This is a genomic window from Oryzifoliimicrobium ureilyticum (assembly GCF_037199735.1).
Lineage (GTDB): Bacteria > Pseudomonadota > Alphaproteobacteria > Rhizobiales > Rhizobiaceae > Rhizobium > Rhizobium ureilyticus.
Genome location: NZ_JBBBVQ010000004.1, coordinates 1 through 54,467, shown reverse-complemented (window position 1 = coordinate 54,467; position 54,467 = coordinate 1). Strand labels below are relative to the sequence as shown.

Below are 54,467 nucleotides of genomic sequence, written 5' to 3'. Positions count from 1 at the left end.
GCTTTATCTTTTCGGCTCCGAGGGTTACGGGGCGATTACGGGAAAGATGGCAGCCGCCCGATTGGCGGTCGGCGCCGGGTCTCCCTTCGTCTTTGCCGCGACCATAGAGAAAGTCGGCCTCGGCTCCGCCCTCCTGGCCAACGCCTGCCTCGGCTTCATCGGCATCGCCGCCTTCATCGCGGTCATGCTCTCCTGCCGGAGGCAGTCGCCGGCAGCCGCCTGAACGACACTCCCGCCGCAAAGCCGACATAGGGAACCGTTGCCACAATCCTGATTGCAGCTTCACGGCCTTGGTTTGGTTAATCAGTGGATTGTTCAAACGTTGGAGGCGTTGAGCCGACCTGCTCGAACCGCATCTGCTAGACGCTTCTTTATTTCTAGAAAGAATTCTTTCGGAACAAGGCCGTAGTCACAGCGAGAGGGATCGTTTGGCAATGGCTTGATACGGTCCGAAGGCCAGCCAAAACGGTTAACTTCACTTAGTCGGACGTAATTGATATCGTCATCCAAACCCATTGCCTGGCAGACATCTTGGGGTATCTGCAACGATTGGTCTTCCTCCCCAATATCCGGGAATGAATGAGTAATCGGAACAACCGTAACTATACCTGTCTCACGTGAGGAAAGCACGATGGCGCATGGTCGTTCTTTCCTAAAATGGTCTCTATGCCAGGTATAATCGAACCTGATCACGAGACCTGGAACAGGGTCAGGCAGTTTCACTGAGAAATTACGCCATATTCAGCGTTCTCGATCTCCGTGAGGAGTTCGTCATCGATCTCGCTGACATGAAGCACCTCTACTTCTTGTCGCTTGAGACGGTTGAAATGTTCGAGCTCCTCTGCGCTGATATAGGCGCCCACAACACGGTTGTGCGATGTGACTTCGATCACACCGGCCTTGTGGACCATTTCGCGCACCTGCCCAAAGCGACGAGAGAAATCCGATGCGGGGATTTGAAGCGCTGTACGCATAATCCATCTCCTGATTATCACGTAAAATACGTATTTTACATAAAATATCAATGCAGAAGATCGTATGCAGGTTTCCAAAACCTAGATCGAACCGAGCGCCACGCGCTTTTCCAGCGCGGCCGCCGCTTCCTTGCGCTCGCTATAGCGGTCGGTCAGATAGGACGAGGCATCGCGTTGCAGGCAGGATTCTTGACTGGCAAGCCTGCCTCGCGCAAAGCCGGAAACGTCTCACCCAAGAGGCTTTCCCTCCGGATTCAAAACCTCCTCGCCATCTTCCTTGAAGAACGGCGCCTTGAAGGTCTCGGGCAGGATCTCGAGCACGCGCTCCGACGGGCGCGCAAGCCGCGTGCCGAGCGGCGTGACGACAAAAGGCCGGTTGATCAGGATGGGCGTTTCGATCATCGCCTCGATCAATGCCGCATGGCCGAGTGCCGGATCGTCGAGACCGAGCGCGGCATAGGGCGTGCCCTTTTCGCGGATCGCCTCGCGCACCGTCAGCCCAGCATCGGCAATCATCCGGGCAAGCTCTTCACGCGATGGCGGATGCTTGAGGTAATCTACGATCGCAGGCTCGATCCCCGCCGCGCGGATCAGCGCCAGCACGTTGCGCGACGTGCCGCAGGCTGGGTTGTGATAGATGGTGACATCCATGTCGGTGCCTTTCGAAGGTAACGCTAAATAATTCCCATCATTTGACGGCGGTTACCGCCAGCCACTCTGTCGACTTTCGGTCATAGGCGCTTCCCAACCATTGGTCTTGGCTCAGTTCGCTCCATGGCGCGGCAGAGCGCCAGAGCGACATCAAATCCTCCGGCGGCAGAAAGTTGTAGCGGCGCTCAAAGGCATCCGTAGCTTCACCGTCTCCGGTCTTGAAGCTGGCCCAGACCACGCCACCATCGACCAGCGCGCGGTGTATCTTTGCAATGATATCGGCAAGCTCGGTTCGCGCAACATGCGTCAGGCTCGCGCAGGCATAGATGCCGTCATAGGCCGCAACGGCATCGAGTTCCTCAAAGAGCATGGTTCTGACCGGCCTTCCGAGCTGACGCGTCGCAATGGCGGCGAGTTCGGCAGAGCCATCGGTGGCATCGAGATCAAAACCCTCACCGATGATCGCGGCCGCATCGACGCCGCCGCCCGTGCCCAGTTCCAATATACGTCCGCCGGGTTTGCAACGCGCCAGGAACGCGAACAAGCGCGGATCAGGGCTTTTCTTGTCGCCGGCATAGGCCTCGGCATTGGCATTGTAAAAGCGCAAGGTCTCGTCGGTCATCGCAGGTCATCCTCCCAGTCATCATGTCTGCCCGCCGCAAAGACTAGTATATAATTCCCACTGCAGCGCGAGCTTGTAGTATGAGAACATACCAAACTCTCCGACTTTGACGGTGTATGCAGGGCTTCAGCAGTCGTCGTAATCAAGTAGATCACTAGACGCTTCCTTTAATAAGGAGCCTGTCATTAGAGGATTTGTCAGCTTGTTGTCTTTCGTCTTGCTGTCGCGATGATAACGAGCTCGTCTCGCCGCTCGTCAAAGCGCTTCTCGTAATCCATTCTCGTTCGCCCGCCGCTCCCCGTTATTCTCACTGCCCTAGGTCACCGTCGGCGGGATCTTCATCAGCGTCGGCCAAGATTTCTTTGTCGAGTTCAAGTTTTTTAATAAGGCGCTCAATTTCCTTTTCGCCCACAGTTCCGCGTACAATCAAACGAAAACTTGCGCCGCTTTTTGATAGTATACCGGTGGTCAACTCACGCTCACCTACCATGAGAGATATTCCTTTTTTGGAATCCGTGGCAGCGTCGAGAGGAACCACCTGTCCGCCACGCTGTCCAGAAGCGTTTGTGAGAAAATTAGAAAAGGCTTCATCCTTAGCCATTTCTGCCTCCTCTATCTTGTACGTATCTTCCGGGACTGTGAACCGAATAGTGTCATCAAAGACCCGCAAAAAGCGTGGAGCAGAATCATCCGTAAAGCCGTGCTCGAATTTCAGGTCACTTATCGCGTGGCTATCATCTGGACGTCCTTCACGCCACCGCTCAGCAAACTCCGCTATTAACTTAGGTTTCAATGCAGCTTCCGCCATATGTTTTTGCCGCATTCCAGGACGGTCATCCACAATAATCCGCCACCCCAACTCGCTTACCTTGAGCTTGCGACCCTCCCCGCTTCCTATGTCCTCTATAAGGCCAAACGCAAGAAGAGCTGCAGCCGTCTGGAAGGCACCGCTGCTTTTAGCGCCGTAATTCCAGTCAGCCGCCGCGTCAGACAACCTAACCTCGAATCGCTTCGCTTTAGCGTAAAGTTCGCGTGTGCGCTCAACCGCTTTTTCCAAACCTATGAAAGGGAAGGACGGTCCACGCTCCCGCTCCCTCTTCATTCCCACGCTTATCTTATTTTCGTCGCCGGCCATATCTGCCTCCTTGAAGATAGGAAGTTAGATAGCCTGTCTTGACGCGGTTGACAAGGATAGGAGACAGGCGTAGTTCTTGATCGTCGACAACGACTCAAGAGGAACGGTTGCGATGACAAGGAGAAGAGTTGCTCTACCCGAAGCACGGCTCACGGCTTCGGGACGGGATAAATGAAGAGGCCCCACAACCGGCCGGGTTGCGGAGCCTCAAAGTGGGCCACAGTTGGAAAACTAAGGCGATGGTGATCTTATCACCGTCGTTTTCATTTGTGAATCCCCTTCCGGAGAGAAAGCCAGAGCCGTATTTTGCCCACGGCAGCAAGCCACCTCCGTTCCGTGCAATACCGGCTTAGCCCCCTCCCAAAGCGCTCACCAAGAGATGCGGCGCACCGTCCGAGGTCTTAGCAATCGACCTCCCGTCCTGATCGACCACGCCGCGCACCGTCCGGCGGATGTTGGAGAAACTTTCGAAACGCACAACATCCACCGGCTCATCGAAACGGATCGTCAAGGCGTAGTGCGGGCCGGTTTTGGCAAGGGTGGTGACAACACCCTCGAAGGTCTGGCCGAGATAGCGTCCTCGCACTTTTTGATGGAGGGAAAAGGCCGGCGACGGGCCGGCCTTGGCAAGGCGTGCCGCGAGCGTGTTCCAGTCACGCGCGCCCTGTTGCCGGGCAATCTGTTCAAGCGCTTCGGAGTGACCGACGATAACACCCTCCGCAGCCAGCGCCTTGCGCAAAGATTTTGCCAAGGCTTTCGCCTGTTCGATGCTGGTCGGATCCGTCATGGCGCCACGCCTGTCTTCAGCCCGAGGCCCGGCGCATGACGCGCCTTCAGGACGCCGGCAAGGACGAGCGCCGCGACCATTGCGGCCATGCCGTCGGCCAGCGGATAGGCAAACCAGACGGCCGCCACACCCCGCAAGGCCGCCGCGCCAATGATGAAAGCCGGCAGGAGAAAGAGCGGTTTGACCAGCGTCAAGAGCGCCGCGCGGGCGGGCTGGCCGATCGCCTGGAAGTAAAGCCCGAGCACCAGAACAGGGCCGGTGAAGAGATAGAGAAGGCTCATTGTCCCCAGCATATGAGCAATAAGATCAATGACAAAGGGATCGTCACCGAAGGCTGCGCCAAGTCCGCTGCCCGCACCGATCAGAAGAAGTTCGACGGCAAGGCAGTAAAACAGCGCGGTGAGTGCCGCGATCCGCAGCACCGCATCCGAACGGGCCAAAAGCCGCGCCCCGACATTGTTACCGACGATGCTTTGCATGGCGAGCGCGATCGCCATGATCGGCAGGAAAGCGAAGCCGAAAATGCGCGTGACCACCCCATAGGCAGCCACCTGCCCGGCGTAATCGTCGCCACCATGCATGCGAAGGCTGGCGATGACACAAGCCGCCGATAGCGCAATGCCGATGAAACTGAGGCTGACCGGCGCACCGAGCGCGAGGATGCTGCGCCAGTTTGCTGTCCAGCGGCTTCTCCAAAGGACGGCAAGCGGCAACATACCGCCTATGAACGGGCGAAGCGCGGCCAGAAGCAGAAGCCCGAGCGCCTGGGCGATCACGGTTCCCATCGCCGAACCGGCAACGCCGAGCCCGAGAAGCCCGACGAAAATATAGTTCAGAACAATATTGAAGAGGGTAACGCCCAGCGATAGCAGCGCCATCGGCCCTGCCTTTCCCTCATTGCGCCAGGCATCGCCGTGAAGGCCCAGCCAAAACTGGATCGGTGTCGCAAAAATCATGATCGCCAGGAACGTCCAGACCCTGTGGGCAAGAGGGAGATTGTCGCCGGCAACGCCGAGGGAAAATTGCCATCCGCAGCACGCAAAGATGAGAGTAAGGATCAGGGCGATCGCGAGGGCAAGACCATGCGCGCCGGCAAAGGTGTTGCCAGCCCCTGCCCGGTCCCCGGCGCCCAGCTGGCGCGCCAGAAGGCTCGACATGCCGCCGCTGACCAGCGTCGAAAGCGCGATGAGCAGCATCAAGACGGGGAAGGCAACGCCCACCGCTGCCATGGCCTGCGCCCCCACGAAGTGGCCGAGAAAGAAAGCATCGATGATGCCGAGAAAGCCGTTCATCACCATGATGACGACCATGGGCATGGCCGTCGCGACAAAGATCCGGCCGGGTGACGCGGTCAAAAACCTGTTGTGGGGCGATATCGTTCGAGACATCACTCATTCCTCCAAAGAGGCATTTCGCTTGCAATGGGAGCCTGCATTGCCATCGACGAAATGCTTCGAGGATGAGAAACATCGGAAAATGCCGGGCTTCACCGTGACGTCAGTCTGCAGGCGGCAGGTGCTCGGAACCTTGCCCATAGCAATCATCAAAGCCGGCACTTGTCAATGAGCGGCGCGCGGCACCCACCCGTCTTACCCCCGCGGGTCGTCGGTTGTCCACTGGTTGTAGTAGCCGATCGCCCTGTCCTGCAGGCTGCGGAGCAGGCTCGGATCGTTCCATAGCGCCCAGACGCCGAACACCAGCGCAAGACCAAGGGCGATGCTGACGAGTTTTCTGAGGATGAAGGCGACGAACCATAGCACGGCAAGAGCCGCAAGGGCCGTCACCAGCAGGGAAAAGAATTGACTCGGCTCGCTCATATTCAACTCGTCATACTGCATCGGACCAGAAATCGGAATCGTTTTTCCTAACGCCCGATGCGCTCGTTCGATGATGAATGCTTATGCCGTGAATCTGTTCGAACGCAGGCAAAAGCATGCGCTATCGGCGCTTCAGCTCCATGAACCGGATGCGGTTGTTGAAGGGATCGGTGACCTGCAATTCGATCCGCCCATCCTCATCGTGAAGTCCTGGCTTCATATAGCGGTAATCCTTCGCGTGAAGCTCCTGATGAAAGGCGTGGATGCCGGTCATATAGACGCACATGTTGCCGCCAGGCGTCGCATCGCCTGAATGTTCCGATAGGTGCAGCCTGAGGCCGGCGCGCGAAATCTGCATGTAAAGCGGGTAGTTTTCGCCATAGCGGTGCTCCCAATCCACAGTGAAGCCAAGAAAGTCGAGATAAAACTCGCTGGCTTTTGCAACGTCGAAGATCCGAACGATGGGAACCGCCTGCTCGAAGGCGATCGTATCGCGGTCGCGTGCCGCTTCGTTCTCGCCGATCTTCGCCGAAAGGATGTTCCAGTTGGGCTCACCGAACTGCCGGGCGATGATCTCAAGCGCCTCGCTGTGCGTGATCGTCACATTGCGTTCGGCAAGCGCTTCGCGCATGGCTTTTGCCATGGCCTTTGAATCGCGATAGTCGCGCATATCCGTTTCCTTCGTTACGGCAAAACCTTCGTCAGCGCCCGCATTACCAACGCCTTTGCCCAACGGTTCAACGGTCAGCAAGGACTTGATGTGAGGCATTCGCCATACCCCCTTGAAGAGGGCGCGGGCTGCCGGCTGCCTCGGCCGGAAAGAAGCTTAGCAAGTCGCAACCCGGTTGTCAGCCGGCAATCGCAGCACGCGATATGAGAGAGGCTTCACCATCAGAGCCGGCGCGCCTTTGATCAGAATATCCGCCCTGGATCATAAATGGGAACAGGGGCGGCGGCCTCGCGCCGCCCCTGCCGCCTCATCGGTTGTTCTGCTCTGCACGCACAAGTTCAAGGCCACGCTCCGTGATGCGATAGGGCTGGCCAGCTGCAGAGCGGATTGCCCTCTTCTGCTTCAGCTTGCGAAAGGTGATGAGGTCCAGCCCGCCGAAGACCCAGCCTTCACGCGTGAAGAGCTTCAAGGCCTCTATCTTGCGAGCGTCATTGCGTGTGAGTTCGATCCTGCCGCCTTGCGCGAGCAGGTGAAGGATGCGCTGTTCGGTGCGCGAAATGTCCATGACTTTGATCCGAGTGATCCCGAAGGAAAACAAAAACAGTGCCGCGCGCAGAAGCTGCGGCGGGGCTAAAAGGGTTTTTGTTTTGGGCCAGCGGCCGAGCTTATCGGGCGCGGCCCTTCAGCGGGACTCAGAAGAGTTGAACATCAAGCCTCCAGAAATGGACAAAGCGACGATAGCGCAAATGCGGACCGTTCGAAAGAGGCAGCGCCACAAGCCGCTACTGCAAAGCGCCACCGACAGATTTTGAGACGACGCCGAGCGCCCAATCGCGCAAGTCCTTTTGATCGCGCTGCAAGCCCGTAAACTTCACGTCAGGCTCGTAAACCTGCCCGGGCTTTCGCGCGCGTGTGCGATAAACCTTCATCGGAAAGCTGATCTTACCCAGCTGCGAGGGCAGCTCCATGGAGCGAGTATCAAGATACTGCGTGTCTGCGTCTGTGGCCAAACCGAGATACTTTATTCCCGCGAAGAGCTTGAGATTATCCAGAAAATCGAGACAGGCGCTGACGCAAGCTCCATCCATCAATACGAAGATCTTCGCCTTGATCGGAACTGCAGGAACGAAGGCTGGGCATTGCTTGGTGGAAGGATCGCCCTGATGATACCAATAGGGCAAAGTTGAAGGATCTTCGCTGAATGTCTCGGCTTCAACGGTCTGTCTGAAATAATCACGTTTCTGGTCAAAGGCCGACTTCAGGCCGTCGATGACACCGCGGATCAACGCTTGGTTGGCATGATATCGCGAGTTTGCGGGATCGAGCCAGGTTTGCGCATCAGCAAGATTGCCCGCAGAAGCCCGCCAGTCGATCTCGATCGGCGCCTGCTTGCTTTCGCCGGCCTTGCGGAGCGTATCTTTATCGAAAAGCAGGTAAGTCAGTCTTTCGACGAGCGCGTCGGTGCCCCCGCGATTGCCTCTGACATCGATAACCAAGGCCTTCGATTCGGCCATGGTGTTTTGCATCTGGTTGATCTTCCGGAAGAGGTTTTCCATAGCCATCTTGTTATTCCCATCAGCGGAAAAGGAAGGGACCGCCAACCAGTAAATCCCGTCCATCGGTTCGCTCAGCGAAGGGCTGCCAAAGACCTCACCGTCTGCGTTTTCGAACATCCGCCAGGCCTGAGGCGTCAAATCTTTCCATTCGAGCTCAACGTCGAAAGCAGCTCCCTTGTTTGTGAAGCGACATGTCTGAAGTCGCGCAAAGAAGCTGTTCCGGCTGTAGAAGAACAGCTGACGAACCTCCCGATCAAACGACGCCTCGACTGCGGGATTTGCCCCAAACGCGAACACGCGTTTCGTCAAAAGCTGATCGACTGGCACACCGTCGCAAGCAACAAGTTCGGCGCCAACCGCTGGCGTCGTCATTGAGCTGCCGACAACCATGACTTTGCCGTAACGGCCGGCAACAACGAACTGAGGCCATTGAAGATCTGGCTGAGAGACGCCAAGGCTTATTCCAACATGGGGATCGCGGAACCCGGCAAAGAAAGCGTTCAGGATCAGTCGATAGTCGCTAAGGCTCGACACGTTCGGGAGCTGCGCGAGAGCGTGCGCATAACCATCGTCGAGCCATTGCCGGACATGCGCATCGTCAGGATCGATCGCGCCCGGATGGTTCATCTCAATCTGCTCATGCGCAAACGCAAGATCGGCGCGAGCTAGATCCTGCCACGGATTGGCGGCAGCAGCTTGGCTGAAAATAAGCAGGATTACGAAAAAGATTGGTGTGAAAATCGATCGCGTCAGCAGCATGATCAACCCATCGATCTCTGACAAAATTTATATGAACGGCTCGGCCGCCTTTCAGGCGTCGGGCGTGATGAAATTGATATCGCGCTCCCTTGAAAACATACGGGCGCACGCGCCGAGCCTAACGCGACCTTGGTCCCTTCGCAATGTGGCTTGGCTTAGATCGGCCGCACCTTCGGCGCGTTCACTCCGTCTTGTACGCCTCGGAACGCTCGGCGTAATTCCGGAGCCATTGCTCCTCGCGCTTTGCCCAGTTTTTCCGTCGTTGCTGTTTGTGAATTCCCCGCCAGACAAGGAGGATGAAAAGTGCGGGCAGCGCACCGATGGCGCCCATCAGCGGGATAACCCAGATAAGCTGCCGGTCGCCCGTGCAGCGTGCGAACGGACAGTCGAATTGCGCATAAATGATGCTGCCAATAAAGGCAAGCACGACGAGAACGAGGGCTAGGAACAAAAGAAACCCGATGGTCCGAAGCAAGAAAACTATGGTGCCTATCAGGAAATCGATCATCGCCCTGCGCCCTAGGTTGAACGGTTGGACGATATCGTACTCGGTCATAAGACTCCGTTACCGTCCTGGTGCGCTGATCCGGCCAAGCGCGATTGCGATTCCGCGCTTCGCATTGGCGTCATGGCGCTTCCTTTCCGGGCCTCGCCGTCACCGGCAGACCGATCGGCGCGCCATGACATACATTGCCTCAATCATCCATTGCGACCGTGATCTCTTTCTGCTCCTCCAGTTCGCGCAGCCGGTCGGTCAAGGCGGCGCGAATGGAGGCATAACTGCCTTTGCCGAGGGCGAGGCGGCGCGGCGCGGGGCTCCGGTCGGCAACCTGCAGCATGGCATCCGTCATCTTCTGCGCATTGCCGGTGATCTCGAAGGCCCCGCTCATCACCGCCTTGCGCAGCTGCCCGGCCGGCGTTTCCTCATAAATATCGGAGGGCTTGGCCATGGCGAGCCCGCGGCCGAAGTCGGTTTTCGCAGGCCCCGGCTCGATCAGCGTCAGCGAGATACCGAAGGGCGCAACTTCCTGGCGCACCGCTTCGACGAAGCCTTCGATACCCCACTTCGTTGCGTGATAAAGGCTGAAGGCCGGATAGGCGATCTGCCCGCCCTCGGAAGAGACCTGCAGGATGCGCCCGCCGCCTTGCGCCCGAAGATGCGGAAGGCAGGCGCGGATCAGCTGAATGGAGCCGATGAGGTTCGTGTCGATCTGATCGCGGATCTGCGCATCCGTGAGTTCCTCGGCAGCGCCGAACAGGCCATAGCCGGCATTGCTGACCACGACATCGATCCGGCCGAGTTCGGCAAAGGCGCGATCGACCGTGCTGCGGATGGCGTCGGTGTCGGTAAGGTCGAGCGGCGCGATCCACAGCCGCTCGCCGTGGCGCGCCTTCAGATCATCGAGCGCGCCGGCCTTGCGCAATGTCGCGGCCACGCGGTCGCCCCGCTCCAAGAGGCGCTCCGTCAATAGGCGCCCGAAGCCGGACGATGTGCCAGTAATGAACCATGTCTTCATCATCAATATTCTCCTTTTCCTCAGCGCCATAACGGCTGCTTGAAAAGAAGATAGTCAGACGTAATTGATGATACTATGCGTTCAATCTTGCATGAAGTGATGGCAAAATACCATGAATGAACAGGCTTCTCTCACCGAATTGCGCGCCTTTGCCGCCGTCATGCGCCATCGCAGCTTTCGCAAGGCGGCCGATGAGCTGGAACTCGCGCCCTCGTCCCTCAGCCATATGATACGCGGCCTGGAAGCGAAAATGGATCTTCGCCTCCTCAACAGGACGACGCGCAGCGTTTCCCCGACCGAGGCCGGCCAGAACCTGTTTGCGCGCATCCAGCCGCTCATCAGCGATCTTGACGCGGCGCTGGCCGAGGCCACGGATCGCGGCGAAGAGCCTGCGGGAACGCTGCGGATCAACACCAGCGAAACCGTGGCGCGCCTGCTGCTAGAAAAGATCGTGCCCACCTTCCTTGCCCGCCATCCGAGGCTCTCGATCGATCTCGTCAATGACGGACGCCTCGTCGATGTCGTCGCAGAAGGTTTCGACGCCGGCATTCGCCTGCGCGAATCCGTCCCGCAGGATATGGTCATCGTTCCTTTCGGCGGGCGCACCCGCTTCGTGGTGGTGGGCTCGCCTGCCTATCTCGGGCAAGCGGGACGCCCGCGCGTGCCAGACGACCTTGCCGAGCAGCGCTGCATCCGCCACCGCATGCCGAGCGGCAAGATGTATCGATGGGAGTTCGAACGACGCGGCCATGAAATCGAGATCGACGTGCCGGGCGCGATCACGCTCGACAGCATCACACTGATGGTCCAGGCCGCCGAACAGGGCCTCGGCCTTGCCTATGTGCCCATCGAAGCGGCCCGGGACGGCCTCGATAAAGGAACGCTGGAGACGGTTCTGAACGACTGGTGCCCGCAGATCGAGGGCCTGTGCCTCTACTACCCCGGCCGCCGCCACGTCCCCGCCAGCCTGCGCGCCTTCATAGCGCTGCTGAAGGAGTTATGAGCTGGTGCGCGGAAATATCGAGCTGCCGCCATGGTAAAACCTCTAAGGCTTTGGGGCGATTACCGGCTGGCACTCAGATCGAAATTCGCGTAGTGCCGTTCCCGGGACGATGGCCTCCATATAGACACCTGTTTCGTCGATCCCGCCGACCGAAACACTAACGGGAGGGGGTGTTTCTTCAAACAATTTTGCGATTGAATCAAACTCCTCTGGTGCCAGCGGAGGGGTGATGATGGTGTCGGGTTCGCCGGGAGGCACGTCAACGAACAGCGCTTTAAACCAGCCGATATTCGGCCCTATCCTCACGACATAGAACATCAAAGGCATTGTCGACATGGACGGATCAAAGACTTTCTTCTCATGTATTATCAAAGTACCGTCGTAGAGGCCGCCCTCGTCGAAGCGATCTCTTCGCGCGGGACTGGGTATTCGCGTTGACAACAGCAACTGCAGATGTGCGTCTTGAGAGCACGTCAAATAAAGATGAGCAGGAAGGTCGTCGGGACCATTAGTGGCAATTTCGATAGCACTTGTCAGATAGCCCGGAACGCCCTTGAGTTGCCGCCAGTCATGCTCCGCCAGGCAATCCCGCGCCAGCAAAAACGTTGTAAGGAGCAAGACAACCTTGACCTTCAACCCGCTAATTCCACCACCCTGTGCTACCGGCTCCCGCCCTCTCTCTGACCTCTCTATCGCCAAAGTCCCTGCTCAAACACCCCTCATACCAGGGAAAGGCGCATAAAGAGGCTGATGGGTGAGGCGTGGTAGGGCGCAAAGGCTGGGCATGGTTCAAAGCCAGCGCGCTGATAAAGCTGCTGTGCCTCGACATTGCGCACCCCAACCTCCAGCAGCATGGTCTCGGCATCGAGCGCCCGCGCGCGAACCTCCGCCGCCTCGACAAGCGCCCAGCCGATGCCCATGCCGCGGGCCGCGCTGTCCACGATCATCCGCTTCAACTCTATCGTGCAATCCCCGCGGTTAAACAGCACGCACATGCCCAGCGCCAGCCCCTTACGCCGCGCAACAAGAACATCCGTCCCGGGCTTGGCCAGAAACCCCGCATCGATGGGGCGCCGATACTCCCCCGGGTAAAGCCGCGCCGCCACGGAATCGGACTGCTGCAACAGCGCGGTAACGTCCGGCTGAAGCGGGGTTTCAATACTGACGGAGATGGTGGGCATCGTGACCTAATTCAGGCATATCAATAAGTCCGAGTGTCTTTAATCGATCGGGAAACATCAGCAGCAGTGATGACGCCGGGATCGCTTCCCGGACTTCAGAGCTTTAGGCGGCGGACGCTTCGGGCATGCACCACCGCGATGACGAGGATACCGGAGCGGTCAATCTCGTAAAGAATGACATGGCTTTTATGCTCATGCCTGCGCACCCCCTTTCCGATCGCCGTTGCAGGGCGGCCCATATGTGGGTTTTCACTCAGCAACTGAAAGCAGCGCTCCATCTCATCCTTGTAAAGACGCGCCTGTCTCAATCCGAACTGTTCGATGCCGTAGACAAATATCTCCAGGATTTCGCCTTCGGCTCGTGCTGTCAGCCTGTAGCTAGTCACGAACGCGATCGCGCGCCGCCGCCAGGCGTTCGGCTTCCGCAAACAGATCATCCATGCTGCGGGAGCCTACGCCACTGGCGCGTGAATCCGCGACCAGCTGGCGAAGCTCCTCGAGCGTGAATTCCTGTCCACGACGAGCGCGATCACGGCGAACAAGGTCGCGCACATAATCGCTCGCGCTGGCATAATCGCCGGCCCGGATTTGAGTTTCGATCCATTCCTTCATCGGGTCGGGCAAGGAAATTGTCATCGTCGCCATACGAGAGGTCTCCTTCAATCTACAGCCAAGATAACAAAAAATAAGAAAAAATCACAAAAATTCTCTGATATGCAAATTGGCCTTGATGGTTGCCTCGCGGACTTCCATCAATGTTATGCGATGACCTATTGTCGAAAACCGCCTACCGAGGCTGCCTCAGTGTCGAACTTTCCCGCCATCACAGGCTGCTTCGCTTGCGCAAAATCCGGTGATTGGGCAGCGACCACAAAGCCAATGTGCAGAGAAACAGGACAAACATCCAAGGTTCGTAATTGCTGTTGAAGCAACTGGATGCACCGCCTTTGGTGAGCAACGCGCGAACTGGTGCAAATAGGCCTGCAATTTCAGGCCCGGGCGAGATGGCGACGCCATCTTTCGATGTCTTCAATGTAATGACGCCTTCGGCTTCAAGCACGCTCGGGATGAAACGGGCCTCCGCATCGAGCGCCGTGTGTACCAGAATGAATTTTGCGTCATCACAGTAATTGCGACGTGGCCAGATTTGGACAGCACTACGTTTGCTTGCCCGATATTCCGCGGATGGCTGCGAGCCTAAATCAAGACATTGCGCCGGCTCGCAGAGCCGAAATGTCGCCGCCTCGAAAGCCGCGCCGCGCCTCTTGTCCGCGTACCACAGCACCGAACCAATCACGAGGGCGATCAAAGATCCCCAGCGAAGACATAGAAACACAGTCTTCATCCGCCCTTCATCCTTCCGACGCGATCGGTCCTTCTTTCAGCAGATCAAGCGGCCACACATCGCTAGAGAGAAATGCCGCGCACCTCAAATCGAGCGCGTCACGCCGCCGTCGACGCGGATGTTCTGCCCGGTAATATAGGCGGCCCCGTCGGAGGCGAGGAAGGCGACCGTTGCGGCAATTTCTTCGCTGGTGCCGTAGCGCTTCATCGGCACGCCCTCGCGACGCTCTTCAGTGGCCGGCAGGCTGTCGATCCAGCCGGGCAGTACATTGTTCATGCGGATATTCTCGCCAGCATAGGTGTCTGCGAAAATCTTGGTGAAGGAGGCAAGCCCCGCGCGCGCCACTGCGGAAGTGGGAAACATCGAGGATGGCTCGAAGGCCCAGGCGGTCGAGATATTGATGATGGCACCGGATTTTTGCGCTTGCATGATCGGCGTCACAAGACGGGCCGGACGCACGACATTGAGAAAATAGACATCGATCCCCTTGTGCCAGTCCTCATCGGTCAGTTCGAGGATCGGTTTGCGCGGCCCATGCCCGGCGCTGTTGACGAGAACGTCCACCCGGCCCCAGTGCTGCATCGCCGCATCGACCAGTTGCTGAAGATCCTCGTTCGACTGGTTGGAGCCCGTCACGCCGATGCCGCCGAGTTCAGCTGCCAGGGCTTCACCCTTGCCGGAGGAGGAAAGGATCGCAACCTTGAAGCCATCCGCCGCCAAGCGCCGCGCGCATTCTGCGCCCATGCCGCTGCCGCCCGCCGCAACCACCGCCACCTTCTTGTCCGCCATCGTCATCTCCCATGCTTTGCTCATTGCTATCCTGGAATAGCACCGGCGAAGGATCATCGCACGGATGTTTTTTTCGAGCGCGGGAGACGCGCGCGGCAATACCTACCGCACCGGATCATCGGCGGGAAAGTGGATCCGCTCCCAAGTGCTGCCGTCGAAGCGCAGCAGGTCCTTCACTCCCATGACCCACAGCGCGTCCGTGACTGCACCGACCGCCGAAACGTCCTTGATGTCAGGCGTCAAGTCACAATGCACCTGTTCGATCTGATCGCCGTTCAGCACAAGAAGGCCGCGCGGATCAGAATAGCTCGATAGATAAAGCCGGTCCTGAAAGAGCGCCATGCCATTGATGTTCGGCCAGCCCGGCAGGCCGCGAAAGGCGTCGATCTCGCGAAAGCCGCTCTTGTGATTGCCGATCAGGAACGTGCCGTCCCGTCCCGCGGCATAGACCTCATCTTCGCTTTTGGCGAGAATGGAGATCAGCCCGCGATCCGTCTTGTCGGGCAAAGCTTGAATGGTCTTGCCGTCGAACCAATAGACCTGTTTCTTCTCGCTGGCGAAGTAGATGCTGTCTTCTGAAAGGCCGGAGAGGTCCCAAAGATCTTTAGATTCGTTTTTCAACCTTAATTCTTTTTCCTTATTATAGTTTTGTTGCGTGCGGTTCTCTTTAATCCTGAGAAACCCACCCATCATTCTTAGCTCCGACTTTGGATCCATTAGAGCATCAGGACCATCCAAGAATGCCTTATCGACGACCTGCCATGTTGCATCATGCTCACGCCTATAAACCTGTCCGCCGTCGCCGCAGGCGTAGAGATGCGCACCAACCTGTTTGATCTTCTGGAGATAGCCAAGCCGATGATCCCGCCTCAAAGGCGTCCGGTCCGGGATGATCACCTCACGTTCCTTGGTGGCGAAGTTGATGGCGACGCCCTTTTCCGACAGGAGATAAAGCACCTGATAATCCTTATCCGGCGCTTTGTAGAGCGTCATGCTGGACAGCGGTATGTCGAAGGTCTCGTAGGACCACTCGCCTGCATTGTACTGGCAGATGGCGGTGAAGGGTGTGCCGAGTTCCTGATCGTCAGGCGTGGTTGCGAGATAGATAAGATCGCGGCTCACCGCGCAGAGCCGGGTGAAGGTTATCTGCTCTTTCTTCGATGCCAATGGCTGCTCCTTCCCATGCGCAACGCCGCAAGGAAAGATAAAGGCGCGGCAGTCATCGACAAGGCCACGGCACCGGCTCGAAATCACAATGGCGTTGCCAGCCCGATGCGCATGTTGGTTCATCGGCGCGGTGGCCAACGGGAAAATGCCGATCGCGCCCGTGGCTCCTGCGGGCGAAGGATCATCGCACGGGTGCTTTTTTCGAGCGAAGGAGGCATGCGCGGCAATAACTACCTGACCGGATCATTGGCGGGAAAGTGGATCCGCTCCCAAGTGCTGCCGTCGAAGCGCAGCAGGTCCTTCGTTCCCATGACCCACAGCGCGTCCGTGACTGCAGCCACTGCCGAAACGTCCTTGATGTCAGGCGTCAAGTCGCAATGCACCTGTTCGATCTGATCGCCGTTGAGCACGAGAAGGCCGCGCGGATCGGCAAAGCTCGACATGTAAAGCCGGTCCTGAAAGAGCGCCATGCCATTGATATTCGGCCAGCCCGGCAGGCCGCGGAACGCGTCGATCTCGCGAAAGCTGCTCTTGTGATTGCCAACCAGGAAAGTGCCGTCCCGCCCCGCGGCATAGACCACGTCTTCGCTTTTGGCGAGGATGGAAATCAGCCCGCGATCCGTCTTGTCGGGCAAAGCGTGAATGGTCTTGCCGTCGAACCAGTAGACCTGTTTCTTTTCGCTGGCGAAGTAGATGCTGTCTTCCGAAAGGCCGGAAAAGTCCCAGAGCAGGTTGGAAGCATTGGCTTCGCGCAGCTGCTTAGCTCGCGCCAGATTTTCCGGCGTCAGGTTCTCGCCCTGATTCATAAGTCTGCTTAATAATCGCAGTTCCGATTTTGGATTGAGGAGCGCGTCAGGACCATCCAAAAACGCTTTATCGACGAACTGCCATGTTGCGTCATGCTCGCGCCTATAGACCTGCCCACCATCGCCGCAGGCATATAGATGCGCACCGATCTGCCTGATTTTCTGAAGATAGCCCAGTCGGTAATCTTTCCAAAGCGGTGACCGATCCGACAATATCACCTCACGTTCCTTGGTGTCGAAGTTGATGGCAACCCCATTCTCGTCTAGAAGATAAAGCACCCGATAATCCTTATCCGGCGCTTTGAAGAGCGTCATGCTGGACAGCGATATGTCGAAGGTCTCGTAGGACCACTCCCCCGCATTGTACTGGCAGATGGCGGTGAAGGGTGTGCCGAGTTCCTGATCGTCAGGCGTGGTCGCGAGATAGATAAGATCGCGGCTCACCGCGCAGAGCCGGGTGAAGGTTATCTGCTCTTTCTTCGATGCCAATGGCTGCTCCTTCCCATGCGCAACGCCGCAAGGAAAGATAAAGGCGCGGCAGTCATCGACAAGGCCACGGCACCGGCTCGAAATCACAATGGCGTTGCCAGCCCGATGCGCATGTTGGTTCATCGGCGCGGTGGCCAACGGGAAAATGCCGATCGCCCCCGTGGCTCCTGCGGGCGCGATCGGCATTGTTCGGCTGGCGGCAAGCGGTCTAAAACAGCGCCTCGATCAGGTGCTGAGACCGCCGGCGATGTTGATCTGCTCTCCGGTGATATAGCCGGCATTAGGACCAGCCAGGAAGCTGATGGTTTCGGCCACTTCTTCCAGCGTTGCAATGCGGCGGATCGGATGAAGATCGAGGATGGCTTCCCGGTCCGGCAATTCGCCCGAGACCTCGGCGGCCATATCCGTCGGCATGATGCCGGGCTGGACGATATTCACTGTGATGTTGCGCGGGCCAAGTTCTCGCGCAATGCCCTTGGCATAGCCGGCAATGGCCCATTTCGTTCCGGCATAATCGGCAACGCCCGGAAACGGCACATAAGAACCGAGCAGCGAACCGACGAAGACGATGCGCCCGCCCTCGCTGATAACAGGGGCGGCCGCTCGGGTATTGGCGATGGTGCCGAGAACGTTGACCTGCCACTGCCGGTTATACTTTTCATGGTCGAAGGCGGGATCGTCCACCATCTGCCCCTGCGCCACGATGGCGGCATTGTTCACGAGAATATCGAGCTTGCCAAACTCTGCCATCACCTTTTCGATCATCGGCTTGGCCGAGGTGAGATCGGCCTGATCGCTTTTGATCGCGATGGCGCGCACGCCCTTTGCCTTCAGCCTTTCCACCACGGCGGCAGCCTTTTCGGCAGAGGCGGCGTAAGTGATCGCGACATCGGCACCGTGATCGGCCAGCACTTCGGCAGTCTTGGCGCCAAGCCCGCGAGAACCGCCCGTCACCAGCGCGACCTTTCCCTTCAGCATATCAGACATCAGTTTTTCCTTATCGGTTGGCCTGCAAACGCGGCTTCAGCAGCTTGCAGATATTTCATACCAATCATTACAATAACGATCGGTATGAAATTTGACTTGAGCCGTCAAGCGATTTAATATCGACCGTTATGAAATTATCCGGACAAAGCTGATGGGCCGCCATCGCGAGTTTGATGTGGAACAGGCGCTCGATGCGGCCTTGTGCGTTTTCTGGCGCAAGGGCTATGAGGGTGCATCATATGCCGATCTGACGGCCGCGGCCGGTGTGGAGCGACCGGCCCTTTACGCTGCCTTCGGCAACAAGGAAGAGCTGTTCCGCCGCGTGCTGGCGCGCTACAGCGAGCGCTATGCCGCCTATGTGCCTGCCGCCCTCAAAATGCCGACGGCGCGCGAAGTGGCCGAGCATATAATGGCCGGCGCCATCGAGCTGACCACCCGCTCGGCAGAGCACGCCGGCTGCCTTGGTATCAATGGCGCGTTGGCCGCTTCCGACGATGCAGAAGATGTGCGCCAGATCCTGATCGCCTGGCGGGCTGAGGCCGAAATACTGCTATGCCAGCGCTTCGAGCGCGCCCAGGAAGACGGCGATTTGCCCAAGTCCGCAAAGCCGGATGTCCTTGCCGCCTATCTCATGTCCGTCCTGCACGGCATGGCCGTCCAGGCCAAGGCAGGCTTCAGCCGCGAAAAGCTCGAGGCCATTGCCGAACAGGCGCTCTCCACATGGCCGTCGAACCCTTAGAGCGCAACCGGAGCACGCCCATTGAAGGCGGCAGAGGACGGCAAGATCACCGAAGCGGAGATGGTAGAAAAGCTGGAGAAGAAGATGCACGATCTGGCCATCAGAGGATATGACGTGCAATCGATCGAACTCTTTTTCGGCGTTGGCGAATGGCTCATCGCTTTCGAGGGAATTGAGAACGTTGTGACATCCGACAACCTGCAGGAAGATGATCAGTATCTGAGCCTGCGTCGCTATTTTGAGCCGCTTAAAATCTGACGTTGCCGAGCTCGTCTCGTCCGGAAAAGCTGCCATGCACCAACAAAGCGCAACAGGCTTCGGTGCAGATAAAGAAAAGACCTGATCTGTTTAGCTTTCCGCGGGCCTAGATGTCTCTGGGGCGCAGTCGTCTTTCTCACCAGGCTGCCTTTGCGCCTACGTGGGATCACAACAAATGCACAGGCAACTTGTGTCGGCATCACGCTTCGGTCATACCTTTTTCGTGAAAAAGGTATAACGAGGCAAGAGCGGCCGCCGTGAAGCAGATCGACCTCATGTATCAGACCATGTTGGCGGAGCTTACGCAGCGCGCCTTCGATGCTGCTTGGACTGCAGATGTTCCGCCTGAGGGACGATTTACGCCGGTCACCGTCAAAGGGCGTTCTTATTGGTATTTCGACCTTTCGGACGGCAGCGGGGGGCGAACGCGCCGCTATGTAGGACCGGCGGACAATCCCGAAATTTCCGAACGTGTCGAACGTTTTCGGACAGAGAAAGACGACCTTCGCGCGCGGCGGCGCATGGTCTCATCGCTGACCCGCGATGCCGCTTGATTGCCGCCGACCGCATGTCCGGCGATGTGGTGGAGGCCTTGGCCTCGGCCGGCCTCTTCAGGCTGCGCGGCGTCCTGATCGGCACACTCGCCTTTCAGACCTATGCCGGCATCCTCGGAGTGCGGTTACCGATGGCCGCAATCCTGACCGGCGATGCCGACCTTGCTCAAGACTATGCCGTTTCCGCTGAGGTTAAAGACAGCCTCCCCCCGATGCTGGATATCCTCAAAGCGGTCGAACCAAGCTTCAGAGCCATTCCTCATTCCTCCGGCGCGACGGCCTCTTCGGCTTTCGCCGCACAAAACGGTTACCGCGTGGAATTCCTGACCCCAAACCGCGGATCGAACGAGTATGTCGGCAAACCCGCGAAAATGCCGGCTCTCGGCGGTGCGGGCGCAGATCCCCTGAGCTTTCTCGATTTCCTCATTCGCGATCCGCTGAGGACTATTCTGCTGCATAAGGCCGGGATACCGGTGGTGGTTCCCGATCCATCTCGCTTCGCCATTCACAAGCTCATCGTCGCAAGTCGCAGACGCTCCGATGGCCAAAGCGCGCTGAAGCGCGACAAGGACATCCACCAGTCAAGCCTCCTGTTCGAAGCGATCCTACAAACACGCCGCTCCTCCGATCTGGCGCTTGCTTACCAGGAAGCCTGGGAGCGAGGCCCGGCATGGCAGATGGCCCTCCGACAGGGAGCCGGCATGCTGTCCGATGCCACCAGGGAGTGTCTGATCGACGCCCTGACATTGGGCGCAATGCAGATGGGTGAAGACGTCACCATGCCTTTCTGAACGCCATGAGGCCGTTATACCTTTTCACAAGAAAGGTATAACTGTCTTCAGTTGCTAATCCTCCCAGTCGATGATCCGCAATCCCGGCCAGAGACGCTGCCATCGGTCGATCTTCGCCTCATAGATATCGCGGGTGATCTGCACCTTGTTGGCCCGCACCGTGAGCGCTGCAAGATCGGTAAGGCCGAAGGGAGCTTCAAGCGCAAGTCCGCCTGCCTCGGGCCGCACGCCGATTGCCGTCGCCGTGGTGGGAAAGGTGGTGATCGCGTCTGCCACGGATCGGTAGGGGCGGATCGGCGCGCCGAATTTTTCCTCATACCAGAGGTGAACACGCGCCTCGTTCTTCACGTCGATCCAGGTGCCCAGGGCGGAAAACAGCGAGCGTATGCGTTGGGCATGATCGGCCTCGGCCGCTTCGGAAAGATCGTCCGCATCGAAATAGACGATGTCGATATCGTTGATGCCATGCGTCGGAGAAAAGCCGAAACCGTGGTTCCACACCGTCTGCGCCACCGCGCCGGCTGCCAGCCAGACATCCGGCAGCGCCAACCGATCCCAAGCCGCAAGCACAGGCTCAAGAAGCGGGCTTTGCGCCAGAATAGCCTGGAGATCCTCTGCCGTTTCAAGCATCATCCGCTCCCCTCAGGATCGTTGCGTCCCCGTTCAGCGGCCGATTGACGAATCGAGCCTGCCCCTGCATCTTCTCATCCGGCGTGGCCCACGCCAAACCTCCAAAGGCCCTCCCCAGCTTGGCCTTTCAGCGGAGGCAAAGGGATGCTTTTCTCGGGCCGCCGTCTTTGACCCACCGTGTCGGATGCGGTTGCTGGGGAACCTTGCCTCCGGGACGTGAAAGGGCCAATGATGACCAGAAACGGAAATTTCAAGAAACGTGTGCGCGCCAGAGCCGCCAAGACCGGCGAAGCCTATTGCGCCGCGCTCCACCACCTTCGCAGCGAAACGCCGCCGACGCGCAAACGGATCGTGCGCCTTGCCGTGGCGCAAACGCCATACGCCTGCGACCCGCGCAACCGGCAGGAGATCGGCGCTACCGGCCAGGCAATCCGCGCCGCGATGCGCGCGGCAAGCGCGGCCGGCGCGCGCATCCTGCATCTACCGGAAGGGGCGATCTGCTTTCCCAACAAGCGCATCATGTCCCGCGAAGGACCGAAGATCATTGCCGAGGCCGACTGGACGCGCGCCGACTGGGATGCCCTCACGCGCGAACTGGCCGCCATCCAGCATCTCGCCGGCGAACTGCGCCTGTGGACGATGATCGGCAGCGCCCATCGCCTCAGTGCGCCGCGCCGGCCACACAGCAGCCTCTATGTCATCTCCGATCGCGGCGAACTTGCAACGCGCTACGACGAGCGCCTGCTCTCCGACACCAAGATCTCCTTCATGTATACGCCGGGTTTCGCCCCGGTGACCTTCATGGTCGATGACGTCAGTTTCGGCTGCGCGCTCGGCATGGAGCTGCACTATCCGGAAATCTTTCTGGAATATGAGCGGCTGAACGTCGATTGCGTGCTGTTTTCCACCACAGGCCATGCGCCGGATTTTGAAACGCCCTTGGCGGCCGAAGCCCTCGGACACGCTGCCTGCAATGGCTTTTGGGTCAGCCTTTCCGCCCATGCGCCGCAAAGCCTCGCCTGCCCTGCCGGCATCGCCGGGCCGAACGGCCGCTGGGCTGCCCAATGCAGCGCAGATGGCCTGCCCTCCCTCGGCATAGCCGACATCGCCCCCAACGAAACCCACCCCGCTCGCCCCTGGCGCCGCAAAGCCCGCAGCGGTCTTTACGATCTCCACCAAGAGCCCGCAGACCCACGAAGCGAAACCCGCGACCGGTTTTGAGATGGCAAGATGAACGTCAACAAATGGGTTGCGCCTCTCCTTCGAGGCGCAACGAACATTCCTTAACCCTGTTCAATGGCAAGCCGCCACGCTAAGGTGAGATCGTATGATGGAAGCCATGCCGGTAGAGCAGAAGATATGACGCACAATGACAAGGCCGAAGATTTGCCGAGCCAAACTGAGGATAGCTCTACAAGCGCTGTCGCAGCTTCATCGGATTTTAAACCGACGCCCGGCGCCACCCATGAGCTGAAATATTTGCCGGTCAATCCGGTCAAAGAGCAGATCGACCCTCGCGATTTTGCGTGCGATCTGCTGGCGAGCGATAAAATTATCCTGGACTACCTTGGCCGCTGATGATGGAACCCCGCTGGATCGCGACCGACGAGGTCATTGCGTTGAACGCCGCCCTTCTTGAAGGAACGGCGGAACATCATTTTACGAGAGACCTCGGCGGATTGGAATCTGCCGTTTCTCGCGTACAGAACCGCTTCGCCTATGCAGGCGATATATCGGCTTCCGGCCTCGTTGCCGATCTCATTTATGGCATCGGCAAGGCCCATGCTTTCGAGCAAGGCAACAAGCGCGCAGCCTGGGCTGCTGGCCGCTACTTCGCGCGTATCAACGGTTTTCATATCCGAGTGGCCGAAGCCGCCCAGTTGCCACTAGCGGAAACTGTCGAAAATGTGCTTACCGACAAAGCAGACCGGATACAGTTGCAGGTGCTGATCGAGAATTTTTTAGTGACTGTCTAAGCAGATCTGCAAGCCACCACCCACCCTTAATCCCTGCTAATCCGCGTCCTGCACCTGCGTCAGCCCCTTCGTCAGCGGATAGACGGTGCCGTTATAGCGCAGGCGGATCTGGCTAGAGGCAGTCTTGTCCTCACTCTTGCAGTCCTCGCCGGCCGGCGTGTTGATGCTCGTCGTACGGGCTTCTGCAATCAAGATATCGGCAAAGCCTTTCGTCTTCGATGGCTGCATAGAAAGCGTGCGCTTGGTGGTGTGAAACTCGCCGGCGCAATTGGTGTCCCATTCGCCATCCATTTCCTCCACCAACAGGCCGTCGACGATGAGGCGCAACTGATCACCATCGATGTCGAAGAGCCGCAGGCTCGTATCGCCAAAGGGGTTTGGCCGCGAGCTGCCCTCTTCCGACAGGCGCAGACCGAACGCCACCCGTCCCGGCGAAAGCTGATAGAAGGCCGTGTCGAACGCAAGGCTGGTAATGCGCAATGCGTCATCCGACATCAGGTTTTTGAACATCTGCCGCTGCTTCACCTGATTGGTCGCGCTGTCGACCACCAGCACCTCAAGATCGCCCGTATTTCCATCGTCCGACATCTGCGACATCAAAGGCACCGCCACCAGCGTCAGCTCGGGACGGGCAGGCCAAACCCGGCAGATCACATTTTGAGGGACAGCCGAAAGGGCATCATCCTTCGCCACCGATATGGTGAACCCGTCAAACTCATAGGTGCCGTCGCCGGATCCTTTAGCGCTCGGATAGGCGCTGCGAACGATTTCAGCCACGCGCGCCCCGCAACCGCCATCGGCCGCCTCTGCCCGCGCGCCAAAAACGGCGAGGCCAAGAAGCGAAAGGCTGCCGGCAAAGAAAACAGCGAGAAGCGGGAATTTTCGCATGAGGATTTTTCACCTTCGGCTTGCATTTTGAAGAAACCAACGGCGCCGCACAGTAATGCGCCAATCGGTGATGACAACAGGAAAAGAACGACGCTTTGCAGGTCTGCCAGGTAACAAAGGCACGGCGGGCGCCTGCCTCGGGATCACCGTATTTCGTCTGCAAGGTTTCGTTTTTGGCAGTAATCGGTTATGCGGCAGGCCATTTTATTGATGTCGGGATGTTTTCTACGATGAGCTATGCCGTCAAGGAGCTTTTCAAAACCCTGCAGGGCGAAGGCGCGCAGGCGGGGCGTGCGGCTGTGTTTTGCCGCTTTGCCGGCTGCAATCTGTGGTCGGGACGGGAAGAAGATCGCGCCAAGGCCGTCTGTCAGTTCTGCGATACGGATTTCATCGGCACGGATGGCATGGGCGGCGGCAAGTTCAGCACGGCCGCAGTGCTGGCGCGCGCCATTGCCGAGACCTGGGGGCCTGAGACGCGCCGGCGCTATGTCGTCTTTACCGGCGGCGAGCCGCTGCTGCAGCTTGATGAAGCGCTTGTCGTCGCCGTGCATGCGGAAGGTTTCGAGATTGCCATCGAAACCAACGGCACGCTGACGCCGCCGCCCGGCATCGACTGGATCTGCGTCAGCCCCAAAGCGGGCGCGCCTTTGATGCTGACTGATGGCAACGAGCTGAAGCTCGTTTATCCGCAGCCAGCGCTCATGCCCGAGGCGCTCCCGCGGCTTTCCTTCGATCATTATTTCCTACAACCCATGGACGGGCCCGACCGTGAGGCGAACACGGCCGCCATCACCGCCTATTGCCTTGATCATCCGCAATGGCGGCTCAGTCTTCAAACCCACAAACTGATCGGTATTCCATGAAAATCGTCCAGGCTTTCACCTTCGAATCCGCCCACCGGCTGCCTAATGTGCCGCCCACCCATCGCTGCCACCGCATGCATGGCCATTCCTATCGCGCCGAGCTGACGCTGGAAGGCCCGGTCGATCCGCACACCGGCTTCGTCATCGATTTCTTTGACGTGGAAAAGGTGTTCGGCCCGCTGCTTGCCCAGCTCGATCATCATACGCTGAACGAAATTCCCGGCCTCGAAAATCCAACGGCCGAACACATCGCCATGTGGATCTGGAAAAATGCCAAGCCGCTGCTCAAGGAGCTGGTGCTGGTCAAGGTCTTCGAAACCCCGATGTGCTGGGCCGAGTATGACGGGACCTGAGACTTAGTTTAGGCTTCGCGGCCGGATCAAGCCCGTGGCTTTTCGAGCTGCCTGGTCAGGAGCAATTGTCGCGCACGCCGTCAGCCCGGGAAGGAGATCAGAAGCAAGCCCATGGATTTGGCCACGCGAGCAGTGCCTTGCCGCAGGTGCACGCATATTTTCGGCAAGAGATGAGGTTTGTAAAACGAGGCCTGGTGGAGATCTGGTGCGGCTCGCCTACATGAGCGTGCGCATCAGCGTCGCTTCCTGTGTCACGCCGGTCTGGTAAAGGCTGATGATCTGGCGGGCGAGTTCCTCGCGCGCCTCGCGCGTCTTGATCTTTTTCGCCGCGCAGACGTGATAGAAGACCTTTTGGCATAAGGCCACGTCGTTGTCGTAAAGCGGCAGATCGCTTGCTGAAAGTTTCCCCCGGATCATCGGTCAAACCTCATGATGATTCGGTCACTATAGAGCAAGAGATTCGAAGATTACAAGCATTGGTAGCTTTTTAGCGGGTCGGATTGGCCTCTGGCGCCCTGCAAGGCGGACCGGCGGGAGAGACGCGAGCTGACCTCTGCCACCTGCTTCAAAGGCCGCCCCTCAAAAAGCGTGACGCGGAGGGTTTCGCTGCCTACGAACGATGTCATCGGGTATCTATGCGTTCAATGCCGTCCATCGCTGGCAGCCAAATTGAAAGCCGGTTCCGAATTTCGAGCTGGTGCTGTAGCATCGCTGAAAAGCTCAGCCGAAGGTTGTGAGGGCACCGAAGCGTGAGGTATCGATGACGAACCAGCCGATCGGGTTCTGGTGGTTTATTCGCGATGATGACGATGCGCGTGATGCGGTCGGGCTCGCGGGCCTGCCCATCTTCCTCATCGGCCTTGCCTATCTGCTGATCTCAGCGGTCTTTCTGCTCGACACCACTGGACCCATAATGGTCGGCGGGCCGATCGGACTTGCCTTGATGCTGATGGGCTTGTGCCTGCGCGCGGGAAAAACCAAGCTGACGCCCTATGCCTTTGGCCTCTTTGCTCTGCATATCCTTTTCGCGCTCACCCTCTTCGGCGCTGCGACGCTTGACGGCGGCGTGTCGCTGGAAGCGATCGCCAATCTTGCCGTCGCGGCGATCCTGCCTGCGCTGCTGCTGGTCTTGATGATTAGCGGCCTGCGCGGCTGGCTTTGGCTGCGCAAGGCGCGCGCCTCACATCCCCAAAAACCCGCCGAAACGGCGCTGCTTCCGGGATGGATCGTAAAATTGGCTCCCAAGCGCGGGACCGGTCTTTCATCAGCCGGGCATCGGTGATCCGTCGACCTTGTCAGTGAAAGCCGTTGACCTTGCGCAAGATCCTGTCGACCAAACGTTCAGGCATAAAGCGACGCAAGGTGCGCACCTGGCTGGATTGTTTGCCTGCCGAATAGCGCAGCCTCGGCCTTTCTGCCGTGGCCGCTTTGATGACGGTATCGGCCACAACCTGCGGATCGTCACCTTTATCGATCCAGGTTCGCATCATCTCCTCAATGCGGACTCGCTCGGACTGATAGACGGAAAGCGGGCGGTCGGCGCGGGTGATATTCTCTTCGAACGACGTGCGCGTTACGCCGGGTTCGACAAGCACGACGCGGATGCCAAAGCCACGCACCTCATGATCGAGTGATTCTGAATATCCTTCCACCGCGTGCTTCGTAGAGGCGTAGAAAGCGTTATAAGGCGCAGGGATCAACCCAAGCGCCGAGCTCATATTGACGATTCGGCCGCCCTTCTGCTTTCGCATGATGGGCAACACGGCATTGACGACGCGGACAATGCCAAAGACGTTGACATCGAACACGCGCTGGGCCTGAACGATGGAGGATTCCTCCGCGCCGCCGAGCAGGCCGATACCAGCATTGTTTACCACGAGATCGATCCGGCCAGCCCGTCGACGATAGTGGTGATCAGCGCCTGCACCGAGGCATCGTCGGTGACGTCACAGATCAGCATCGTTACACCATTCGTGTCGTCCATCGGCTTGCGGCTTGTGCCGAACACGCGGTAGCCAGCCTTCACCAAAGCTTTCGCCATCACCAGGCCAATGCCCGAGGAAGCGCCGGTTACCAAGGCAACCGCGTTGTTTCTGTCCGCCATCTTATCTGCTTTCATAAAGCGTGGATCATTCTCTGAAACTGTGTTACTATCTTTTCGATATCATGTCACTATCGAAAAGATACTAAATGAAAGATCATCCGGTTCTACAATGCCCGGTCGCTCGGGGGCTCGATTACGTCGGCGACCCGTGGAGCATGCTCGTCCTCAGAGATGCCCATTTAGGGCTCACGCGTTTCGACCAATTCAGGAAGAGCCTCGGCATCGTGCCGACAATGCTCACCAAGCGACTGAAAGCGCTGACCGAGGACGGTCTTCTGGAAAAACGGCTCTATTCGGAAAAGCCCCCGCGCGATGAATATATTCTGACAGATGCGGGTCGGGATTTTTTGCCCGTTCTCATGATGATCGGCGCATGGGCGCACCGCCACGGCGGCGGCGATCTCGCCCGTTATATCGATGCGGAAACGGGCAAGGAAATTCAACCAATCGCCATCGATGCCGTAACCGGCGCAAAGCTTGGAACACGCATGATCAGGTTGAGCACGCCAGCCGATTAAGAACCGCTCATCGGCAGGAACTTTGCCGCCGTTTTAGAAGGCCAAGACCGGTCGGCGCTTCGCAAGCGAACTTGAAAAGCCAATGCCGCAACCGCCCTTCCTTTGAAAGAACGCTTCAGGCAGAGGCTCTCGCCGGTCTGTCGCGGTGGATGAGGTCGGCAGCGCTTTGCGGTTTTCCGAAGAGATATCCCTGCCCGGCCTCGCAGCCGAACTGACGAAGCGTTTCCATCTCGTCTTCGTGCTCGATACCCTCGGCGATGATCCCAAGCGCGAGGTCGTGGCCAAGCGATATGATCGCCTTGACGATCTGGCGCACGTGGCGATCCCTGTTGAGCCGCCGGATAAAGGCCTGGTCGATCTTCAGCTTGTCGAGGGGCAGATCGGCCAGATAGCTCATCGAGGAATAGCCGGTTCCAAAATCGTCGAGCGCAAGGGAAATTCCGGCAGAGCGGAGCGCCTGCATTTTGCCGATGGAGCTGGCATTGTCGTCGATGAAGGCAGACTCGGTAAGTTCCACGCAAAGGCGCGAGGCCGGCAGCCCGCTTGCGCTCAGCGCCTGCAGGATATCGCCCTCAAGGTCCGGCTGGGCAAATTGAAGCGCGGAGACATTGACCGAGACTGTTCCGCTCGGCCAGGAGGCCGCCTCCATGCAGGCGCGCATGACCACCCATCGCCCGATATCGACGATCTGCCCCGAGGTTTCGGCGATGGGAATAAATTCAGCCGGCGAAACCAGGCCAAGCTCCGGATGCTTCCAGCGCAGCAGTGCTTCGGCGCCGAGGAATGTTCCGCTCGCAAGGTCGATCTGCGGCTGAAACAGGAGGAAAAGCTCGTCTTGGCGCAGCGCGTTGCGCAGGTCGAGCTCAAGGCGGCGGGCGCGTGCCTGCCTGAGGGACATTTGCGGGTCATAGGCCGCCCAGGCAACCGGCGAGGATTTGGCCACGTCGAGCGCCGATTCTGCCGCCCGTAGTGTGCTTTCGGCATCGACGATGTTGCAATCGGCAAGTCCGATGCGAACGGAAATCGTGGTCAGCGCGCCCTTGATCGACAGCGGATCCTTGAAAAGCTGCAGGAGATCGTCGGCCTGCTCGGCCGAAGGCTTGCCCTCATCAGCCACCAGAAGAGCGAAAAGATCGCCATCGATACGCGCAATGAGCCGATCCGGCATCGTATCCCGCAGCCTGTTGGCTACGGCTTTCAAAAGCCCATCGCCAGCCTCGCGTCCAAGCGTGCTGCAGATATTCGAGAAGCGTTCGATATCGAGGAGGACGAGGCTGCGATGATGCTCGCCGATCCGATCGAGAAATGTCCTGCGGTTGAGAAGGCCGGTCAAAGCATCGGTTTCGGCAAGATGCTTCAATTTCTGCTCGTAGAGCTTTCTCTCGGTAATGTCGCGGATGACGATGGAGCCTCCGAAGGCGGGCTCCTGCCCATGGCCTTCCCCTTCCGGATAGGCAATCGTGAGAACCGCTTCGAAGAACGCGCCCTCTCCGCTCGCAAATTCGAGGGTGATCGAGTTTTTGTCCTCGCGTTTGCCGCCGCCCTTGGCAAGCAATTGCCGAACAGCCTGCGCAAGAACGGGTTCACTCATGGCCGCCATCGGGTCGCCGATCCCGATACCAAGCAGCGAAGCGGCCTTAGCGCTGATTTCACTGACCTTCTGATCCGCGTCGAAGGTCACGATCCCGTCGGAGCTGTCGGCAATGATGCTCTTGATCATCCGGCGGGAATTTCGCGCATTGCGATTGGCCAGCGCGGCAAGCGTCTCGCCGATATTGATGCGCTCATTCAGGGCAATCACCCATGCCAGCGCCAGAAGCGACCAGGGAACGGCGGTTCCCAGCAAGATCCCATGGCGGCTTTGCAGGAAAAAGGCGATGGCCTCGACGCCCGCTCCGATGCATAGCATCGAAAGCGACGTAGGCATGAGGCCGAAGGCGCGAAAGCGCAGCATCGCGATGACCAGCGCTGCGGCAAGGCCAAGATTGAGAAGGGTTTGGTCGATTTCCCAAAGCTCACGATCTTGAAGCTGCGTTTCGGCCGTGAGGATATGGATGAGCGGTCCTGCCAGCGCCGGATGCGTGGGAACGCTGAAGATATCCTTCAGCTCGACGGCCGAAGCGCCAAGAACGATGCTGCGCCCGGCAAGCTCTCCCTTGCCGATCTTACCCGACAGAAGATCGATAAGCGGATAGGTGGGCACGCTTGCCGGCGTGATGGAGAAATCGATGAGCTGGCTGCCATAAGATGTGCTGACGCCCGAAAGGGCCGCACCGGCCGAAGGCACCGGGCTGCCATCGGCATCGCCGCCAAGGTAAAAGCGGCGCACGACGCCATCGCGATCGACAGGCACGTCAGCAAAGACCGGCCAGGCCTTGGCCAAAAGCTCAGGAATCGGTTTTGACAGACTGGCTTGCCGCGATCCGGCCGATGCCGCCTGCCGGAAAATCGGCAGCAGCACCCCGCCTCCCGCCGCATCGAGAGCGTCGGCGAAGCGTTCGTCTTCTGAAGGTGTCGAGGGCGTCGAAAAATCGACGTCGATAAAGATATCGCCGACATCAGCGGCGGATAATTTTTCCAGCGCCTCGGCGTAGATGCTTCGCGGCCACGGCCAGACGCCCACTTTATCGAGCGTCAGCTTGTCGATAGCGAGAAAAACGAACTTGCCGCTCGCCTTGCGCGGCGCCCAGGAAAATCGGTCGGCAACAAAATCCTGATCGAGCTGCGTGATGGGCTGGATCCTGGCGCCGAGCGCGGCCATCATCAGCATCAGAACGATCAGAACTGCCCTCAGGCTAGCCGTCGACAGGCTCCCGCGTTTCAAGAGGGACAAGACGGCGGCTGGCTTCATGGCTGATTGTTTCCAGTATGCTTGCCATTGCCATTGCCGCCGGAATTGCCGTTGCCATTCCCGTTGCCGTTGCCGCCGGCATTGCCGTTTCCATTGCCGTTGCCGTTGCCGCCGGCATTACCGTTTCCATTCCCGTTGCCGTTACCGCCGGCATTGCCGTTTCCATTCCCGTTGCCGTTACCGCCGGCATTGCCGTTTCCATTGCCGTTGCCGTTGCCGCCGGTATTACCGTTTCCATTCCCGTTGCCGTTACCGCCGGCATTACCGTTTCCATTCCCATTGCCGTTGCCGCCGGCATTACCGTTTCCATTCCCGTTGCCGTTGCCGCCGGCATTGCCGTTCCCATTCCCGTTGCCGTTGCCGCCGGCATTGCCGTTTCCATTTCCATTGCCGTTGCCGCCGGAATTGCCGTTTCCATTTCCATTGCCGTTGCCCCCGGCGTTACCGTTTCCATTCCCGTTGCCGACGGAATTGCCGTTTCCATTCCCGTTGCCATTGCCGCCGGAATTGCCGTTCCCGTTATTGCCCTTACCGGATGCTCCGCCATCCTTGCTCCCGGCGTTACCGGTTGCTCCGGCCACGGCCCCTTCGTCACGGCGGCTGTCGCCCCTGCTTCCACCATTGCCTGTGCCGCTTCCGGACGCCCCACTGCTGGACGCGCCGCTCGCAGAACTCTTACTCTCCCCGGCGGTCTCGGCGTTGGAGCTGCTAGCCGATCCCGATGCCGCTGATGATTGGCTCGTGCCTGCGCTGACGGCCTCCTGGCCGGATAGCGTTGTTGCGCCAAGCGCCGTCACTTTTGCAACCGAGGGGGCAACCGAGGTAATGGAGGGAGCGACGGTCAGACCTGCCACCTTCATTCCCGTCTTTTTATCCACCGTCGCGCGTTGATGCGGCCCGACATTGGTCTGCTGGCCGCTCGCAAAGGACGTGACCTGCACCAGCCCGCGATCGACGGAAACGGAGGCCGTGGTCTTTTGAACGCGAACGTGGAAAATCGTGCCTTTCACGACGGCCGCAAGATAAGGCGTTTCGACCGTCGTATGGGGCTGGTTGCGCTTTTCGATCTCAAGATCGAGATCCCCGATCTGCTGAACGATCTGCGTCTTTCTGCCGGTAAAGAGCCCTGACGTCGTCGTGATGGATGCCAAGGTGTTCGGCTGGAAGCCGATCGTTTCAACCCCGCGCACCAGCTGCGCGCGCGCCCGCGGGCCTGTCCATATCCAGGCCTTGTTGGGAACGACATCGCCCTCATGCAGGGCAGTCCAGCTGACCCGATCGAGCGTGTATTGAACCCCGCTGCTGGTCTTGGCAACTTGCCAATCGTCGCTCGCGGCAAAAGCTGTATGGGACAAAAATAAAATGAGGAGAGCGAAGATGCGGGCAAGCAATGACACGATAGTCCTCCGGGGCATGAGAGGACTTGAACACGTGTGCACTTAACAATGGCTTATATATCAACGCCGCTTTCTAAATAAACCCAGAGGTTGTCGAAGAAAAATCTATTTTCCTCGAAGGTAAACTGCGTTTCACCACAGAGTAAGGCGAAAATGTACGCTTTCGTACAGGAATTCGATCCTTTTGTTCTCCTGCCCAAGCGGGGAGATATGTCCGGTTGCGCTTGCAAAACACCCGGACAAGAGGATCAGCCCGCCGATGCGGGCCGATCACCAGATAGGCAGGTCTTTCGATCAGACTTTACAGCGTCAAGCGGCGTGACGGGCCGTGCGTCTTACCTCGCCCGGCGCTTCCGAGGCAGAAACCTTGAAGCGGCCGACGAGCTCGTAAAGAGCGGTCGCTTCGGCGGCAAGCGTCTGCGAGGCGGCATTGGCCTCTTCGACGGTTGCGGCGTTTTTCTGCGTGCTCTTGTCGAGCATGCCGATCGAAGCGTTGATTTCGTTGATCTGCGAGGCCTGTTCGCGCGTTGCCACGGAAATCGCCTCGACGTTCTGGTCAACGCCCTTGACCTGACTGACGATCTCTTCCAGCGCCTTGCCGGTCATGTCGACGAGCTGGACGCCATGCTTGACCGCATCGGCAGAGGTGGCGATCAGCGTCTTGATTTCCTTGGCGGCGGTGGCCGAGCGCTGGGCAAGCTCACGCACTTCCTGCGCAACCACTGCAAAGCCCTTGCCGGCTTCCCCGGCACGCGCTGCCTCGACGCCGGCATTCAGAGCCAGAAGGTTGGTCTGGAAGGCGATCTCGTCGATCACGCCGATGATGTTTTCGATCTCCTTGGAGGAGTTTTCGATCCGCGACATGGCGGCCGTTGCATCCTTGACGATAATGCCGGAGGCTTCAGCGCCGGAGCGCGTCGCCGCCACTAGGGTGCTGACATTGGCGGCGCCCGCGCTGGAATCGCGCACCGTCTGGGTGATCTGGTCGAGCGCGGCCGCCGTCTCTTCCACCGAAGCGGCCTGCGTTTCGGCAATCTTGGCGATGTTATCGGAAACGTCGTGGATCACGCGGGCATTCGCAGCGAGCGTTTCGGCCGAATGGCGAATGGTGGAAACGGTGTTTTCCAGCGAGCGCGCCGCATTGTTGAAATCCTGGCGGGTCGTTTCCAGCGCCTGGTCGAGCTTGTCATCGAGTTGTACGGTGAGATCCCCGTCAGCAAGCTGGCCGATCGCCTTGCTGATCTTGACCACGGCATCCATGCGCGCGGTGATGTCGGTCGCAACCTTGATCACCTGATAGACGACGCCGCGCGAGTTGAAGACCGGCGTATAGGCTGCCTGAATCCAGACATGCTTGCCGCCCTTGCCGATGCGCAGGAAATTGTCTGCAATGAACTCGCCGGCGCGCAGCCGTTCCCAAAAGCGCGGATAGTCCGGCGTCTTCACATAATCCGGATCGCAGAACATGCTGTGATGCTTGCCGACGATTTCCTCCGAGCGATATCCCATGGCGCCGAGGAACATGTCGTTCGCCTTGGTGACGGTGCCATCCGTTTCGAATTCGATAATCGCCTGCGATTGATCGATGGCGCGCAGGCGGTTTGCATTGCGCAGCGCTTCGATCTTCGTCGCGGTAATGTCGGTGGCGATCTTCAGGATGCGCACCACCTTGCCGCCGTGCATGACGGGATTGTAGGTCGCTTCTATCCAGACATCCTCGCCCTGCTTGGTCTGGCGGCGAAACTGGCCGGTCTTGAACTGGCCCGCCGCCAGCTCTTTCCAGAAAGTGACATAGTCGGGCGAGCTGCGAAGCTTTTCCTCGCAGAACATGCGGTGATGCTTGCCGATGATTTCAGTGCGCTCGTAATGCACCGTCTTGCAGAAATTCTCATTGGCATCGATCACGGTGCCGTCGGGGGTAAACCAGATCATCGCCTGGGAGCGCGACAGCGCCGCCATGTCGTCGGAAAGCCTGCCTGCCTTCAGATATTTAGAAAATGCCATGCGCCCCAATCCCCTCTTGTCACGCTAGCCAGCGAGACAACGCTTTGAAATCCGATCTTCCGCCCCGCAGACTTTTCGCCCATAGCCTGCATTAGACAGTTTAGATTCAACCAAACTTTCTTTTAAAATTTCTAAACGATCAGGACAATTTCTGACCAAATAAAATTGCAGATTGCGAACCGGCGGAAAATGCGCGGTTCGCGACCTGACCTCCCGATTTGATGCCGACGCTTATCCGGCCGCCAGCATCTCCTCCAGCGGCACGGTCAGCATGCCGGCCATGTCGAGCCGAGCGATCAGCTCCTTCAGGCGGGCATCGCTTTTGGATTTCTGCCGCAGCTTCTGGCGAGCCAGCTTGGCGCGCCGTTCGAACTCGGCTTCCGACTGCGCCTCCGTGGCGCGCAGCATCAAGATATCGTCCCAGGAGACCGGCAGCGGCCGGCCCTGCCCGTCGCTGACGACGCCCGAAACGCCGGGTGTGGCTTTCAACGCCCGCCAGTCGCGCGGCGCATGCACGAAAATATACCCGACCAGCAGCGCAAAGCGGCGCGGCTTCCAAAGATCGGTATGACGCCGGTCGCGCACCAGACGCTTTTCGGCCGGCATATAGCAGTCGAAGCCGGCCTTGGTCAGCGCCAGCTCGATGGCGGAGACATGCGGATTAAGGCTCGGCACAATGCGATAGCCTTTCTTCGAGCGCGTCTGCTCGGCCTTGTATTCGCGCTGCGGCTTTTGCGAGCCCGGCGCGGCCTTCACCGCAAACCATTGTGACGTTTGTTCCTGTCCCATGCGACTGCTCCCTTTGGGAAAAAGACCTGCCGGCAAAGACAGGCGAGGAAATTTCACCGCCGGCGACATACCGGCGGCGCGACGGCGGCTTCAGCCGTCGAGGATCGACACCCAGGCGACGCTGACCGCAGCGCCGATTTCGGTGATGCGGGTGACGCGGCGGATCTGCCCTGGCCGCAGCGGCCTCGGCTGCGGGGCAGGCGCGGCAAGCTGCGCGCCCTTGGCGCGGCGCGGCTTGGGCTTGCCGCGCGCCATGCCGGCGCGGCGCAGCCTTACGCAGACGGCAGAAGGCGTCACGCCGTAAAGGGCGGCAACCTCCCGAAGGCTCTGCGTCAAAAGCTGCTCGGCAAGGATCGCTGCCTGTGGCAAGGGCTTGCGATCGGGCGAAAAGATGGGCGCGATGGAAGGTCCGGTCATGCCAGCACCCTCCCGGTTTCCGCGCCTAGCGCATCGAGGAATGTATCGCTCCCATCGGCAACAGCACTATCCACTGACCGAGCCTCGACGAGGGGCCGATTGCCGTCAGACACATCAGGCGCATAAGGTGCATCAGGCGCGAAGACGCAGCCGAGGATCGGCACATAGACCGAACCGACGGGCCATTCCCGGGCGCGAAAGGCGGCGGCCGCCACATCACGCGCCAGCACCGTGCGGCGCGCGCACTTCTTCTGCATGGCTGCGAAAAGCGGCGGCTTTCCGCCAGTCCAGGCGCGTGCCGGCCCGGCAGGAGACGCTGCAGCCGGCAAAGCGGCGCGCAACCGGCGCTCCTCCTGGCGCACCATATTCGCAAGCTGTGGTGGGCGCGGGCAAAAGCGCATCTCCTCGCCCCAGGTGCCCTTGACCAGCTTGGAAACCACGCTTTTCAGCGCTTCGAGACTGAGGCCGGCAAGCGCATAGTGATACTGGCCGAGCAACGCCTCTCCATCAATGCCGCGCGGCAGCGGCAGGCAAACGAAGATCGGCCGCAGCAAGCGCTCCATGGCAAGGCTCTGCGTCTGGGATCGGGCCGCTGACGATGCCCCTGAGGCGTCCCTCGGTTGACCCGGTGAATTGGCCGTCAAACGGCTCTGCGATGCTTGCTGCATGGTTCTGCTCCAGTCTTTCGTCGATAAGTTCGAGAATGGTTTTTGACGATGAGGTCTCGGGGAAAGGCGCGCCTTGCGGGCTGTGCACCGGCCTTTGCATGCCTGAAATGCGGGGCATGCCTAAAATGCCGGGCATGCCTGAAACACCGGGTTTGTCGCGCGGCGGGCCGCAAGCAGCCGGCTCGTCGGTCCAGCGCTCCTGGTTCAGCCAGGTCGCGGGGTTGCACCAGGGCCGATCGTCGCGCTTGGCGGCATAGCGGGAAAGCCCTGCCATGATGGCGGCAAGCCCGGCCTTGTCCCTCGCCTTCACAAAAGCGGCGAGCGCCACCGGTCGCCCGATCTTGTGCGGATAGGCCGGCCAGAACCATTCGGAAAATTCGCGGCCGAAGCGCTGCTCAGACCGATCCTCTGCCGGCGGCTCGCTGCCCTGCCGTAGAGTGGACACACCTCTTCCGGCCGCCCCGGTATCGGCCCCCGTTGTCTCGCTGCCTGTTGTCTCGCCGCCTGTTGGCTCAGCCCTTAAGGCATCGGCTTCTCGTGCCGTGCCCCGCCCTTCCCCGGCACAGTCTTTCACCAACCAGGAATCGCCAGCCGGCGCACGGGAAGAAGAAAGAGGTGATGGTTCCAGTTGACGGTTATGTGCGGCAGATTTCGCCGCTGGCGCAGGCCCTTTTTCGCCTCTGGCCGATTTTGCCGCTGGTAGAACCTCGCGATGCAGACGGAAGCGATAGCGGCCAAGCGTGCCATCCTTGCAGCGATAGCGCGCCCTGCTGATGAGCTCGGCAGCGCAAAGCGCCTCCAGGTGATCGCGCACCGTCTTTTGTGCCTGGCCGGTAAAGCCCGCAATCTGTGCGACGGAGGGAAAGCACCGCCCCTCCTTATCGGCATAATTGGCAAGCGCCAGCAGCACGAACTTACGCCCGCTGGGGCGGATATCGGCGCGCGAGACAGCGCTCATCATCTCGATGCTCATCGACCGGCCCTCCCTTGAGAGAAGCCGGAGGAAGCCAGGCCAGTTGAAGGCACGCTAAGACGCCAGCCGCCAACCAAGGGCGACAAGCAAGACCATGAAGAAAAGCAATGCCAAGAAGGCAAAAGCAGGCGGCAGGCAAAGGCCGGCCCTGCGCGGGAAACCATGGGTTCCGCGCCGTAAATCTGTAATTTGTCCATACAAGGAAACTAGTAAACCGCGATCATTCTGTCAACTAGTTTCCTTGTATGCAATTCCACAAGAAAGCTGGTAAGATCGGCTATGAGCACGATTGCGGAAAACCTCAGACGCATCAGGAAGATAAGCGGCTTGTCGCAAGCATTGCTTGCATCCAAAGCTGGCGTGAGCCAGCAGCTGATCTCGCAACTGGAGCGCGGCGAAAACAACAAGACGACCGAGCTGCCCGCCATTGCAGCAGCGCTCGGCGTTGCCGTTCACGAGATCGACGAGGATTTCACGCCAGGCACGACGGGCATGCCGACCAAGGTTATCCCTTTGATTTCATGGGTAAGTGCCGGCGCGATGATGCGCGAGGACATCACCGACGAGGCAATCGGCGCCATCCGCATATCGGATCTGCCTGACAATGGCGATTGGATCGCGCTCTCGGTCACGGGCGATTCCATGGACCGCATTTCCCCGCCCGAATCCGTCATCGTGGTCGACCGAACCGACAAGCGGCTCGTCTCCAACGCCTGCTACGTCATCGCAGACCCGGATGGAAATGCTACCTACAAGCGGTATCGCCCCTCCCCCATGCGATTCGAACCGGTCTCCACCAACCCCGCCCACGAACCCATCATCCCCGACAACGAACCCCTCATCATCGGCCGCGTCCGCCGCTCGATTTTGGAGATGTAGGCGGGCGGCTTTGCTTGCGGGGCGATCGGTGTGGAGGGAGCCGGCCCTTGCACAGCGCCTCCTTCCGGGTGAATTTTAAATCAGGATGATGTCCGTCTGCTGACAAGCCGGGGAGGTTTCAGCCGGCTGGCTTTCAGGGCGCTGATGTTCGGCCGAAAAGCCGGTGGGCACAAGATAACGAGCCCGCCCAGAACGCCAACACAAAAGATAACCTTCGAAAGCACTGCCAGAACCGTTCCACAAAGGCCTGTCCAAAACAAAGCACGACGTCGTCCAAACCTCGCTTCGAGAAGGTTCGAGAGTAAGTGCCCACCATCCAGAGGATAGGCGGGAAGAAGATTAACGAATGTCCAGACGAAATTGAGCACGCTCAGCCAGTCGAGCGTGCGTAAGACGAACCAAGGTAAAAGCGGCTCTGGATCGTACCAAGATCCATCCGGCCCAAGTGTAGGCCCCGCCATGGGATCGATTGCGAACAAGTGATAAATGGTCAGACAGAAGAGTCCGAGGGCGAGATTCGCCAACGGTCCAGCCATCGTAATCAGGCAGTCATCCCTGCGTCTGTACCTATCTGTCTCCCAAATCGCTGTTCCTCCCGCTGAGCTCATCACGATCATGGTGGCGCGATGGCCAAGCCTGACAGCTGCCCAGGCATGTGCTACCTCGTGCGCGAAAATAGAAAATATGATCCCGAAAGCCACCAAAAGCGCAGTGATGATGTCACTGGCGGTGAAGTCCTTCCAGATGGGGACAGTTATGAACACCACTAGAAACAGGATACTGACATGTATCCAGACAGGAGGCATATTGCGATATGAGAGCTCCAACCCCTCATCGTAGATTCTGAGCTTCATAAACAGCTCCTTGCCGCGCTGGTTGTATCCACCAAAAATGTAACGCGACGCTGATCAAACGCAAGCAATTCAACGAAGGCGTGCAGCTTCGATAATGTCGATGCAAACCGCTGATGACCGAGGCGGCTGCCTATGCTCCCTTCGCATCTTCATCTTCTTCTAATCGGGTTTTGGCGTCCGGGTATCTTGGTCCTGCCACTTACACTTATCGTCAGAATTGTCATCAAGGTTTCATCTCAGCCCGATTGCATGATCGCTTGTACTTATGATGTATGCTTAAGTCTGCCGTCCTCAAAGCCAGCATCGAAAGACCGTTGCTACAACTAAAGCGATGCCGTAGATCTCTACGACTTTCTTTGGGGTAACGCATGCCGTCACGGTCTTTATTTGCGGCGTTTTCGAGCGCCGTCCTCGCGATAGTATTCATCACTTTTTTCGCAACATATACTTCTGCAGCCAACGATCCTAGTACCCGCCCAATGACATTTATCCTTGTGTCCGATGGCGACTGTAGCGTCGAATGTGTCCAATGGGTGTCGGCAGAGGGTCGCATCACCCGTTCGACCCCCGCTCGATTTGCCGTATTTCTAGAGCGTCTCAAGAACCGCAAGCTGCCCGTCGTGATCCAATCTAGAGGAGGCGACGTCGACGCGGCGCTGGCCATTGGGCGGATGATCCGAAATGCCGGGCTAGACACAGCAATTGGGCGGACGCAGTTAAACGATTGTCCAATGCTTGATCCGCGATGCACCGCAAAAACGGTAAAGAGCGGATGGTCATCGGGGACCGTGCACAGCGGTGGAGCTTATTGTTTTTCTGCATGTCCGTTCATTGTCGCAGGGGGCGTGGTGCGCGCGACAGCAACGAACGCATACATTGGTCTTCATCAAATTATGAATGGCAAAAAAGACTCGAATTACGGTCCCGCTCATAAGCGTAATCTTGATGCCATCTCGACCCGCAAAGACGATTTAGAAAAAAAAGAACTGGCTAAATACTTCGACACTATGGGCGTCAGGTCCGGAGATATTTTCGCGATAATGGGGCTGGCAACACCGAACGGCATGTATAATGTTTTGCACGCTGAGGCGGTAAAGACTGGATTGATCACCAAAATATACTCGCTTTCCGAAGAGCCCGGCTTTGTTTACAAACCAACCCAATCTAAGATGCCTGAACAGAACACGAAGGCCAAAGGGTAGACATCAACCAATGCCAGCATTGGACGGTGTTATGTCGTTTCAGGCTCGGTTCTTCGAGATGATTTCGCGTATATCGTCGATCTGCTCGTGCGTGAGTACCCGTTTCGGCAGGATTTGATAGCGAAAGTCCGAGGGTGAGAACGTAAACACGGCGCTACTTTTTCGGTTCTGTCATATCCGTCACGCCCACCTAACGGAATTGAAGGAAAAGGCTCGCGCCGGTGAGCACGAGGCACAGCAACAGGCCGAGCCACTCCAAGCAAATACGCAGAGCGGTCTGCGGTCTATCGCGATGGACCCAGTGCATGATAACATCGGCAAGCGTATCGAATGGGTCCATCGTGCACCTATTTTCGATCTCTTTGCGCCCGGCAAGGCCGTCACTCACCATCGACCGCCGTTCGCCGCTCAATTTTGGAAATATAGGCGGGAGGCTTTTGCGCTCAACAGGAAGATGTGATGGGAACGCCTGTCCGCACATGCCCCCGAATGGGCTATCGCGACAACGCTAGATCTCAGAAATCGAAGCCGGCCTCGCCAATAGCGTTTTAGATCAGGGCGATGGGGCCGCGAAGGCAACTAAGCGCCAACAGCGGTCATTGCGGATATATGGATTTGCCCTACGGTAGCACGCGATGAACGGGCTTCGGGGATCAGCATGCAAGAACGCTGGATAACAGTTACATCAGAAACGATTGTGAAAGATCGCTGGATTGATCTTCGCGCTGACAAATGTATCACCCCTGGAGGGCACGAGATCAGTCCGTATTACGTGCTATCCTATTCGGACTGGATCAATGTTGTGGCAATCACGCCCGATGAGCAGATATTGCTGACGAAGCAGTATCGCCATGCTGCAGGACAGACTTTCTGGGAAATTCCCGGCGGTGGCATTGACCCCAATGATCCTGATCCTTGCGCCGCGGCCGGTCGCGAGCTTGAGGAAGAGACAGGCTACAGGGCTGAGAAGATTGAACTGATCACGACGCTCTTCCCTAACCCTGCCTCACACACAAATCGCCTGCACACACTCCTCGCTCATAACGCAACGCCAATCGGCAAGCAGCAGCTTGAGGCCGGCGAAGAGGGGCTAACTGTGCACCTGATGCCAATCCCGGAGCTTATTGCCCGGCTGCGCGACGGTTTTCTTGGGCAAGCCCTCCACACTTCTTCGGTTCTTACGGCGCTGTTGATCTCTGGCCGCCTCAAGAATGCCGTTGACTGATATGCTTGCTTGATGGCCTGGTAGTTGTCTGCTCTGGGTCGAGAGCAGTCACCATCACCGCACCTGTAGGGATAGGCCTAGTGGTGAAGCCTCAAAATCATCCTTGACTCGGGCATAGACATAACTGGTCGATATGAAGGATTAAAAAATGGCCGAAGATGCTGGCGTTATAGCTGTGGACCATATGGGATTCTCGGTCGCCTCATTAGAGGAGGCGATCCAGTTTTGGACTGAGGCGTTGGGCTTCGACCTGGCGCGCCGGGGAGAGATGGGTGGAGAGTTCCTCAGAGAGGCCACGGGGGTTGACGATCCGCGATGCCGAATGGCGCTGGTGACTGCTCCAAACGGCTACCCTATTGAGCTTCTTGAATATTCGACGGGCCCTACGCTGGGTCAGACGCCTCGTAGCGCAGGTGCGATCGGCGCTGCCCACATCGCCATCACGGTTGCGGATATCCGCAAGGCGATCGCGCGGGTTGAGACGGCGGGGTGGGCAGTGAAGGGGTCGCCGCAACCAATACCAGCCGGGCCCCGATCCGGAACAATGGTTGCGTACATCTCCGGCCCGGATGGTATCACCATCGAGCTAATGCAGCCCCCAGGTTAACATTCCCAAGTCGTGTACAAGTCGTGTAACGGCCCTTCGGTCCGAGAAAGCTTCTTGTGTCGGTCCTTTGTTCCGTTGCTACCCAACCCCCTGACATCAAGTGATGGTCGCTAAGATAACCTTGGATGCCTCGCCGTCATGGTCATATTCCACCTATAGATGAGCCTAGGAATGGGTGGTACCTTCGCTCTCCCGGTGTTCATGGCGTGGAAGATGGGAAATGTCGGACCTAGCGAATGATCTTGTTCGGCGGCATGGTGAGGTTGAAGTACTTCTTCAGATCGGAGGCGGCGCCCGTAGATTTCCTAGATCCGAGCATAGGTTCGGGCATCCAGAAGACGCGTCAAGCGAGATCGACATGCTGGAAGAAGCGACGACCCTTTCTCTTGCCGCCGCGCACCGGAGTTAGGCCATGGATGATAGAGCCCAGCTAGTCATCTTGTTCGAGATGATCGGAATGCTTGAAACGGCTCTCCGGCCATTGCACTTGACGGAAGACCAAATCACGGTATTTGCGGGCTCCATGGTCGACGTTGCGAAACATGGCCGGATTCACTCGATCCCTACCCCGTCTTAGGCGGAGCTGAGAGGCAGTGTTGAAACGAAATCTATTGTTCCTCATCGCCCCTATCGTTGTGGTCGTGCTGAATGTCGGCCGATGGGCCCGCGCCGCAGCCGAGGGGAACTGGGGCGGACCGCTGGGCGAGATCCTGCTATTCGGATTGCTGCTTTATGGGCTCTATGTGCTGTCCAAGCGGCGTGCGGCCGCACGGCAGTCGGGTAAAGCGGATTTAGTCGTCATCGTGCTGGTCATTCTCGTCCTGGTACTCTCTGTGTCGATTGGCCGCGCGGAAACGCAATTCGGCTCCGATCCGACAGCAAACTGCCGTCAGCCATCCGGGGACGTATCGTCTCTAGCGGCCTGCGACAGACTGATCTCCTCGAAGCAGATTTAGATTGCCTTTGGTGCCAGCCGCTCCAATCGTTTCTAAGATAGAGAGCTGTCAACCACCGGGAAAGCGGTCTTCCACGCGTGGGCTCGGTTACCGCCAAGCCGGGTTGGACGGCTAAGTGACCGCGGCGTCGTTATCCTGTCGGGGCGCCTGGCCGCGATATTCCATTCAAAGGATCCGAACCGACATCAAGGGCTTCAGTCGCCTGCCGATGATACGCTCAACGCTTCTCAGCAGCGACAGAAGCATTCTTTTAACTGGGTCATCCCTGTGCGCTACGCTCTTGCACGCTCATCCATGCTGCACGGCAAACGCGTCGCATCGGGGCAGCTATGGCACCGGTGAAGGCGCACTGAACCGGAGGTTTAGCGATTTTTGGTGACACTTTATAGGTGCATATAAATATCTGAAAACGAACGAAAATTGCTGAATTCACCGTTGCCGATAAGTCTACTTTCGCGTAATGTACAACTTAGGGGGGAATAATCGTGAAGGATGACCCTCATGCCTGCGAAACCGTCCGAAGATCTCGAAAGCATCGCCCGTAGCGGTGGAACGTTGCGCCGTATGGCGGCTCGCGTTCCAACCTATCTTACCGATCTTCGCGAAAATCCGGCCTGGCTGCCGATGTTCGTGCTTGCGCGCACAATGCCCGGTCGCCGGGCACACTGGTGGACAGCCAGGAAGGTGAGCGAAGCGCCGCTGGCGTCCGGATCCATGTTCGGTAATATCAATCCCCGTCAAGCCGCGGATGAACTGAGAACCCACGGTATATTTACAGGCCTTAATCTGCCACCGGAGATCCATAAGGAAATCCTGAAATTCGGATATGAAACGCCCTGCTTCGGCAACTTCGACAGGCGCAACGAGTTCTTGGCCTCCGAGCACGCGGATGCGGAAAAGCGGTTCAACCGCTCCATCATCAGTGGCCATCATTTCGAGCGCGTCCTCAATTGCAAAGCGGCAGTCGCCGTTCAGCAAGATCCCCTCCTTCCCGCAATCGCTCGCCATTATCTGGGTGGCGAGGCGAAACTGATCACCACACGCACATGGTGGAGCTTTCCCACCATGACGGCGACCGATGCCGATCTGAGCCGGGCATCTTTCAAGTTTCATTTCGACCTGGACGATTGGCGGATGCTGAAATTTTTCTTTTATCTGAACGATGTCGGTTCCGATGCCGGGCCTCATGTCTATGTGCGCGGTAGCCACAAGCGACGGCGCCTCAAGCATCAGCTGACGCTCGTCGTTGGGCACCCTGCAGAGGAGGTGCTGGCCTTTTACGGCAAAGACCAGGCCATCACCGTAACCGGGGCAGCCGGGACGGGCTTCGTCGAGGATCCCTTCGGCTTTCACATGGGAACCCTCGCCAAACGGGAGCCCCGCTTCATGATGGAGATAGGGTTCGGCGTGTCGAAACCCTCGCAACGTCGCTTCCACGGCGAGCCAGTCATAAGGGGATAGGAACGTTCGCCCGGGCCGGTCATAAGAAGGCGATGATCGCCGATCCGCGTGATGACGACGCCTGGAACGGGCAAGCATGCCGGGTTCGCCAGCAACTGTCATCGAAACAAGATAGCCGTCTTGCTGAGAGGCTGCTGTGTCAGTTCGAACCGACACCTCTTTCACGCTTGTCTTGGCGGGCGCGCTTGTGGGCGCGAATGAAAGGCGCGACGCGATTGTAAATCGCATCTATCGACCGGAGTTTCCGATTTTATGATGGAGGCCCCCGGCTTTGCCGACCGATGGCTGACCGGCAGCTATGCCGGTCAAGGGCGCTTGTGGAGGCGGTGCGAGCGGCGGGTTTGACGGAGCAGCCCGCCGGTCTTTGAAGCAAAGTTCAATTGTCGTGCACCGAAAGCCCGAACGAACGGACATCAGGCATAGGGTTCAAGGATCGCCAGTCGATAACGGTCGTTCCGGCAATGCAAACGCTCGGCCAATCGCCATCCTAACGCTTTGCAGCCTTCACAAAGGTTGGATCGAAGGTTTTATCGAACGCCACATCTGCATTCGCAAGCTCCGGATCGAGTCCCTTCAAGACGCTCATCATGGAGTCATAGCCTTCCTTCGTGATCATGCCGTCCGGCGAATACATCTCGCGGGAAGCCTCGAAGGCCCGCATGTAAAGTTGCTTGTCTCCGAGGAGATACTCCGCAGGCACCGTTGCTGCGATGTCTTCCGGCTTGGCGGAATGAATGAAGTCCAACGCCTTCATGAACGCGTTCACCACCTTTTGGGTGGTAACGGGATTCGTCTGCGCAAAATCGTGTGGCAGGTATACAGTGGCAGCCGGGTTAGGCCCGCCAAACACGTCCCGTGTGCCTTTTTCGGTCCGTGTATCGATGAGGACCTTGATCTCCCCGTCGCTTTCCAATTGCGCAATCACCGGGTCGACGTGCGAAAGCCCATCGACCTCTCCGTTTTTGATCGCTGCGACCGCACTGGAGCCACTGCCAATGCCAATCAAGGCAGCATCATCGATGGCAAGGCCATTCTTTTTCAACGCATATTGCAGCATCAATGCCGTCGATGAGCCTGGCGCGGTCACGCCCATCTTCCGCCCTTTGAGATCCTTGACCGACTTTATGTCGTCGGCCAGGCTTTTGCGAACCGCAACGACAATCCCTGGAAACCGTCCGAGACCACAGACAGCAATAATGTTCTGCCCCTTGTTTTGCATGCGGATCGTATGTTCGTAAGCGCCCGCCACGATATCGACAGAACCGCCGATCAACGCCTGGAGCGATTTGGCTCCGCCTGCAAAGTCGTTGATCGTCACGTTGAGCCCTTCTTCTTTGAAGAAGCCCTTCTGCTCGGCGATCGTCAGCGGCAGATAATAGAGCAGTGGCTTACCCCCCACCCCAATAATGAGATCGGGTTTCTCGATCTTGCCGTCGGCAGCTCTTGCAGGTGCCAAAGCTGCAAGCGCCGATCCGGCCGCCAAAGCGGCGGCACCCGCCACGAACGTCCTGCGTTTCATGATCTGCTCCTTCCCATGGTTATCCTCAAACCTCTATGCTTTGCGCCAGGACAGCAAATGCTGCTCCACCAACGTCACAAGCCAATCGACGATGAGCACGAATGCCATCAAAACGAACATTCCAGCGAAAACCCCCGTCACGTCGAAGACACCTTCAGCCTGCTGAATGAGGTAGCCGAGCCCTGCCGCCGATCCGAGATATTCGCCGACAACGGCCCCGACGACCGCAAATCCGACGGAGGTATGCAGGCTTGAAAACACCCAGGAGAGAGCAGAGGGGAGATAGACATGGCGCAGCAACTGCCGCTCGCTCATCCCAAGCATGCGCGCATTTGACAGGATCGTCTGGCTGACTTCCTTCACGCCCTGATAGACATTGAAGAAGACGATGAAGAAGACCAGGGTGAACCCGAGCGCAACCTTGGACCAGATTCCAAGCCCGAACCACAACGCGAAAATAGGCGCCAGGACGACACGCGGCAGGGCGTTGGCCGCTTTAACATAGGGATCGAACACCGCCGCGACGAGCGGTTTGCGTGCGAACCAGAAGCCGAACAAGACGCCCCCGAGCGCGCCGAACACGAACGCAAGAAGCGCTTCCGTCAAGGTAATCCATAAGTGATACCAGATCGTCCCGCTGGCAAACCACTGGACAATCTTTTGTCCGACCGCGAGAGGATTGGCAAAGAAGAAGGCGACGATCTTTGGATTTCCAAATACGTGAGTGCTGGACGCAAGGTGCCACAACAAAAGACCGATGGCCGCGACGGCAGTTTGAAGGGTCAAAATCTGAGCGCGTCTCATGGCGTGACCTTTGGCATATCGTCATAGGCTTTCATCACCTCTCCTTTGAGCGCATGCCAGATTTGACGGTGGAGCGCGATGAAGTCCGGGTTGTGACGTATCTCACCAATGTCACGGGGACGTGTCAGAGGAACATTGAACTCGCCGATAATCTTCGAGCGTGGCCCGGCCGACATGAGGATGATGCGGTCGGCAAGCGCAATCGCCTCATCAAGATCGTGCGTGACAAACATCACCGCCTTTTTATTCTGAGACCACAGCGTCAGGAGGAGATCGCCCATCAAGAGGCGCGTCTGCGCATCCAGGGGGCCAAACGGTTCATCCATCAAAAGAAGCTGCGGGTTCCGGATGAGGACTTGCGCAAGGCCGACGCGTTTGCGCTGGCCGCCGGATAGCTTGAGCGGATATCGATCGGCAAATGCAGCCAGGCCAACACGCGCCAGAGCTTGTCTTGCAGCATCGGCGGCATCTCGCTTGCCCATTCCCGCCACTTCCAGGCCAAGCGCAACATTCTCGATCGCGGTTTTCCATGGCATCAGAGCATCTTGCTGGAAAAGGTAGCCCGCCCGGCGATTGATGCCTGTCAGCTCTGTACCAAAAACCTCGACAGAGCCGGCATAAGGCCGCAGCAGGCCCGCGGCAACATTCAGCAAGGTCGACTTCCCGCAGCCCGTCGGACCAACGATGGCGACAAACTCTTGCTCTCCAATGTCGAGATCGATGTCGGAAACCGCATCATATTGATCGCGCTGGCCAATGCCGAAGGAAATCGCAACCTTCTTGAGGCTAACCGCCTTTACCGCATCGGTCGTCATTCCTTCATTGTCCGTCCGAACCACTGAAGCCTCCGCTAACGCGGGTGGCAAACTGATCAAGCCCGGTATGGAAGTCAAGTAAGCAGCAGGCCCTCCATGAAGCAAAAAACCGCAGGCACGATCCGTGCGCCGACAGTTTGTTGCGTGCGGTTTTGAGGCTGATGCATTTGGAGGGATCGAATGTCCCCGCCCCTGCTTATTTCAACGCGGCGGCAAGACAACCTTATCAGCGTGCATCGAACTGAACGCGAGCATCCTGAATGTTCTTTCGATTGCTATCCGCCCACCGGACAAGGGACATCACCGGGGCAAGAAGCGTCAGCCCGACCTCCGTCAACTCATAATCCACGCGCGGCGGAATAGTGGGAAACAATGTTCGTTTCACCAATCCATCACGTTCCAATCCGCGCAGATTGATCGTGAGCATCCGCTGCGAGATCCCATCGATCCGCCGCCGCAATTCGTTGAACCGAACCGGCCCGTCCTTGAGCGTCGCGATGATGTAAAGCGTCCATTTGTCGCCGACGAGATCAAGTATTTCCCGAACCATCCGGCAGTCGTCACCTTGGGTCGGGGTGGGAAAATCAGTGATACTGAGTGTCATCGGAGTGCCTTCTTGCGTGGTCGACAGTGGTCACCTTAATAGTGCTGGTAACCAAAATTTACCACCCATTCATATCGGAGCAATTATGACCAACATCCTCCTCGTGACGTCAAGTCCGCGCGGCCCTGAAGGCCTGTCCACCCGTTTTGCGACCGAGATCGCCGAAGGCCTGAAGGCCGTGTTGGGCGCGACCCTTTCAACCCGCGATCTGGCGGCCAATCCACCCCCGCATATCGGCCAGGCCTATATCCAGGGCCGCGGCCTGGCGGCCAAAGCACGCACCCCCGAGCAGGATGCCGCGGTCGGGTTTGCGCAGGCGCTCGTCGACGAGGTGACGGCCGCTGACGTGATCGTTCTTGGTTCGGGCATGATCAATTTCGGCCTGCCGTCGCAGCTCAAAGCCTGGTTCGATCACATCACCTGGCCGGGAGTGACCTTTGGTTATGACGAAGCCGGTCGGCCGAAGGGATTGCTGAGCGGCAAGAAGGTCTATCTCGTCACTGCAGCAGGCGGTGTCTTCTCCGAGGGCGACTGGGCACCCTTTGATTTCCAGACAACCTATTTGCGCCATCTCCTCGGCTTCATCGGCCTCACCGATGTCGAAATCGTTCGCGTCGAAGGAACGGTCTTCGGGCCCGAGGCGGCCAAGGCTGCAATCGCCGCCGCCGAAGCCAAGGTTCGTGCGGTTCTGGAACAGGCTGCCTGAAGGCGAGCAGGCCGATTGCCGAGGCTTTGGGCGCGAGGAAGCTTGTTCGCAGCCAGCGGCGTTGCCCAAAGCCAGAAGACAGTCAACATGGCCGGGATCGATCCCGGCCTGGCTGCCGTCGATGACATATCCTACGACACAAAAGTCAATCGATTTTGCGACACCCGTCACGCATTCGAAGATATCGCACATATATTTTTATTAGGCGGTGCTATGCCAGTGGCGGCTCAAATGACAGCAGCTTGGACGATCAAGCGATACTTCTGGCGTTCCGTCGCTAACAGGCGCAAGGCGCGTTGCATTCGCAAGGGCTCCGTATTCTCGATAGTGCGGGCCAACAGCCGATCTTCTCGGTTAGCCCAATCCCACAGGCATATCAGCCGCTCATCGGTGGCGATTCGCTGAAGAGCGTCTAGAGCGAGACGATCTAAGGCTCGAACTCCCTCGTTCAGCAATGGTTCGTCGCTGGTATCGTTGAGGACATAATAGACAACTTCGTCGATGAGATGCTCATGGGCCGTCAGTCCAACCAGAACACCCCGCGCTCGGGGTGAATTCGCCCGTCCCAGCCACGCAAACAGCTCAAAAGGATTGATCCTAAGCATGAGGAGCGCTTTGACGATACGCACGGACACGAGGTTCTCCATGTCCATACTCGACTTGCGCGTCACAAGCTGGAGCGGCACGGGATCGCCGCCGTTGAACCAAAGCATCGCAACCCTGCAGAACAAGCTGCGCAGTGCATCCTGTTCCTCTCTCGGCCAGCGCCACAGCCCAAGTCGCATAGCGCCTTCCATTGGAAAGTAGTCCTGGTCAAAGTTCAGAAATGTTAGTTCCAGCCCCCGGGGCAGCCAATGCAGGAACGTGTCGCGGCCGCCGGAGCAGTTCGGATGCTCGAAATAAATGTGCCCGAAGCTTTCCAAAGTGGCGCGACGCGGATCGCCCGCACTTCGTGTTCGTGCCTCGTCTTCTACCGTGAAGCACTGGCGGCACCAATCCCATTGCGGGCTATAACGGGAGAAAGCCGCGTGCAGCTGAGAAAGACATCTATCGACATCGGGAGGGGTGAGGTCGAAGCGATGCAGGGTTGGCTCGGCGTGACAGTCTGATTGGCGACGAGTTTTTTTCAACGAGAGGCGTCCCTAAGGCAAAACGGTTCAAGCCATGAAGCGATGATACATCGATCTGTCCTCTGGCATCCCGAATTGTCCATGAGTGGTATCAATGCAATGATCCATCTTGGGAGATGCGCATCAGCACGATCACTAGAGCAATAGATGGACAGAAACCATGATCGCACTTTTTGAGGGGAATGTAGAGGTACAGTACAGCCAGGCCTATATCGAACTGGATGGATCATTTGACGGATCCGTCGAGAATTGCTTTCGGGGACAGAGCAACGGCCTCTGCGGTGCGCAGACGCCACAAATCTTGTTTCTGACAACTGGTCTGCACACCGGCATGGTCGGCTTCAGCATATATCTGTTCGGTACCGAGCCCGGCATCGATGAAAGCTGGGAAGAGATTGTGGAGGTTTCCTTTCAGGCGAAGAAAGGCAAAATTACTCTGGTGGAATGGGCGGCTGATCACGGCGTCGACATGGCACTGCCACTCGGATCCTATCGGGCGCGATACCAAGGCCGGGCGATGCAGAGGGCCAATGACCTCGACACCAATGTGACTGATACGCCCATTGATACCTATCGGCTCGACCTATGGAGAGCACAGGCTTCCCGTGATCGTATCGTGAAGCAAACGTCAGCTATCGCCGCTTACTGGCATGACTGGGTAAGGGAGCTTGCGGCCGCAGAATAACGGGCCGAAGCGTCCACAAGGCGATCCACCGCCTCAACGTCAAATGATGGGCTTCCGTGACGGCATCTTTGCACCAATAGAAGACATTCGTCGAAGCGTTGATGACGGATAGCTTCTGCGCTCCGTGAACGCTGCGGTTCGGCCCGAAAAGTTTAAGAGCGGTCTTTCCGGCCAAGCTCGCCATTATGGCCGAACGACCTATCTTCATCTCGCCAGCGGGACACGTAAAATAGGAGTGCGACAGGAGATGCGGGAGTTGGCGGCAGTGAAGCTTGCGTTTGATCTTGAACTCTCAGCACCGGTAAAATTAGAGACTCGTCCTGCGGACGGCTGGTGCTTTGGACGTCCGCCCAGCATCAGCGCTGCGCTTTGGCCGATCAGCCCGGTGTACGGCACCCCTCTGCGGCACGCATTTACACTGAGGCTGCCGGAGCTCTACCGGACGCAAGGCGATGAATTCGTAGCTATCAGTTTGTTCGTGGATGAGATGTTTGAGGAGAGCGAGCTGAAGCCCGCGGCGGCATCTAGCTTGTCTTTCCCTTCTATGGGCACGAACGATCCGAAGCGCTTCGATATGGAGTGCTTGGGTGTTCACTTTACCCTTTTCTGGCTGACTGAGGAGCATTTCAAGGGACCACTCGGGTTGCCCCCGATGATCGACGGAAAAAGCAGTACACCAGGCTGGTTGCGAAAGTCTCCGTTGGAGTACTTTGGTCGATACAACCTACCATCGAGCGCCCTTCATAGACCGCGCCCAAGCGGGAATGCGCCCGGCGCGTTTGCGCTCCAAGAGTTGATGGCCTCCGAGCAGCCTCCCTCCGGATGGGCGACGCTGTCGGCCATCGAGGCTATGAACTATGTGTTCCCGATCCGCGTCAGCATCCGCGAAGGCGACCCGAATGTCGGACGCAAGCCCAGTGACGATGCAGACGAGAACGCCCAGAGCGGATATGTCCCGATCTATTCTGACGCTGAGGGAGCCGCCGATCTCGAACGGTTCGCCGAGTTCGACGCGCACTTGGGCGGAACGATGCTTCCCCATGCAGGCCTATCCAGACATGTCGCCCTTCTATCTCGAATTCCAAGACACGTTTGGCGGGTTCGCCCTCGGTGGCGGCACTGCGCAACTGGACTTGAAGAATATACGCATCGAATGGGCGAACTGATATATTAAGCGCTCCGCACCTGGCCGAAGGATGCTTTAGCAGCCTGTGGTAATTAGCGAATTAGCAGTCTGATTTCGAGTGCATCTGGTCTTTAGAGGAACGGCCCATTTCCGAAGCTACCTCACAAGTCCAGCCCCATTCCGTAATGTCTGCTTCGGGCCGACAGCCGAATGCAGCATGTTGCAGCACGCGCGATTTCTCGCACAGACCACACATCCGCGGACACCCTCACGCGAAGCTCAGGCCCGTCATGCGTTCAGAGATTTCCCATAGCCTGCGTCTGGCGTCAGGGTCGAGGGCCTGTGGGGGGATGTGGGCGGGGTGCGGGTGCCCGCGGGTTTCGAAAAGCCGGTCGGGGCCGTAATAGCCGCCTGGCTCGGCCTCTATCGCGGTTGCGGCATAAAGCTGAGGCAGCGCGCCGAGCGCTACGGGCTGAAGCAGGAACCATAAAAAGGTTCGCGCAAGGCCCGCCGCGCTTCTTGCGCCCATCGTATTGTGTACGAGGTCGGTCCGCGCGATGCCGGGGTGAGCGGCCATGGCGGAAAATCCCCAGCCGGCCGCCCGGCTGCGGCTGTCCAGTTCGAGGCCGAACATCAGGCAGGCGAGCTTCGACTGGCTGTAGCCCCCCATCGGGCGATAGCTCGCTTCAGCATTGATATCGTCGAAATGGATGCGGCCACGATTTGCAGCAAGGCTGGAAAGCATGACAACGCGCGCATCGCGACCTTTGGAAAGAAGCGGCTTCAGCCGAGCAGTCAGGGCGAAGTGACCAAGATAGTTCGTGCCCAGTTGCAGTTCGAAGCCATCCTTGGTTTCCTGTCGCTCGGGCGGCAGCATGACGCCGGCATTGTTCACCAGAAGATCGAGGCTGCCTTTCTCCTCTTCCATCTGGCGTGCGAACGAAGCAACCGAGGAGAGATCGGCAAGATCCAGCATCCCGAACCGAATGTTTGCGCCGGCAACCGCCTGCTTGATCTGAGATACCGCCGACGCGCCCTTTTCCGCGCTGCGGCCGGCCAGCGTCACGTCACATCCTGCGCGGGCAAGGGCAAGCGCCGTCTCAAACCCCAAGCCACCAGTTCCGGTGACGATTGCAGTTCGCCCATGCTGATCGGGAATATCGGCGGCGGTCCACTTTGCCATGATCTATCGCTTTCATAAATTTCACACTTGGTGTAAAATAAATATTACATCCAGTGTAATTTTACAAGAGGCCGTCTTGGACAGTTCGGGTATCAACGGCAATTCAGGCGGCGGCCTGCGCGAGCGTAAGAAACGCGAGACCAAGAAGCGCATTACGGAAAAGGGGATCGCCCTGTTCTTGAAGAACGGCTTCGATCAGACGACGCTGGACGACATTGCGGCCGCAGCCGGCATTTCGCGCAGAACCTTCTTTTATTACTTCACGTCCAAGGACGAGATATTGCTATCGCTGCATGGCGCGATCGGCGAGATGCTGACAGATGCGGTTCGCAAAGCCTCTGCGGGCTCGACGCCTCTCGAGACGGTGCGCAATGCGCTGATTTCCGTCTGCAAGGCCTTCCCATCGGACAATATGATAGAGCTCGACCGGCTGATGCGCACAAGCGCAAGTGTGCAGGCGCGCAAGCAGGCATTCTATGTGCAGCAGGAAGGCGAAATCCTGGAAGCGCTGAAAGAGCGGTGGCCTCAGCCCGAACGGGCGATGGCCCTGCGCGCCGTGGCAATGCTCTCTGTCGGCGCCATGCGACTTGCCGGCGATCTCTTCAACCAGGAAAAAGGCGCGCGCCCGATGGTCGAACTGCTGGAAGACATCTTCGCCAGCCTCGCCAGGGAGATCGGCTGACCGAGGCGCTTGCGGGCACCTGATTGCCGTTGCCGTCCCCGTCAGCAAAGTCCTGTGAAGGCCCATCCAGACCATGCCTCTCGCCGAGCAGCATGCCCAAGGGAGCGGTTTGCTCGCTGCACTCTTCTGCGGACGTGACCCTCGCCCGTGTGGCGCATGAGACACCCGAAACCACGCTCAAACGCTTGCTTCACCTGGCTCGACAGGTCTGTCAACCGAACCGACAAACAACGGATTTACGATTTTGTCAGTTTCTTTGTGTAGAGAAAGATCGAGCGACAGTCTCCTTGATTGAACTTTCAGATCAACGGGTCGCGTTACGATCTTAAGCAATCCCCGGCAGCCGAGGTCTTGTATGACGTTCTTAGACAATATTCGGATTCGCAGCAAAATTCTGGCTGTCATCATACCGCTATGCGTCGTTGGCATTGCTGGCGTCGTCCTGATGGCAAAGAATTACAAGGCCGCTGATGATGCCTACTCGGATCTTCTGGCGGAAGATGATGTCGCATCTATTGCCGTGGCGCGCGCCACTCAAAGATTGGCTGCGATCAGCTATAACGCCTATCAAACCCTGGTCTATGATGACGCCAGTTCGGATATGCCCGAGATCGTGGCAGATTACGAAAAGAACAAGAAGGATCTCTTTGAGTTTCTTGAGTCAGCGAAGGCTCATGCGCAAGCCCGTTCGGCGTCCATTGATCCGTTGGTTGTTCATCTGAAGGATACGGTGGCGATCATCGACGAGGCTGTCAAAGCCGGAGCGGTCAATGACAACGACAAGGCGAAGGCTTTGCTTCGCACCGCTGATAAGAAGATCAAAGGCGAGATCGTCGAGGTCCGCGCCTGGCTTGATGACTCCATCAAGAATGTGCAGATTCAGAGCGACGCACTGACCGACAACACGAACAACACGATCCTTTACACGCTGTCGGTGCTCGGCACCGTCTTTGTGCTGGCGCTGATCGCTGCGCTCTTCGTCGTCAGCCGCGGCATCGTTG

61 protein-coding genes and 4 pseudogenes (1 of these 65 running past the window's edge) are annotated in these 54,467 nt (G+C 58.3%); 26 read left to right on the top strand and 39 right to left on the bottom strand.

What is annotated here, in order from left to right; genetic code table 11:
* On the top strand, nt 1-223 hold the end of the coding sequence (gene arsK, locus VQ830_RS07490) for an arsenite efflux MFS transporter ArsK (protein ID WP_337267682.1). The gene continues 959 nt to the left of window position 1, outside the view; only the last 223 of its 1,182 coding nucleotides appear in the window; its start codon lies off the left edge, out of view; its stop codon occupies nt 221-223.
* A 496-nt stretch (nt 224-719) separates the two neighbouring features.
* Here the strand turns inward: arsK and VQ830_RS07485 are convergent, their stop codons facing one another.
* The 13 genes and pseudogenes from VQ830_RS07485 to VQ830_RS07425 form a co-directional block, all read right to left on the bottom strand.
* Entirely contained in the window at nt 720-974 is a 255-nt protein-coding gene (locus VQ830_RS07485) for a type II toxin-antitoxin system prevent-host-death family antitoxin (RefSeq protein ID WP_337267462.1), read from the bottom strand.
* Between the two features lie 81 nt (nt 975-1,055).
* Nucleotides 1,056-1,154 (bottom strand): annotated as a pseudogene (locus VQ830_RS07480) (arsenical resistance protein ArsH); the annotation flags it as partial.
* A gap of 48 nt (nt 1,155-1,202) precedes the next feature.
* Nucleotides 1,203-1,625 (bottom strand): arsenate reductase (glutaredoxin), encoded by a 423-nt coding sequence (gene arsC / locus VQ830_RS07475; protein ID WP_337267461.1) that lies wholly within the window; start codon nt 1,623-1,625, stop codon nt 1,203-1,205.
* Nucleotides 1,626-1,662: 37 nt separating this feature from the next.
* Nucleotides 1,663-2,247, bottom strand: a complete 585-nt coding sequence (locus VQ830_RS07470; protein WP_337267460.1) for a class I SAM-dependent methyltransferase — start codon at nt 2,245-2,247, stop codon at nt 1,663-1,665.
* A 307-nt stretch (nt 2,248-2,554) separates the two neighbouring features.
* Nucleotides 2,555-3,382 (bottom strand): hypothetical protein, encoded by an 828-nt coding sequence (locus tag VQ830_RS07465; protein ID WP_337267459.1) that lies wholly within the window; start codon nt 3,380-3,382, stop codon nt 2,555-2,557.
* Between the two features lie 349 nt (nt 3,383-3,731).
* Nucleotides 3,732-4,169 (bottom strand): glyoxalase superfamily protein, encoded by a 438-nt coding sequence (locus VQ830_RS07460; RefSeq protein ID WP_337267458.1) that lies wholly within the window; start codon nt 4,167-4,169, stop codon nt 3,732-3,734.
* Complete coding sequence (locus tag VQ830_RS07455; protein WP_337267457.1) at nt 4,166-5,557, bottom strand: MATE family efflux transporter; 1,392 nt, start codon at nt 5,555-5,557, stop codon at nt 4,166-4,168. The genes VQ830_RS07460 and VQ830_RS07455 overlap by 4 nt, the downstream gene beginning before the upstream one ends.
* A 201-nt stretch (nt 5,558-5,758) precedes the next feature.
* The gene (locus VQ830_RS07450; RefSeq protein WP_337267456.1) at nt 5,759-5,986 is read right to left on the bottom strand and encodes a hypothetical protein; all 228 of its coding nucleotides are present in this window, start codon (nt 5,984-5,986) and stop codon (nt 5,759-5,761) included.
* Between the two features lie 121 nt (nt 5,987-6,107).
* Nucleotides 6,108-6,656 carry a glyoxalase superfamily protein gene (locus tag VQ830_RS07445; protein ID WP_337267681.1) on the bottom strand — a complete coding sequence of 183 codons (549 nt, stop codon included), beginning with the start codon at nt 6,654-6,656 and terminating at the stop codon, nt 6,108-6,110.
* A 307-nt stretch (nt 6,657-6,963) separates the two neighbouring features.
* Entirely contained in the window at nt 6,964-7,221 is a 258-nt protein-coding gene (locus tag VQ830_RS07440) for a YjhX family toxin (protein WP_337267455.1), read from the bottom strand.
* Between the two features lie 217 nt (nt 7,222-7,438).
* Nucleotides 7,439-8,971, bottom strand: coding sequence for a S41 family peptidase (locus tag VQ830_RS07435; protein ID WP_337267454.1), 1,533 nt, complete (start codon nt 8,969-8,971; stop codon nt 7,439-7,441).
* Between the two features lie 181 nt (nt 8,972-9,152).
* Nucleotides 9,153-9,527 carry a hypothetical protein gene (locus tag VQ830_RS07430; RefSeq protein ID WP_337267453.1) on the bottom strand — a complete coding sequence of 125 codons (375 nt, stop codon included), beginning with the start codon at nt 9,525-9,527 and terminating at the stop codon, nt 9,153-9,155.
* A gap of 139 nt (nt 9,528-9,666) precedes the next feature.
* Entirely contained in the window at nt 9,667-10,491 is an 825-nt protein-coding gene (locus VQ830_RS07425; RefSeq protein ID WP_337267452.1) for an SDR family oxidoreductase, read from the bottom strand.
* Between the two features lie 109 nt (nt 10,492-10,600).
* Between VQ830_RS07425 and VQ830_RS07420 the strand changes: the two genes are divergently transcribed.
* The gene (locus VQ830_RS07420; protein ID WP_337267451.1) at nt 10,601-11,491 is read left to right on the top strand and encodes a LysR family transcriptional regulator; all 891 of its coding nucleotides are present in this window, start codon (nt 10,601-10,603) and stop codon (nt 11,489-11,491) included.
* Between the two features lie 42 nt (nt 11,492-11,533).
* Here the strand turns inward: VQ830_RS07420 and VQ830_RS07415 are convergent, their stop codons facing one another.
* The 9 genes from VQ830_RS07415 to VQ830_RS07375 all read right to left on the bottom strand — a co-directional run bounded on the left by VQ830_RS07415 (nt 11,534) and on the right by VQ830_RS07375 (nt 18,255).
* Nucleotides 11,534-12,127, bottom strand: a complete 594-nt coding sequence (locus VQ830_RS07415; RefSeq protein WP_337267450.1) for a hypothetical protein — start codon at nt 12,125-12,127, stop codon at nt 11,534-11,536.
* A gap of 83 nt (nt 12,128-12,210) precedes the next feature.
* On the bottom strand, nt 12,211-12,672 hold the full coding sequence (locus VQ830_RS07410; RefSeq protein ID WP_337267449.1) for a GNAT family N-acetyltransferase: 462 nt from the start codon (nt 12,670-12,672) through the stop codon (nt 12,211-12,213).
* Nucleotides 12,673-12,767: 95 nt separating this feature from the next.
* The gene (locus VQ830_RS07405; protein WP_337267448.1) at nt 12,768-13,058 is read right to left on the bottom strand and encodes a type II toxin-antitoxin system RelE/ParE family toxin; all 291 of its coding nucleotides are present in this window, start codon (nt 13,056-13,058) and stop codon (nt 12,768-12,770) included.
* Nucleotides 13,051-13,317, bottom strand: coding sequence for a type II toxin-antitoxin system ParD family antitoxin (locus tag VQ830_RS07400; RefSeq protein WP_337267447.1), 267 nt, complete (start codon nt 13,315-13,317; stop codon nt 13,051-13,053). Before VQ830_RS07400 ends, VQ830_RS07405 begins: the two co-directional genes overlap by 8 nt.
* A gap of 178 nt (nt 13,318-13,495) precedes the next feature.
* Nucleotides 13,496-14,017, bottom strand: coding sequence for a hypothetical protein (locus VQ830_RS07395; RefSeq protein WP_337267446.1), 522 nt, complete (start codon nt 14,015-14,017; stop codon nt 13,496-13,498).
* 84 nt (nt 14,018-14,101) lie between these two features.
* Nucleotides 14,102-14,806, bottom strand: a complete 705-nt coding sequence (locus VQ830_RS07390; protein WP_337267445.1) for an SDR family oxidoreductase — start codon at nt 14,804-14,806, stop codon at nt 14,102-14,104.
* Nucleotides 14,807-14,908: 102 nt separating this feature from the next.
* Nucleotides 14,909-15,973 carry a hypothetical protein gene (locus VQ830_RS07385; protein WP_337267444.1) on the bottom strand — a complete coding sequence of 355 codons (1,065 nt, stop codon included), beginning with the start codon at nt 15,971-15,973 and terminating at the stop codon, nt 14,909-14,911.
* 230 nt (nt 15,974-16,203) lie between these two features.
* Nucleotides 16,204-17,268 carry a hypothetical protein gene (locus VQ830_RS07380; protein ID WP_337267443.1) on the bottom strand — a complete coding sequence of 355 codons (1,065 nt, stop codon included), beginning with the start codon at nt 17,266-17,268 and terminating at the stop codon, nt 16,204-16,206.
* A gap of 225 nt (nt 17,269-17,493) precedes the next feature.
* Nucleotides 17,494-18,255: an SDR family NAD(P)-dependent oxidoreductase gene (locus VQ830_RS07375; protein ID WP_337267442.1), complete on the bottom strand. Its 762-nt coding sequence runs from the start codon at nt 18,253-18,255 to the stop codon at nt 17,494-17,496.
* A 151-nt stretch (nt 18,256-18,406) separates the two neighbouring features.
* Between VQ830_RS07375 and VQ830_RS07370 the strand changes: the two genes are divergently transcribed.
* The 3 genes and pseudogenes from VQ830_RS07370 (at nt 18,407) to VQ830_RS07360 (ending at nt 20,597) form a co-directional block, all read left to right on the top strand.
* A complete protein-coding gene (locus tag VQ830_RS07370) occupies nt 18,407-18,994 on the top strand; it encodes a TetR/AcrR family transcriptional regulator (protein ID WP_337267441.1) in 588 nt (195 codons plus the stop codon).
* Nucleotides 18,995-19,015: 21 nt separating this feature from the next.
* Nucleotides 19,016-19,252, top strand: coding sequence for a hypothetical protein (locus VQ830_RS07365; RefSeq protein WP_337267440.1), 237 nt, complete (start codon nt 19,016-19,018; stop codon nt 19,250-19,252).
* Between the two features lie 257 nt (nt 19,253-19,509).
* Nucleotides 19,510-20,597, top strand: a pseudogene (locus VQ830_RS07360) (nucleotidyltransferase family protein).
* 54 nt (nt 20,598-20,651) lie between these two features.
* On the opposite strand, the gene VQ830_RS07355 reads toward VQ830_RS07360, so the two are convergent.
* Entirely contained in the window at nt 20,652-21,227 is a 576-nt protein-coding gene (locus VQ830_RS07355; RefSeq protein ID WP_337267439.1) for a nucleotidyltransferase family protein, read from the bottom strand.
* Between the two features lie 231 nt (nt 21,228-21,458).
* Here VQ830_RS07355 and VQ830_RS07350 point away from each other — a divergent pair, with 231 nt between their 5' ends.
* The 3 genes from VQ830_RS07350 to VQ830_RS07340 all read left to right on the top strand — a co-directional run bounded on the left by VQ830_RS07350 (nt 21,459) and on the right by VQ830_RS07340 (nt 23,203).
* On the top strand, nt 21,459-22,448 hold the full coding sequence (locus VQ830_RS07350) for a carbon-nitrogen hydrolase family protein (RefSeq protein ID WP_337267680.1): 990 nt from the start codon (nt 21,459-21,461) through the stop codon (nt 22,446-22,448).
* A gap of 138 nt (nt 22,449-22,586) precedes the next feature.
* Nucleotides 22,587-22,805, top strand: coding sequence for a hypothetical protein (locus tag VQ830_RS07345; RefSeq protein ID WP_337267438.1), 219 nt, complete (start codon nt 22,587-22,589; stop codon nt 22,803-22,805).
* Complete coding sequence (locus tag VQ830_RS07340) at nt 22,805-23,203, top strand: Fic family protein (RefSeq protein ID WP_337267437.1); 399 nt, start codon at nt 22,805-22,807, stop codon at nt 23,201-23,203. The genes VQ830_RS07345 and VQ830_RS07340 overlap by 1 nt, the downstream gene beginning before the upstream one ends.
* Nucleotides 23,204-23,239: 36 nt before the next feature.
* On the opposite strand, the gene VQ830_RS07335 is transcribed toward VQ830_RS07340, so the two are convergent.
* Nucleotides 23,240-24,091: a PA3715 family protein gene (locus VQ830_RS07335; RefSeq protein WP_337267436.1), complete on the bottom strand. Its 852-nt coding sequence runs from the start codon at nt 24,089-24,091 to the stop codon at nt 23,240-23,242.
* Nucleotides 24,092-24,321: 230 nt separating this feature from the next.
* Here VQ830_RS07335 and queE point away from each other — a divergent pair, with 230 nt between their 5' ends.
* Together queE and queD are read left to right on the top strand one after the other, a co-directional pair.
* On the top strand, nt 24,322-24,954 hold the full coding sequence (queE, locus tag VQ830_RS07330) for a 7-carboxy-7-deazaguanine synthase (protein ID WP_337267435.1): 633 nt from the start codon (nt 24,322-24,324) through the stop codon (nt 24,952-24,954).
* Entirely contained in the window at nt 24,951-25,307 is a 357-nt protein-coding gene (gene queD, locus VQ830_RS07325) for a 6-carboxytetrahydropterin synthase QueD (protein WP_337267434.1), read from the top strand. Before queE ends, queD begins: the two co-directional genes overlap by 4 nt.
* Nucleotides 25,308-25,523: 216 nt before the next feature.
* On the opposite strand, the gene VQ830_RS07320 is transcribed toward queD, so the two are convergent.
* Complete coding sequence (locus tag VQ830_RS07320; protein ID WP_337267433.1) at nt 25,524-25,724, bottom strand: hypothetical protein; 201 nt, start codon at nt 25,722-25,724, stop codon at nt 25,524-25,526.
* Between the two features lie 343 nt (nt 25,725-26,067).
* On the opposite strand from VQ830_RS07320, the gene VQ830_RS07315 reads away from it, so the two are divergent.
* Complete coding sequence (locus tag VQ830_RS07315; protein WP_337267432.1) at nt 26,068-26,589, top strand: hypothetical protein; 522 nt, start codon at nt 26,068-26,070, stop codon at nt 26,587-26,589.
* A 13-nt stretch (nt 26,590-26,602) separates the two neighbouring features.
* Here the strand turns inward: VQ830_RS07315 and VQ830_RS07310 are convergent.
* Nucleotides 26,603-27,411 (bottom strand): annotated as a pseudogene (locus VQ830_RS07310) (oxidoreductase).
* Between the two features lie 86 nt (nt 27,412-27,497).
* Between VQ830_RS07310 and VQ830_RS07305 the strand changes: the two are divergent.
* Entirely contained in the window at nt 27,498-27,929 is a 432-nt protein-coding gene (locus VQ830_RS07305) for a winged helix-turn-helix transcriptional regulator (RefSeq protein ID WP_337267431.1), read from the top strand.
* Nucleotides 27,930-28,044: 115 nt separating this feature from the next.
* Here VQ830_RS07305 and VQ830_RS07300 read toward each other — a convergent pair whose 3' ends face one another.
* On the bottom strand, nt 28,045-30,780 hold the full coding sequence (locus tag VQ830_RS07300; protein ID WP_337267430.1) for an EAL domain-containing protein: 2,736 nt from the start codon (nt 30,778-30,780) through the stop codon (nt 28,045-28,047).
* Between the two features lie 17 nt (nt 30,781-30,797).
* Here VQ830_RS07300 and VQ830_RS07295 point away from each other — a divergent pair, with 17 nt between their 5' ends.
* Genes VQ830_RS07295 through VQ830_RS28795 form a run of 3 tightly spaced genes read left to right on the top strand, consistent with a single transcriptional unit; the run spans nt 30,798 to nt 31,910 of the window.
* Nucleotides 30,798-31,511: a hypothetical protein gene (locus VQ830_RS07295; RefSeq protein ID WP_337267703.1), complete on the top strand. Its 714-nt coding sequence runs from the start codon at nt 30,798-30,800 to the stop codon at nt 31,509-31,511.
* A gap of 10 nt (nt 31,512-31,521) precedes the next feature.
* On the top strand, nt 31,522-31,671 hold the full coding sequence (locus VQ830_RS07290) for a hypothetical protein (protein WP_337267702.1): 150 nt from the start codon (nt 31,522-31,524) through the stop codon (nt 31,669-31,671).
* Nucleotides 31,671-31,910 (top strand): hypothetical protein, encoded by a 240-nt coding sequence (locus VQ830_RS28795; RefSeq protein ID WP_438617434.1) that lies wholly within the window; start codon nt 31,671-31,673, stop codon nt 31,908-31,910. The genes VQ830_RS07290 and VQ830_RS28795 overlap by 1 nt, the downstream gene beginning before the upstream one ends.
* Nucleotides 31,911-32,486: 576 nt before the next feature.
* On the opposite strand, the gene VQ830_RS07280 is transcribed toward VQ830_RS28795, so the two are convergent.
* The 5 genes from VQ830_RS07280 to VQ830_RS07260 all read right to left on the bottom strand — a co-directional run bounded on the left by VQ830_RS07280 (nt 32,487) and on the right by VQ830_RS07260 (nt 37,028).
* Nucleotides 32,487-34,181, bottom strand: coding sequence for a methyl-accepting chemotaxis protein (locus VQ830_RS07280; RefSeq protein WP_337267429.1), 1,695 nt, complete (start codon nt 34,179-34,181; stop codon nt 32,487-32,489).
* 231 nt (nt 34,182-34,412) lie between these two features.
* Complete coding sequence (locus tag VQ830_RS07275; protein WP_337267428.1) at nt 34,413-34,970, bottom strand: transcription termination/antitermination NusG family protein; 558 nt, start codon at nt 34,968-34,970, stop codon at nt 34,413-34,415.
* Between the two features lie 90 nt (nt 34,971-35,060).
* Nucleotides 35,061-35,387: a hypothetical protein gene (locus VQ830_RS07270; protein ID WP_337267427.1), complete on the bottom strand. Its 327-nt coding sequence runs from the start codon at nt 35,385-35,387 to the stop codon at nt 35,061-35,063.
* Entirely contained in the window at nt 35,384-35,950 is a 567-nt protein-coding gene (locus tag VQ830_RS07265; protein WP_337267426.1) for a hypothetical protein, read from the bottom strand. The genes VQ830_RS07270 and VQ830_RS07265 overlap by 4 nt, the downstream gene beginning before the upstream one ends.
* A complete protein-coding gene (locus VQ830_RS07260; RefSeq protein ID WP_337267425.1) occupies nt 35,895-37,028 on the bottom strand; it encodes a helix-turn-helix domain-containing protein in 1,134 nt (377 codons plus the stop codon). The genes VQ830_RS07265 and VQ830_RS07260 overlap by 56 nt, the downstream gene beginning before the upstream one ends.
* Before the next feature lie 279 nt (nt 37,029-37,307).
* On the opposite strand from VQ830_RS07260, the gene VQ830_RS07255 reads away from it, so the two are divergent.
* Nucleotides 37,308-37,907 carry an XRE family transcriptional regulator gene (locus tag VQ830_RS07255; protein WP_337267424.1) on the top strand — a complete coding sequence of 200 codons (600 nt, stop codon included), beginning with the start codon at nt 37,308-37,310 and terminating at the stop codon, nt 37,905-37,907.
* Nucleotides 37,908-37,987: 80 nt separating this feature from the next.
* Here the strand turns inward: VQ830_RS07255 and VQ830_RS07250 are convergent, their stop codons facing one another.
* Nucleotides 37,988-38,761: a metalloprotease gene (locus tag VQ830_RS07250; protein WP_337267423.1), complete on the bottom strand. Its 774-nt coding sequence runs from the start codon at nt 38,759-38,761 to the stop codon at nt 37,988-37,990.
* 368 nt (nt 38,762-39,129) lie between these two features.
* On the opposite strand from VQ830_RS07250, the gene VQ830_RS07245 reads away from it, so the two are divergent.
* The 5 genes from VQ830_RS07245 (at nt 39,130) to VQ830_RS07225 (ending at nt 44,212) form a co-directional block, all read left to right on the top strand.
* A complete protein-coding gene (locus VQ830_RS07245; protein ID WP_337267422.1) occupies nt 39,130-39,963 on the top strand; it encodes a COG3904 family protein in 834 nt (277 codons plus the stop codon).
* Between the two features lie 658 nt (nt 39,964-40,621).
* Nucleotides 40,622-41,188 carry an NUDIX hydrolase gene (locus VQ830_RS07240; RefSeq protein WP_337267421.1) on the top strand — a complete coding sequence of 189 codons (567 nt, stop codon included), beginning with the start codon at nt 40,622-40,624 and terminating at the stop codon, nt 41,186-41,188.
* A gap of 148 nt (nt 41,189-41,336) precedes the next feature.
* Nucleotides 41,337-41,795 carry a VOC family protein gene (locus VQ830_RS07235; protein ID WP_337267420.1) on the top strand — a complete coding sequence of 153 codons (459 nt, stop codon included), beginning with the start codon at nt 41,337-41,339 and terminating at the stop codon, nt 41,793-41,795.
* Nucleotides 41,796-42,391: 596 nt separating this feature from the next.
* Nucleotides 42,392-42,751 (top strand): hypothetical protein, encoded by a 360-nt coding sequence (locus tag VQ830_RS07230; RefSeq protein WP_337267419.1) that lies wholly within the window; start codon nt 42,392-42,394, stop codon nt 42,749-42,751.
* A 501-nt stretch (nt 42,752-43,252) separates the two neighbouring features.
* A complete protein-coding gene (locus VQ830_RS07225) occupies nt 43,253-44,212 on the top strand; it encodes a hypothetical protein (RefSeq protein ID WP_337267418.1) in 960 nt (319 codons plus the stop codon).
* A gap of 487 nt (nt 44,213-44,699) precedes the next feature.
* On the opposite strand, the gene VQ830_RS07220 is transcribed toward VQ830_RS07225, so the two are convergent.
* From VQ830_RS07220 to VQ830_RS07205, 4 genes are all read right to left on the bottom strand, one after another.
* A complete protein-coding gene (locus VQ830_RS07220) occupies nt 44,700-45,731 on the bottom strand; it encodes an ABC transporter substrate-binding protein (RefSeq protein ID WP_337267417.1) in 1,032 nt (343 codons plus the stop codon).
* A 33-nt stretch (nt 45,732-45,764) separates the two neighbouring features.
* Nucleotides 45,765-46,535: an ABC transporter permease gene (locus VQ830_RS07215; RefSeq protein ID WP_337267416.1), complete on the bottom strand. Its 771-nt coding sequence runs from the start codon at nt 46,533-46,535 to the stop codon at nt 45,765-45,767.
* Entirely contained in the window at nt 46,532-47,350 is an 819-nt protein-coding gene (locus VQ830_RS07210; RefSeq protein WP_337267679.1) for an ABC transporter ATP-binding protein, read from the bottom strand. The genes VQ830_RS07215 and VQ830_RS07210 overlap by 4 nt, the downstream gene beginning before the upstream one ends.
* A gap of 226 nt (nt 47,351-47,576) precedes the next feature.
* The gene (locus VQ830_RS07205; protein WP_337267415.1) at nt 47,577-47,954 is read right to left on the bottom strand and encodes a winged helix-turn-helix transcriptional regulator; all 378 of its coding nucleotides are present in this window, start codon (nt 47,952-47,954) and stop codon (nt 47,577-47,579) included.
* Nucleotides 47,955-48,039: 85 nt separating this feature from the next.
* Between VQ830_RS07205 and VQ830_RS07200 the strand changes: the two genes are divergently transcribed.
* Nucleotides 48,040-48,660 (top strand): FMN-dependent NADH-azoreductase, encoded by a 621-nt coding sequence (locus tag VQ830_RS07200; protein WP_337267414.1) that lies wholly within the window; start codon nt 48,040-48,042, stop codon nt 48,658-48,660.
* A gap of 227 nt (nt 48,661-48,887) precedes the next feature.
* On the opposite strand, the gene VQ830_RS07195 is transcribed toward VQ830_RS07200, so the two are convergent.
* Complete coding sequence (locus VQ830_RS07195) at nt 48,888-49,790, bottom strand: hypothetical protein (protein WP_337267413.1); 903 nt, start codon at nt 49,788-49,790, stop codon at nt 48,888-48,890.
* A 160-nt stretch (nt 49,791-49,950) separates the two neighbouring features.
* Between VQ830_RS07195 and VQ830_RS07190 the strand changes: the two genes are divergently transcribed.
* Nucleotides 49,951-50,475, top strand: a complete 525-nt coding sequence (locus VQ830_RS07190; RefSeq protein ID WP_337267412.1) for a hypothetical protein — start codon at nt 49,951-49,953, stop codon at nt 50,473-50,475.
* 256 nt (nt 50,476-50,731) lie between these two features.
* A complete protein-coding gene (locus tag VQ830_RS07185; protein WP_337267411.1) occupies nt 50,732-51,649 on the top strand; it encodes a hypothetical protein in 918 nt (305 codons plus the stop codon).
* 220 nt (nt 51,650-51,869) lie between these two features.
* On the opposite strand, the gene VQ830_RS07180 is transcribed toward VQ830_RS07185, so the two are convergent.
* Nucleotides 51,870-52,784, bottom strand: a complete 915-nt coding sequence (locus tag VQ830_RS07180) for an SDR family oxidoreductase (RefSeq protein ID WP_337267410.1) — start codon at nt 52,782-52,784, stop codon at nt 51,870-51,872.
* Between the two features lie 76 nt (nt 52,785-52,860).
* Here VQ830_RS07180 and VQ830_RS07175 point away from each other — a divergent pair, with 76 nt between their 5' ends.
* Together VQ830_RS07175 and VQ830_RS07170 are read left to right on the top strand one after the other, a co-directional pair.
* On the top strand, nt 52,861-53,466 hold the full coding sequence (locus tag VQ830_RS07175) for a TetR family transcriptional regulator (RefSeq protein WP_337267409.1): 606 nt from the start codon (nt 52,861-52,863) through the stop codon (nt 53,464-53,466).
* 355 nt (nt 53,467-53,821) lie between these two features.
* Nucleotides 53,822-54,467 (top strand): annotated as a pseudogene (locus VQ830_RS07170) (methyl-accepting chemotaxis protein); the annotation flags it as partial.

Coding starts and splice junctions, on each gene's coding strand:
- VQ830_RS07485 (WP_337267462.1), bottom strand. CDS start 974: ATGCGTACAGCGCTTCAAATCCCCGCATCGGATTTCTCTCGTCGCTTT.
- arsC (WP_337267461.1), bottom strand. CDS start 1,625: ATGGATGTCACCATCTATCACAACCCAGCCTGCGGCACGTCGCGCAAC.
- VQ830_RS07470 (WP_337267460.1), bottom strand. CDS start 2,247: ATGACCGACGAGACCTTGCGCTTTTACAATGCCAATGCCGAGGCCTAT.
- VQ830_RS07465 (WP_337267459.1), bottom strand. CDS start 3,382: ATGGCCGGCGACGAAAATAAGATAAGCGTGGGAATGAAGAGGGAGCGG.
- VQ830_RS07460 (WP_337267458.1), bottom strand. CDS start 4,169: ATGACGGATCCGACCAGCATCGAACAGGCGAAAGCCTTGGCAAAATCT.
- VQ830_RS07455 (WP_337267457.1), bottom strand. CDS start 5,557: ATGTCTCGAACGATATCGCCCCACAACAGGTTTTTGACCGCGTCACCC.
- VQ830_RS07450 (WP_337267456.1), bottom strand. CDS start 5,986: ATGAGCGAGCCGAGTCAATTCTTTTCCCTGCTGGTGACGGCCCTTGCG.
- VQ830_RS07445 (WP_337267681.1), bottom strand. CDS start 6,656: ATGCGCGACTATCGCGATTCAAAGGCCATGGCAAAAGCCATGCGCGAA.
- VQ830_RS07440 (WP_337267455.1), bottom strand. CDS start 7,221: ATGGACATTTCGCGCACCGAACAGCGCATCCTTCACCTGCTCGCGCAA.
- VQ830_RS07435 (WP_337267454.1), bottom strand. CDS start 8,971: ATGCTGCTGACGCGATCGATTTTCACACCAATCTTTTTCGTAATCCTG.
- VQ830_RS07430 (WP_337267453.1), bottom strand. CDS start 9,527: ATGACCGAGTACGATATCGTCCAACCGTTCAACCTAGGGCGCAGGGCG.
- VQ830_RS07425 (WP_337267452.1), bottom strand. CDS start 10,491: ATGATGAAGACATGGTTCATTACTGGCACATCGTCCGGCTTCGGGCGC.
- VQ830_RS07420 (WP_337267451.1), top strand. CDS start 10,601: ATGAATGAACAGGCTTCTCTCACCGAATTGCGCGCCTTTGCCGCCGTC.
- VQ830_RS07410 (WP_337267449.1), bottom strand. CDS start 12,672: ATGCCCACCATCTCCGTCAGTATTGAAACCCCGCTTCAGCCGGACGTT.
- VQ830_RS07400 (WP_337267447.1), bottom strand. CDS start 13,317: ATGGCGACGATGACAATTTCCTTGCCCGACCCGATGAAGGAATGGATC.
- VQ830_RS07395 (WP_337267446.1), bottom strand. CDS start 14,017: ATGAAGACTGTGTTTCTATGTCTTCGCTGGGGATCTTTGATCGCCCTC.
- VQ830_RS07390 (WP_337267445.1), bottom strand. CDS start 14,806: ATGGCGGACAAGAAGGTGGCGGTGGTTGCGGCGGGCGGCAGCGGCATG.
- VQ830_RS07375 (WP_337267442.1), bottom strand. CDS start 18,255: ATGTCTGATATGCTGAAGGGAAAGGTCGCGCTGGTGACGGGCGGTTCT.
- VQ830_RS07370 (WP_337267441.1), top strand. CDS start 18,407: ATGGGCCGCCATCGCGAGTTTGATGTGGAACAGGCGCTCGATGCGGCC.
- VQ830_RS07355 (WP_337267439.1), bottom strand. CDS start 21,227: ATGCTTGAAACGGCAGAGGATCTCCAGGCTATTCTGGCGCAAAGCCCG.
- VQ830_RS07350 (WP_337267680.1), top strand. CDS start 21,459: ATGACCAGAAACGGAAATTTCAAGAAACGTGTGCGCGCCAGAGCCGCC.
- VQ830_RS07345 (WP_337267438.1), top strand. CDS start 22,587: ATGACGCACAATGACAAGGCCGAAGATTTGCCGAGCCAAACTGAGGAT.
- VQ830_RS07340 (WP_337267437.1), top strand. CDS start 22,805: ATGATGGAACCCCGCTGGATCGCGACCGACGAGGTCATTGCGTTGAAC.
- VQ830_RS07335 (WP_337267436.1), bottom strand. CDS start 24,091: ATGCGAAAATTCCCGCTTCTCGCTGTTTTCTTTGCCGGCAGCCTTTCG.
- queE (WP_337267435.1), top strand. CDS start 24,322: ATGAGCTATGCCGTCAAGGAGCTTTTCAAAACCCTGCAGGGCGAAGGC.
- queD (WP_337267434.1), top strand. CDS start 24,951: ATGAAAATCGTCCAGGCTTTCACCTTCGAATCCGCCCACCGGCTGCCT.
- VQ830_RS07320 (WP_337267433.1), bottom strand. CDS start 25,724: ATGATCCGGGGGAAACTTTCAGCAAGCGATCTGCCGCTTTACGACAAC.
- VQ830_RS07315 (WP_337267432.1), top strand. CDS start 26,068: ATGACGAACCAGCCGATCGGGTTCTGGTGGTTTATTCGCGATGATGAC.
- VQ830_RS07305 (WP_337267431.1), top strand. CDS start 27,498: ATGAAAGATCATCCGGTTCTACAATGCCCGGTCGCTCGGGGGCTCGAT.
- VQ830_RS07300 (WP_337267430.1), bottom strand. CDS start 30,780: ATGAAGCCAGCCGCCGTCTTGTCCCTCTTGAAACGCGGGAGCCTGTCG.
- VQ830_RS07295 (WP_337267703.1), top strand. CDS start 30,798: ATGCTTGCCATTGCCATTGCCGCCGGAATTGCCGTTGCCATTCCCGTT.
- VQ830_RS28795 (WP_438617434.1), top strand. CDS start 31,671: ATGCGGCCCGACATTGGTCTGCTGGCCGCTCGCAAAGGACGTGACCTG.
- VQ830_RS07280 (WP_337267429.1), bottom strand. CDS start 34,181: ATGGCATTTTCTAAATATCTGAAGGCAGGCAGGCTTTCCGACGACATG.
- VQ830_RS07275 (WP_337267428.1), bottom strand. CDS start 34,970: ATGGGACAGGAACAAACGTCACAATGGTTTGCGGTGAAGGCCGCGCCG.
- VQ830_RS07270 (WP_337267427.1), bottom strand. CDS start 35,387: ATGACCGGACCTTCCATCGCGCCCATCTTTTCGCCCGATCGCAAGCCC.
- VQ830_RS07265 (WP_337267426.1), bottom strand. CDS start 35,950: ATGGAGCGCTTGCTGCGGCCGATCTTCGTTTGCCTGCCGCTGCCGCGC.
- VQ830_RS07260 (WP_337267425.1), bottom strand. CDS start 37,028: ATGAGCATCGAGATGATGAGCGCTGTCTCGCGCGCCGATATCCGCCCC.
- VQ830_RS07255 (WP_337267424.1), top strand. CDS start 37,308: ATGAGCACGATTGCGGAAAACCTCAGACGCATCAGGAAGATAAGCGGC.
- VQ830_RS07250 (WP_337267423.1), bottom strand. CDS start 38,761: ATGAAGCTCAGAATCTACGATGAGGGGTTGGAGCTCTCATATCGCAAT.
- VQ830_RS07245 (WP_337267422.1), top strand. CDS start 39,130: ATGCCGTCACGGTCTTTATTTGCGGCGTTTTCGAGCGCCGTCCTCGCG.
- VQ830_RS07240 (WP_337267421.1), top strand. CDS start 40,622: ATGCAAGAACGCTGGATAACAGTTACATCAGAAACGATTGTGAAAGAT.
- VQ830_RS07235 (WP_337267420.1), top strand. CDS start 41,337: ATGGCCGAAGATGCTGGCGTTATAGCTGTGGACCATATGGGATTCTCG.
- VQ830_RS07225 (WP_337267418.1), top strand. CDS start 43,253: ATGCCTGCGAAACCGTCCGAAGATCTCGAAAGCATCGCCCGTAGCGGT.
- VQ830_RS07220 (WP_337267417.1), bottom strand. CDS start 45,731: ATGAAACGCAGGACGTTCGTGGCGGGTGCCGCCGCTTTGGCGGCCGGA.
- VQ830_RS07215 (WP_337267416.1), bottom strand. CDS start 46,535: ATGAGACGCGCTCAGATTTTGACCCTTCAAACTGCCGTCGCGGCCATC.
- VQ830_RS07210 (WP_337267679.1), bottom strand. CDS start 47,350: ATGACGACCGATGCGGTAAAGGCGGTTAGCCTCAAGAAGGTTGCGATT.
- VQ830_RS07205 (WP_337267415.1), bottom strand. CDS start 47,954: ATGACACTCAGTATCACTGATTTTCCCACCCCGACCCAAGGTGACGAC.
- VQ830_RS07200 (WP_337267414.1), top strand. CDS start 48,040: ATGACCAACATCCTCCTCGTGACGTCAAGTCCGCGCGGCCCTGAAGGC.
- VQ830_RS07190 (WP_337267412.1), top strand. CDS start 49,951: ATGATCGCACTTTTTGAGGGGAATGTAGAGGTACAGTACAGCCAGGCC.
- VQ830_RS07180 (WP_337267410.1), bottom strand. CDS start 52,784: ATGGCAAAGTGGACCGCCGCCGATATTCCCGATCAGCATGGGCGAACT.